This is a genomic window from Streptosporangiales bacterium, assembly GCA_009379955.1.
Classification (GTDB): domain Bacteria; phylum Actinomycetota; class Actinomycetes; order Streptosporangiales; family WHST01; genus WHST01.
The window spans coordinates 1-45,771 of sequence record WHST01000042.1 but is presented as its reverse complement, the minus strand read 5'-3'; the positions used below and the strand labels follow the sequence as shown (position 1 = coordinate 45,771).

47 protein-coding genes are annotated in these 45,771 nt (G+C 68.0%); 22 read left to right on the top strand and 25 right to left on the bottom strand.

The annotated features are described in order from the left end of the window. Together GEV10_14550 and GEV10_14545 are read left to right on the top strand one after the other, a co-directional pair. Positions 1 to 640 (top strand): hypothetical protein (locus GEV10_14550; protein ID MQA79677.1); only part of this gene is annotated, 640 nt, incomplete at its 5' end. 24 nt (positions 641 to 664) lie between these two features. Continuing rightward, positions 665 to 1,897, top strand: coding sequence for a peptidase (locus GEV10_14545; GenBank protein MQA79676.1), 1,233 nt, complete (start codon positions 665 to 667; stop codon positions 1,895 to 1,897). A gap of 236 nt (positions 1,898 to 2,133) precedes the next feature. Here GEV10_14545 and GEV10_14540 read toward each other — a convergent pair whose 3' ends face one another. Next, positions 2,134 to 2,511, bottom strand: coding sequence for a hypothetical protein (locus GEV10_14540; protein ID MQA79675.1), 378 nt, complete (start codon positions 2,509 to 2,511; stop codon positions 2,134 to 2,136). On the opposite strand from GEV10_14540, the gene GEV10_14535 reads away from it, so the two are divergent. From GEV10_14535 to GEV10_14510, 6 genes are all read left to right on the top strand, one after another. Beyond that, a complete protein-coding gene (locus GEV10_14535) occupies positions 2,432 to 2,980 on the top strand; it encodes a hypothetical protein (GenBank protein MQA79674.1) in 549 nt (182 codons plus the stop codon). The two genes, GEV10_14540 and GEV10_14535, sit on opposite strands and share 80 nt — an antisense overlap. Further along, positions 2,962 to 4,218: an NAD(P)/FAD-dependent oxidoreductase gene (locus tag GEV10_14530; GenBank protein MQA79673.1), complete on the top strand. Its 1,257-nt coding sequence runs from the start codon at positions 2,962 to 2,964 to the stop codon at positions 4,216 to 4,218. The genes GEV10_14535 and GEV10_14530 overlap by 19 nt, the downstream gene beginning before the upstream one ends. A gap of 9 nt (positions 4,219 to 4,227) precedes the next feature. Next, positions 4,228 to 4,545, top strand: coding sequence for a TusE/DsrC/DsvC family sulfur relay protein (gene tusE, locus GEV10_14525; protein ID MQA79672.1), 318 nt, complete (start codon positions 4,228 to 4,230; stop codon positions 4,543 to 4,545). A gap of 13 nt (positions 4,546 to 4,558) precedes the next feature. After that, on the top strand, positions 4,559 to 5,017 hold the full coding sequence (locus GEV10_14520) for a hypothetical protein (protein MQA79671.1): 459 nt from the start codon (positions 4,559 to 4,561) through the stop codon (positions 5,015 to 5,017). 17 nt (positions 5,018 to 5,034) lie between these two features. Further along, a complete protein-coding gene (locus tag GEV10_14515; protein MQA79670.1) occupies positions 5,035 to 5,406 on the top strand; it encodes a carboxymuconolactone decarboxylase family protein in 372 nt (123 codons plus the stop codon). Positions 5,407 to 5,519: 113 nt separating this feature from the next. After that, a complete protein-coding gene (locus tag GEV10_14510; GenBank protein MQA79669.1) occupies positions 5,520 to 6,077 on the top strand; it encodes an ATP-binding cassette domain-containing protein in 558 nt (185 codons plus the stop codon). 127 nt (positions 6,078 to 6,204) lie between these two features. Here GEV10_14510 and GEV10_14505 read toward each other — a convergent pair whose 3' ends face one another. The 9 genes from GEV10_14505 to GEV10_14465 all read right to left on the bottom strand — a co-directional run bounded on the left by GEV10_14505 (position 6,205) and on the right by GEV10_14465 (position 13,907). Next, positions 6,205 to 7,173: a universal stress protein gene (locus GEV10_14505; GenBank protein ID MQA79668.1), complete on the bottom strand. Its 969-nt coding sequence runs from the start codon at positions 7,171 to 7,173 to the stop codon at positions 6,205 to 6,207. Positions 7,174 to 7,193: 20 nt separating this feature from the next. Next, positions 7,194 to 7,688 (bottom strand): cyclic nucleotide-binding domain-containing protein, encoded by a 495-nt coding sequence (locus GEV10_14500; protein MQA79667.1) that lies wholly within the window; start codon positions 7,686 to 7,688, stop codon positions 7,194 to 7,196. Positions 7,689 to 7,717: 29 nt separating this feature from the next. Continuing rightward, complete coding sequence (locus GEV10_14495; GenBank protein ID MQA79666.1) at positions 7,718 to 8,587, bottom strand: universal stress protein; 870 nt, start codon at positions 8,585 to 8,587, stop codon at positions 7,718 to 7,720. 17 nt (positions 8,588 to 8,604) lie between these two features. Next, the gene (gene gap / locus GEV10_14490; protein ID MQA79665.1) at positions 8,605 to 9,606 is read right to left on the bottom strand and encodes a type I glyceraldehyde-3-phosphate dehydrogenase; all 1,002 of its coding nucleotides are present in this window, start codon (positions 9,604 to 9,606) and stop codon (positions 8,605 to 8,607) included. Between the two features lie 35 nt (positions 9,607 to 9,641). Then, positions 9,642 to 10,244, bottom strand: coding sequence for a hypothetical protein (locus GEV10_14485; protein MQA79664.1), 603 nt, complete (start codon positions 10,242 to 10,244; stop codon positions 9,642 to 9,644). 113 nt (positions 10,245 to 10,357) lie between these two features. Further along, positions 10,358 to 10,966 (bottom strand): DoxX family membrane protein, encoded by a 609-nt coding sequence (locus GEV10_14480; GenBank protein MQA79663.1) that lies wholly within the window; start codon positions 10,964 to 10,966, stop codon positions 10,358 to 10,360. A 104-nt stretch (positions 10,967 to 11,070) separates the two neighbouring features. Beyond that, complete coding sequence (locus GEV10_14475) at positions 11,071 to 12,099, bottom strand: nitroreductase (GenBank protein MQA79662.1); 1,029 nt, start codon at positions 12,097 to 12,099, stop codon at positions 11,071 to 11,073. Further along, positions 12,089 to 12,832 carry a DUF998 domain-containing protein gene (locus tag GEV10_14470; protein ID MQA79661.1) on the bottom strand — a complete coding sequence of 248 codons (744 nt, stop codon included), beginning with the start codon at positions 12,830 to 12,832 and terminating at the stop codon, positions 12,089 to 12,091. Before GEV10_14470 ends, GEV10_14475 begins: the two co-directional genes overlap by 11 nt. A gap of 139 nt (positions 12,833 to 12,971) precedes the next feature. Next, positions 12,972 to 13,907 carry a universal stress protein gene (locus tag GEV10_14465; protein ID MQA79660.1) on the bottom strand — a complete coding sequence of 312 codons (936 nt, stop codon included), beginning with the start codon at positions 13,905 to 13,907 and terminating at the stop codon, positions 12,972 to 12,974. 813 nt (positions 13,908 to 14,720) lie between these two features. On the opposite strand from GEV10_14465, the gene GEV10_14460 reads away from it, so the two are divergent. Both GEV10_14460 and GEV10_14455 read left to right on the top strand, forming a co-directional pair. Continuing rightward, on the top strand, positions 14,721 to 16,085 hold the full coding sequence (locus GEV10_14460) for a DUF1298 domain-containing protein (GenBank protein ID MQA79659.1): 1,365 nt from the start codon (positions 14,721 to 14,723) through the stop codon (positions 16,083 to 16,085). Between the two features lie 186 nt (positions 16,086 to 16,271). After that, positions 16,272 to 17,990 carry a GAF domain-containing protein gene (locus GEV10_14455; protein MQA79658.1) on the top strand — a complete coding sequence of 573 codons (1,719 nt, stop codon included), beginning with the start codon at positions 16,272 to 16,274 and terminating at the stop codon, positions 17,988 to 17,990. A gap of 16 nt (positions 17,991 to 18,006) precedes the next feature. Here the strand turns inward: GEV10_14455 and GEV10_14450 are convergent, their stop codons facing one another. The 3 genes from GEV10_14450 to GEV10_14440 all read right to left on the bottom strand — a co-directional run bounded on the left by GEV10_14450 (position 18,007) and on the right by GEV10_14440 (position 21,840). Further along, positions 18,007 to 18,525, bottom strand: coding sequence for a hypothetical protein (locus tag GEV10_14450; GenBank protein MQA79657.1), 519 nt, complete (start codon positions 18,523 to 18,525; stop codon positions 18,007 to 18,009). Continuing rightward, positions 18,522 to 21,107 (bottom strand): HAD-IC family P-type ATPase, encoded by a 2,586-nt coding sequence (locus tag GEV10_14445; GenBank protein ID MQA79656.1) that lies wholly within the window; start codon positions 21,105 to 21,107, stop codon positions 18,522 to 18,524. The genes GEV10_14450 and GEV10_14445 overlap by 4 nt, the downstream gene beginning before the upstream one ends. A gap of 79 nt (positions 21,108 to 21,186) precedes the next feature. Continuing rightward, positions 21,187 to 21,840 (bottom strand): response regulator, encoded by a 654-nt coding sequence (locus GEV10_14440; protein MQA79655.1) that lies wholly within the window; start codon positions 21,838 to 21,840, stop codon positions 21,187 to 21,189. 140 nt (positions 21,841 to 21,980) lie between these two features. Here GEV10_14440 and GEV10_14435 point away from each other — a divergent pair, with 140 nt between their 5' ends. The 3 genes from GEV10_14435 to GEV10_14425 are packed head-to-tail and all read left to right on the top strand — an operon-like array spanning position 21,981 to position 25,608. Further along, the gene (locus GEV10_14435) at positions 21,981 to 22,421 is read left to right on the top strand and encodes a hypothetical protein (GenBank protein ID MQA79654.1); all 441 of its coding nucleotides are present in this window, start codon (positions 21,981 to 21,983) and stop codon (positions 22,419 to 22,421) included. Further along, complete coding sequence (locus tag GEV10_14430; GenBank protein ID MQA79653.1) at positions 22,418 to 25,171, top strand: GNAT family N-acetyltransferase; 2,754 nt, start codon at positions 22,418 to 22,420, stop codon at positions 25,169 to 25,171. The genes GEV10_14435 and GEV10_14430 overlap by 4 nt, the downstream gene beginning before the upstream one ends. Next, positions 25,168 to 25,608: a universal stress protein gene (locus GEV10_14425; protein MQA79652.1), complete on the top strand. Its 441-nt coding sequence runs from the start codon at positions 25,168 to 25,170 to the stop codon at positions 25,606 to 25,608. Before GEV10_14430 ends, GEV10_14425 begins: the two co-directional genes overlap by 4 nt. A 61-nt stretch (positions 25,609 to 25,669) precedes the next feature. Here the strand turns inward: GEV10_14425 and GEV10_14420 are convergent, their stop codons facing one another. From GEV10_14420 to GEV10_14385, 8 genes are all read right to left on the bottom strand, one after another. Continuing rightward, positions 25,670 to 26,098, bottom strand: a complete 429-nt coding sequence (locus GEV10_14420) for a pyridoxamine 5'-phosphate oxidase family protein (GenBank protein MQA79651.1) — start codon at positions 26,096 to 26,098, stop codon at positions 25,670 to 25,672. Positions 26,099 to 26,251: 153 nt separating this feature from the next. Beyond that, positions 26,252 to 26,932 carry a CBS domain-containing protein gene (locus tag GEV10_14415; protein ID MQA79650.1) on the bottom strand — a complete coding sequence of 227 codons (681 nt, stop codon included), beginning with the start codon at positions 26,930 to 26,932 and terminating at the stop codon, positions 26,252 to 26,254. A gap of 109 nt (positions 26,933 to 27,041) precedes the next feature. Next, the gene (locus tag GEV10_14410) at positions 27,042 to 29,402 is read right to left on the bottom strand and encodes a glycoside hydrolase family 65 protein (protein ID MQA79649.1); all 2,361 of its coding nucleotides are present in this window, start codon (positions 29,400 to 29,402) and stop codon (positions 27,042 to 27,044) included. Further along, positions 29,399 to 30,199, bottom strand: a complete 801-nt coding sequence (locus GEV10_14405) for an HAD-IA family hydrolase (GenBank protein MQA79648.1) — start codon at positions 30,197 to 30,199, stop codon at positions 29,399 to 29,401. The genes GEV10_14410 and GEV10_14405 overlap by 4 nt, the downstream gene beginning before the upstream one ends. Then, a complete protein-coding gene (locus GEV10_14400) occupies positions 30,193 to 30,900 on the bottom strand; it encodes a CBS domain-containing protein (protein ID MQA79647.1) in 708 nt (235 codons plus the stop codon). The genes GEV10_14405 and GEV10_14400 overlap by 7 nt, the downstream gene beginning before the upstream one ends. 15 nt (positions 30,901 to 30,915) lie before the next feature. Next, on the bottom strand, positions 30,916 to 31,368 hold the full coding sequence (locus tag GEV10_14395) for a hypothetical protein (protein MQA79646.1): 453 nt from the start codon (positions 31,366 to 31,368) through the stop codon (positions 30,916 to 30,918). Next, a complete protein-coding gene (locus GEV10_14390) occupies positions 31,346 to 31,588 on the bottom strand; it encodes a hypothetical protein (protein ID MQA79645.1) in 243 nt (80 codons plus the stop codon). Before GEV10_14390 ends, GEV10_14395 begins: the two co-directional genes overlap by 23 nt. A 62-nt stretch (positions 31,589 to 31,650) precedes the next feature. Then, positions 31,651 to 32,064, bottom strand: a complete 414-nt coding sequence (locus tag GEV10_14385) for an Hsp20 family protein (protein ID MQA79644.1) — start codon at positions 32,062 to 32,064, stop codon at positions 31,651 to 31,653. A gap of 190 nt (positions 32,065 to 32,254) precedes the next feature. Here GEV10_14385 and GEV10_14380 point away from each other — a divergent pair, with 190 nt between their 5' ends. Then, positions 32,255 to 32,941, top strand: coding sequence for a CBS domain-containing protein (locus GEV10_14380; GenBank protein MQA79643.1), 687 nt, complete (start codon positions 32,255 to 32,257; stop codon positions 32,939 to 32,941). Between the two features lie 11 nt (positions 32,942 to 32,952). Next, a complete protein-coding gene (locus GEV10_14375) occupies positions 32,953 to 33,606 on the top strand; it encodes a helix-turn-helix domain-containing protein (protein MQA79642.1) in 654 nt (217 codons plus the stop codon). Positions 33,607 to 33,721: 115 nt separating this feature from the next. Here GEV10_14375 and GEV10_14370 read toward each other — a convergent pair whose 3' ends face one another. Then, entirely contained in the window at positions 33,722 to 34,771 is a 1,050-nt protein-coding gene (locus GEV10_14370) for a zinc-binding dehydrogenase (protein ID MQA79641.1), read from the bottom strand. Between the two features lie 199 nt (positions 34,772 to 34,970). Here GEV10_14370 and GEV10_14365 point away from each other — a divergent pair, with 199 nt between their 5' ends. From GEV10_14365 to GEV10_14355, 3 genes are all read left to right on the top strand, one after another. Further along, positions 34,971 to 35,408: a universal stress protein gene (locus GEV10_14365; GenBank protein MQA79640.1), complete on the top strand. Its 438-nt coding sequence runs from the start codon at positions 34,971 to 34,973 to the stop codon at positions 35,406 to 35,408. Between the two features lie 146 nt (positions 35,409 to 35,554). Then, positions 35,555 to 36,445 (top strand): universal stress protein, encoded by an 891-nt coding sequence (locus tag GEV10_14360; GenBank protein MQA79639.1) that lies wholly within the window; start codon positions 35,555 to 35,557, stop codon positions 36,443 to 36,445. A gap of 27 nt (positions 36,446 to 36,472) precedes the next feature. Beyond that, complete coding sequence (locus GEV10_14355) at positions 36,473 to 36,685, top strand: DUF1918 domain-containing protein (protein ID MQA79638.1); 213 nt, start codon at positions 36,473 to 36,475, stop codon at positions 36,683 to 36,685. 37 nt (positions 36,686 to 36,722) lie between these two features. On the opposite strand, the gene GEV10_14350 is transcribed toward GEV10_14355, so the two are convergent. Both GEV10_14350 and GEV10_14345 read right to left on the bottom strand, forming a co-directional pair. Continuing rightward, the gene (locus GEV10_14350; protein MQA79637.1) at positions 36,723 to 37,034 is read right to left on the bottom strand and encodes a hypothetical protein; all 312 of its coding nucleotides are present in this window, start codon (positions 37,032 to 37,034) and stop codon (positions 36,723 to 36,725) included. A gap of 53 nt (positions 37,035 to 37,087) precedes the next feature. Continuing rightward, entirely contained in the window at positions 37,088 to 38,236 is a 1,149-nt protein-coding gene (locus tag GEV10_14345) for an MFS transporter (GenBank protein MQA79636.1), read from the bottom strand. A gap of 351 nt (positions 38,237 to 38,587) precedes the next feature. Between GEV10_14345 and GEV10_14340 the strand changes: the two genes are divergently transcribed. Genes GEV10_14340 through narI form a run of 4 tightly spaced genes read left to right on the top strand, consistent with a single transcriptional unit; the run spans position 38,588 to position 45,270 of the window. Next, a complete protein-coding gene (locus tag GEV10_14340) occupies positions 38,588 to 42,226 on the top strand; it encodes a nitrate reductase subunit alpha (protein ID MQA79635.1) in 3,639 nt (1,212 codons plus the stop codon). Then, positions 42,226 to 43,923: a nitrate reductase subunit beta gene (narH, locus tag GEV10_14335; GenBank protein MQA79634.1), complete on the top strand. Its 1,698-nt coding sequence runs from the start codon at positions 42,226 to 42,228 to the stop codon at positions 43,921 to 43,923. Before GEV10_14340 ends, narH begins: the two co-directional genes overlap by 1 nt. Continuing rightward, positions 43,907 to 44,539: a nitrate reductase molybdenum cofactor assembly chaperone gene (gene narJ, locus GEV10_14330; GenBank protein MQA79633.1), complete on the top strand. Its 633-nt coding sequence runs from the start codon at positions 43,907 to 43,909 to the stop codon at positions 44,537 to 44,539. The genes narH and narJ overlap by 17 nt, the downstream gene beginning before the upstream one ends. Next, positions 44,536 to 45,270, top strand: a complete 735-nt coding sequence (gene narI, locus GEV10_14325) for a respiratory nitrate reductase subunit gamma (GenBank protein MQA79632.1) — start codon at positions 44,536 to 44,538, stop codon at positions 45,268 to 45,270. The genes narJ and narI overlap by 4 nt, the downstream gene beginning before the upstream one ends. A 212-nt stretch (positions 45,271 to 45,482) precedes the next feature. Here the strand turns inward: narI and GEV10_14320 are convergent. Continuing rightward, positions 45,483 to 45,771, bottom strand: a 289-nt coding sequence (locus GEV10_14320; GenBank protein MQA79631.1) for a fumarate reductase/succinate dehydrogenase flavoprotein subunit, incomplete at its 5' end; no start/stop codon positions are given.

Genomic DNA, 45,771 nt, shown 5'->3' with positions numbered 1-45,771 from the left:
GTATTCACCCGAGTCGCCCAACGCCTGCTGGCCATGGCCGCCGGGATCTGGCACAACTGGACCACCGGCGTCACCAGCAAACGATCACTCACCGCCTACGACCACTGACCAGCAGCTTCACGGAATCATTCATCTAGGCGCCGAACGCCCGAATCCCCGGACCATGCAGGGGAGGATGCGTAATAAGCGGTTGGTCGACAGGGCCGTGCTGCTGAGGGTGTTCGGAGTGCTCGGGCCCGCCGAGGCGGGTGTCGAGATGGCGGCGTTCACGCTCGTGCTGATCGCCGGCGGCTGGACCTGGGGAATCACACCGTCGGCTGGACTGCTCGCCGTCGCGTCCGGCACGGCGTTCACCGCGGTCGTGCTCGGTCAGCTCGCCACGGCGTTCGCCTGTCGCAGCGAGTCGAGGTGGATCGGACGCCTGCGACTGGGCGGCAATCGCCTCCTGCTCGGCGCCGTGGCTGTCGAGTGCGCGGCCCTGCTCGGGTTCGTGGGAATCCCGCCGGTTGCGCGCGTGCTCGGCGGGGACTTCCCACCATTGGTCGGTTGGGCTGTTGCGGCGTGCGTCATACCCGTCGTCGTCCTCGCCGACGCCACCCACAAGGCGATCCGGGCGTGGCGGCGACGCGTCGCTGCCTGAGTGCTGGCCGGACGGCCGGCACGGATGGGACCTTCGCCGCTACTTCTTGGCCATCGCGGTGGTGAGTGTGGACTGTGGGAGGTCGTCATGAGACAGACGCTTCGTCTGGGCAGAATCGCCGGCGTTCCCGTCGGCGTCCACTGGTCGGTTCTGGTGATCATGGCACTGGTCGTCGTGCTCCTCGGCGACTCCGTGCTGCCGACGATGGCACCGGGGGGATCGGCCACGACGTACTGGTTGGTCGCCGTGCCCGGCGCCGTCGTGTTCCTCGCGTCGTTGCTCGCTCATGAGCTCGCGCACGCGCTCGTTGCACGGCGTCGGGGGGTGCGGGTGCGGGCGATCACGCTGTGGATGCTGGGTGGTGTCGCCCACCTGGAGGGCGAGGCGCCGAGCCCGCGGACAGAGCTCGAGATCGCCGTAGCCGGCCCGCTCACCAGCGTCGCCGCCGGCGTCGCCCTGCTCGCGGCGGCATGGGGGCTCGACACGGTTGGCGCACCAGCTGCAGTGGTGAAGGCAGTGCTGTGGATCGGTGTGATGAACGCGTTCCTCGGTGCGTTCAACCTGCTTCCCGGTGCGCCGCTGGACGGCGGCCGGGTGCTGCGCGCAGTGCTGTGGCGCATCCATGGCGACCGCGCTCGCGCCGACCGGATCGCCACGCGCGCGGGGAAGGCGACAGGTGCCGTCATGATCGGGTTGGGTGTCCTCGAGGTTCTCGCGCTGGGACGGCTGGACGGGCTGTGGCTGGTGCTCCTCGGCTGGTTCCTCGTTCAATCCGCCGGCGCCGAGCAGCGAACCGGCATCATCCGTGCGGCTTCCCGCGGCATCGTTGCCCGCGACGTGATGACCCCACATCCCGACACGGCGCCTGCGTGGGACTCCGTACGGACGTTCGCTGAGAAGGTCGCGACCAGATCCCGGCAGACGGTCTTCCCCGTGGTGGGATTCGACGGGGGACCGCGAGGCGTCGTGACCCTCGACCTCCTGGCGCGAGTACCCGCCGACCACGCGGACGAACGGCTCGACACGATCGCGGTCGCGCTGCCCGCCGAGTACGTCGTTCCGCCGGATGCTCCGCTGTTCTCACTGCTCGACCGCACTGCGCTCGCCGGCGTACTCATCGCTGTCGTCACCGACCACGGTGCGGCCGGGAACATGATCATCGGAATGATCACCGTTGACGACCTACAGCGTCTCGTCCAGCTCCGTCATCTGCGACGGATCGACAGACCCGTGCCTGCGCCGAATACCCCTGGGTAGTAGGTGGGGGGACCCGTCGTGCCGGATCGACCACGCACTTGCGGCTTGTGCCGCCGACCGGTGATGCGGACGTCGGCGAGGTCCGCGCCGATCGTGTCGAGACGACGCGGGGCCTCGAGGAAGGTGGCGGTCGGGCTTGCCGGTCAGGCCGCGTCGAGACCGTCGACGCGGACGTCGAACATGTTGTCGTCGACGAACGCCAGGTAGTCGCCCGCACGTCGGATGGCCGGTACTCCTCACCCCACCGGCTGGCTCGTGTGCGCAGGAACTGGTCGAAGACCTGTTTCCACACCTGACCATGCACGCGTGCTGTGTCGGTGACGACTCCGTCGGTGTCGAAGACGACCGCTGCGATCGCGCCGAGGTCGATGACCGCGTCTGTCCCGCGGTGGTCGTCGATCTTGCGGATGGTCGTGGGACACCGGAGTTCCTGACGAGGATCTCCTTGAGCCTGTCGACGAAACGCAGAACAACAGAGGAGCGAACGTCAGCACGACGGTGAGGTTCTGGAACCATGCCATCTGCCGCACACCGATGAGGTTGACGACAGCAGGGATCCACAGGCTGGCCAGGGCGATGCTCCAGTTGCTCCACACGCTCGTCGACGCGCTCACCGACACAGGGCACGACGGTGAGAACGCGGACAACCTGTTCGGCGGGGTCGACGCGGTGCGCATCCCGGTCGAGTACCTGGGCGAGCCGTGCACCGCCGGCGATCCCGAGTCCGTCCGCCGCGTCCTGCGAAACTCGCCACCATGCGCGTACATGCGCGCAGTCAACCTCGGCGAGCCGCCGGACGAGTCGGTCGCCGAGGCCGCCGGTCCACCGGTGGCGGCCTCCGATGTGAGCCTCTATGAGGTGCACAACAACGGGAACTGGTACGACTTCGGCTTCATCCTCGGCATCGCCGTCGTCTTCTCCGGGCCCGCAAGACTCGGCGGCCCCGGTGCCTCGCGGGGACGTGGGCGACCGGAGAACCGCGCCCACGAGGTTACGCCGTTCGCCCCGATCGTGCGGGACCATCGGCTCTGGGTGGGGCCGGACCCGCGCCGAAGACTGAAAGTATGGAACGGCGCATCGTGATTCTTGGCGGGGGCACCGGCGGCACATCGGTGGCCAACCGGCTTCGCCGGAAGCTCGGCGACGACGCCAGGATCACCGTGGTCGACCGGGACGACCGTCACGTCTACCAGCCCGGCCTGCTGTTGGTTCCCTTCGGGCTCGCCGTGCCGGAGAAGATCGTCCGGCCGCGGCAACAGCAGCTCCGCGACGGCGTGGACTACCGGTGCGGAGCGGTCGACCGTGTCGACGTCGACGACCGGCACGTGCAGCTGCTCGACGGCACGGTGCTCGGCTACGACGTGCTCGTCATCGCCAGCGGGACACGGCTCGTTCCAGAGGAAACCGAGGGTCTCCACGGTCCGGGATGGCACGAGACCGTCCATACGTTCTACGACCTCGACGGTGCGACTGCGCTGGCTTCCGCGCTACCGACGTTCGACGGTGGGCACCTCGTCGTGAACGTCGTCGACATGCCGATCAAGTGTCCGGTGGCACCGCTGGAGTTCTGCTTCCTCGCTGACTGGTATTTGCGTGACCGCGGAATCCGCGACAGGGTCCGGCTCACCTACGTCACGCCACTCGACGGAGCGTTCACCAAGCCCGTCGCGACACGCACCCTTGCCGGCCTGCTGGAGGAGAAGGGCATCGAGCTGGTGACCGAGTTCAATACCGGTCAGGTCGACGGCGAGGCAGGACGGCTGGTCTCGTTCGACGAGCGAACGGTCGAGTTCGACCTAGCCGTCGTCGTCCCGGTGCACAGCGGCGAGGAGTACGTCGGTAGGTCGCCGGGACTGGGCGACGAGCTCGACTTCGTGCCAACGGACGAGTCGACGCTGCAGTCGAAGGTCCGGCCGGACATCTTCGTCATCGGCGACGCCGCCGCGATCCCGACGTCCAAGGCCGGCTCTGTCGCGCACTTCGAGGGCGAGGTGCTGGTGGACAACGTCGTGCGACACCTCGCGGGCGAGCCGCTGGCATCCCGCTTCGACGGGCACACCAACTGTTTCGTCGAGACCGGCTTCGGCAAGGCGATGCTCATCGACTTCAACTACGACACAGAGCCGTTGCCCGGTCGTTTCCCGTCTCGGGTGGGACTGCCGCTGCTGCGTGAGTCCAGGCTCAACCACCTCGGCAAGCTCATGTTCCAGTCGTTCTACTGGCGCGCGCTGCTGCCCGGCCGTTCCATCCCGGGGATCACGGCCGCGATGCCACGGACGGGTAAGGACTTCGATGCGCTGACCGGCGCATCACGGCAGTGAGGAGGAAGCATGCCCGAGAAGGTGTACGCGGGAACCGCGGTGACCGTGAACGACGAGGGATTTTTCACCGAACCGGGGCAGTGGCGCGAGGAGATGACTTCCGAGCTGGCCCGCGAGTACGGCATCGAAAGGCTCACCGAGCAGCACTGGCAGGTCGTCAAGCACATGCGCTACCAGTACGAGCAGAACGGCACCGGCCCGAACGTCCGCGCGCTTGCGCGGTCCTCGGGCGTGACCATCAAGGAGCTCTACCAGCTCTTCCCAAAGGGACCGGCGAAGCTCGCCGCGCGGATCGCCGGCATCCCCAAGCCACGCGGCTGCATCTGACAAGGGCGAAACGATGATCGACAAGATATCCATCATCATCTCCAAGGGCTCGCTCGACGGCGTCTACCCGGGCCTGATCATGGCGAACGGGGCGCGCGCCGAGGGCATCGACGCGAACCTGTTCTTCACGTTCTTCGGGCTGGACGCCATTCACCGCGGGCGACAACAGCGCATCAAGCTGGCGACTGTCGGGAACCCTGGCCTCCACCTGCCAACGTTGGCCGGCGCGGTGCCGGGGGTGTCCGCGCTGATGACCCGCTACCTGGGTCGGAAGATGGACACTCTCGACATCCCGCCGGTGCCGGAGTTCGTCGAGATGATCGCGGATACCGGTGCCGGATTATACGCATGCAAGGCGTCGGTCGACCTGTTCGGTTACGGCGAGGACGACTTCGTCGAGCACGTCAAGGGCATCATCACCGTCGGCGAGTTGTACGACCTGGCCGACGGCGGCCAGATCGTCTTCACCTGATGATCGGAGAGCAGATCATGGCATACGGCATGGCGGTGAGGGACGAGCTTCGGCCACACACGAGCGAGCTCAGGCGTGCGATTCCCGATGTCTATCGGGGGTACCGGGAGCTGCACGACGCGGCGCTGGCCGCCGGCGTTCTCGACACCGGGACGAAGGAACTGATCGCGCTGGCGATCGCGGTGAGCAAGGAGTGCGACGGGTGCATCGCCGCGCACGCGCACGCGGCGGTTCAGGCGGGCGCCACCCCTCTGGAGGCGGCGGAGGCCATCGGTGTCACCTTCCTGATGAACGGCGGGCCCGCGACGGTGTACGGTGCCCGTGCTTACGCTGCGGTGCGCGAGTTCTGCGAGGAACGCGACCGGCAGCCGCTCGACGCGACCCCGTGACATTTCGTTGATCTCGCAGCCGGACCCGCGGTGAACGTGGTGGAGTCGAGGGATCGCTGGCCAGAACATTCGGCGCTGCCTTCGGTTGCCTGCCTGCACGAGGGTGAGTCGTCATGGGGCTGGACAGCGAGGACGTGTGCAGGATCGACGGGTGCTGGCGGGCGGCGAGCTACCTCTCGGTGGGCCAGATCTACCTGCTGGACAACCAGTTGCTACGCGAGCCGTTGCGTCCTGAGCACGTCAAGCCACGGCTTCTCGGTCTTTCGAGTACGGGCCCTCAACTTCTGTTACGCCTTCTGAACCGGCTGAATTGCGGCGCGGCACCTGGACATGATCTACGTGGTGCGGCGGGGTCATGGTTGCCCTGCGGCGGCGAACGCGGGGCTGGAGGGCACGTACAGCGAGGTGTATCCACACGTCGGGCGCCACCGAGGACGAGCTCGTCGACGCGCTGCGTCGCGCGCGGTTGCTGCCGGTGGTCGTACACATGCCGTCGGGGCCTGGACACGTTCGTCGGCGAGCACGGCTCCCGTCTCTCAGGCGGTGAACGGCAACGACTCAACCTCGCCCGCGCACTCCTCGCCGACTTCCCCGTACTCGTCCCGGACGAGCCCACTGAGCACCTGGAAGAACCGACCGCCACCGCAATCACCGACGACCGCTCGCCGTGACCGAGGGACGGACCGTCCTGTTCCTAAACGCACCGCCTCGCGAGACTCGATCAGGTGGACGAGGTGATCGACCTCGACCGGGGTGCGTGAGGGCGTCCTCCGATGTCGACGTCCCCGAGGTCGGCTCTCACCTCGGTGAGAGCACGTCCTTGGCGACGATGACCGTGCAACGGGCGTGGTGCAGGAGCGCCTGACTGACGGATCCGAGCAGGAGGCCGCCGATGCCTCCGTGTCCGCGGCTGCCGACGACAACGATGGTCGCGTGCGCCGAGCACGCGATGAGCTCGTCCGCGGGCCTCCCCTCGACGAGATGGAGGGAGACGCGCACGTCCGGGTGGTCCTTACGGAGAGGAGCCAGGCGTTCCTCGATCCACCTCTCGCGGCCGTCCGGCTCGTCGGCGAGGATACCGCCTGGTGACTTGCCGGGATCGGCGTATCCGGGGAGAGGGCTCGAACAGTGGACGACCTTGAGGGGAAGGCCACGGCCGTGTGCCTGCTCGAACGCGACCCGTGCCGCCTGGTCGGAGTGAGGTGAGCTGTCCATGCCGACGACGACCGGTCCGGCCGCCGGTCCCGCCGGCGCCGCGCGTACCACGACGACCGGGCAGCGGGCGTGTGCCGCGACCGCGCCGCTGACCGAGCCGATCAGGACCGCGGCCGCGGGAGACCGTGATGTGGAGCCGACCACCAGGGCGGCCGCCGAAGCGGCTTCGTTGAGCAGCACCTGAGCCGGATGCCCGGCGACGTATGCGTGGGAGACGCGATCGGCGCCGAGGCGCTCGAAGGCGAAGGCGACGGCCTCGTCGAAGCGGTCACGCAGCGTGGATTGCGCGCCGAGCTGGCTCACCAGCTCGTATTCGAGTGGACGCGTCGTGAGCTCGTACACCGACACGATGTGCAGCGGGCATCCGCGGGATCTCGCTTCCTCGATCGCCCACCGTAGGGCGAGCTGGCTCTGGGGAGCCTCATCGATGCCGACCACCAGCGGCCGGTCGGACGTCGCAGTCATGATCCCTCCGTCTCGTTGATACATGTCGACCGTGGCGGTGGTCACTGCTCGGCGGGCACCGGCAGACGTCACGACGCTGGTGGACACCAGGACGTCGTCGAGCCTCCTCAGTCGTGGTACTCCGATGGCGTGGCGTAGAGCTCGATGAGCCTGATCCGCGTGCTCTGCAGGCGATGCAGGGCGATGGCGAGGAAACGCTGGGTCAGGTCGTATCCGAGCGAGGCGTCGTCCGCGCACATCGCCCGCACCGCCCTCCCGTCCAGTTCCAGCGCCTGGAACGGCCCTTTGGTGACGGCGCCGAACCGCCACCGGTACGGCGTGAAGAGCCACGACCAGCCGAGGACGTCACCCATGACCAGAGTGTCGATCACGGCGTGTCCTCGGCCGGGGATGACGAGGTCGAGTGCCACGGCACCGGCTTCGATCAGCCAGAAACGGTCCGCGACTCCGCCCTCGTCGAAAATGCGGGTCCTTGCGGGAAGGCGGGTCCTTCTTGTCACCTCGGCAAGACGTTCGACGTGCTCCGGGGCCATCGCCCTGAAGAATGCGTGGCGCGTCAGCGCACTGCCTGGGACATGGCTGGTGGCCGGGTTCTCGGTCATCGCTGTCTCCTCACCGATCTGGCTGCTGACTACGGCCGTGCCTTCACGACCGCGACGGTGCACCGCGCGTGGTGCAGGAGGTTCTGGCTGACCGAGCCGAGGAGGAGGCCCGCGAAGCCGCCGTGACCCCGAGACCCGACGACGACGAGCGACGCCCTACGGGAGCGTTCGGTGAGCTCGGTAGAGGTGTGGCCCTCGACAAGCTCCGCGGTGTGCTCCACGTCGGGGAACTCCTTGGCCAGTGGCGCGATGTTCTGTCTGATCCAGTCTTGACGCCGCTGTTGTTCGGCTTCGAGGACGCCGTGTTCCCACCGGATGGGGTCGACGTACCCATACGGCTGCCAGCAATGCACCACCGCGACCGGGACGCCACGCTCGGTTGCCTGCTCGAAGGCGAACCGCACGGCGGCATCGGACTGGTGTGAACCGTCGATGCCGACGACGATCCGGTCCGCCGGCGCAATCTCGGTCGAGATCCTGACCACGACCACGGGACATGCCGCATGAGCCACGGTCGCGGCTCCCACCGAGCCCATGACGATCGCGGAAGTGGCCGACCGGACACGCGAACCGACCACCAGCAACTCTGCCTGTCGCGCTTCGGCGACCAGTACCTTGGCCGGTCGACCGGTCGTGAGGCGGGCCGAGACGTTCTCCCGGCCGAGCTGTCCTTGGGCGTACTCGACGGCGGCGTCGTGTCGTTGCCGTAACGCGGCCGACGATGCAACGGCATCCGAGTCGGCCAACTCGAGCGGCGGGGGCGCTGCCGGGTCGACCGTGACGACTCTCAGCGGAACGCCGGCCGATCGCGCCTTCTCCACCGCCCAGCCGAGGGCGGCCTGGCTCTCAGTCGTCTCGTCGATGCCGACCACCACGGGTCGGCGGTCTCCGTCGGTCATGACTGCTCCATCTGTGCTCAAGAAAGGAAGCGGCCCATGTAGGTCGCCATGTCGACGAGTCGGCTCGAGTAGCCGTACTCGTTGTCGTACCAGCCGAAGACCTTGACGAGGCGCCCCATTGCCTGGGTCAGGGAGGCGTCGAAGACACACGACGCCGGGTCGCCGATGATGTCGCGGGACACCAGGGGCGCCTCGCTGTAGCGGAGGATGCCTGCGAGGCCGTCGTCAGCGGCGTGCTGGAACTCGGCGTTGACTGCGTCCGCGTCGGTGGACGAGTCGAGCATCAGTGTCAGGTCGGTGAGCGAACCGTCCTCGACCGGGACGCGGACGGCGACGCCGTCGAGCCGTCCTGCGAGCTCGGGGAGTACCACTCCAGCCGTGCGCGCCGCGCCTGTACTCGTGGGGATGATGTTCACCGCGGCGGCACGGGCGCGGCGCGGGTCCTTGTGCGGTCCGTCGAGCAGGGACTGGTCGCTGGTGTACGCATGGACGGTCGTCATGAGGCCGGCTTCGAGCCCGTAGGCACGGTGGAGAACGGTCACCATCGGGACCACGCAGTTCGTCGTGCACGAAGCCGCCGAGACCAGGTGGTGTCGTTCGGGGTCGTACTCCGTGTGGTTGATCCCGTAGACGGCGGTGAAGTCGAGGTTCTTTCCGGGAGCCGAGACCAGGACCTTGCGAGCGCCGCGGGCGATGTGGGTGCTCGCGGTGTCCGCGGTGCGCATCCGGCCCGTCGCCTCGATGACGATGTCGACGCCGAGGGACTCCCAGTCGAGGAGGTTCGGATCCGACTCGTTCAGCAGGGTGATCTTGGCGTCACCGACCAGGAGAGCGCCCTCGTCGGCGACCACTCGATCGGGGTAGGCGCCGAGAGTCGAGTCGGATGCGAGGAGGTGGGCGAGCGTGGCGCCGTCAGTGATGTCGTTGACGGCGACGACCTCCAGCCCTCTGCCTCGCGCCGCACGGAGGAAGCTCCTACCGACGCGACCGAATCCGTTGACTGCCACACGTGTGGTCATCTCATGCTCCTTGCGTGACGCTAGATGTGGATCGTTCACAACACCTGGCGGCGCCATTGCGGTTCGACGAGTACCCACTCGTCGTCCCACTGACGGCGTCGGCGAAGGTTCAGCAGGGCACAGATTGCGACGTACGCCACCGCAGCGGCGATGGCTGTCCATGACGTCACACCGAGTCCTTGCATGAACGCCAGGCCCAAGGTGCGCCCAGCGGATCGTGGGGAGGCGGATGCGGTTCCGCGGGCATCGATCCAGAGCCGGATGTCGCCGTGCGGGCGGTCGGCCTTGCGTACCGTGATCGTGTCCATATGTTCACGTCCCTGTTCGTCCTGCCAGGTGACACGCGTGATGTGCGCCGTCGTAGCACCTTCACGGCCGGTCGGGACCGAGGTGGAGACCTCGAGAACCCGCGCCATGACCTGGTAGCCGTCACGCGCGTCGACGATCTCGACCTGCCGCTCATGCTCGTACACGGATAGGCCGGTGCGGACTCCGAGCACACAGCCGAGCACGATGAAGAGCCCGATTACCAGCAAGGAGAACGACTGGATCCTGTCGCTACCGCGTCTCAAGGGATTCTCGTCGAGTCCGAGCTTCCGAAGGACGGCTGAGCCGCGACGGTTGCTGTGGTGTGCCATCTCGATCTGCCTTACGCGTGGTAGTCGATCCTTCGTCCAGGTGGGGCGGGAACCCTGCCCCGCGGGTTCCCGCTCCCCAGGCTGTGACGCACGCCCCCGTTGCCGTACGGGCGTCACAGCAGCCAGCGGTTGCGACCGACGAGTGCGGTCTTCTCCCAGAAGCGTCCGAGTCCCCAGGTGTGGCCGGCGTAGGCGGCGGCGCACACGATGAGGACGAGCGCGTAGATGAGGTGGTAGTCCATGAAGGGGTTGGTCGACATGGTCGGTTCGCCCGAGTAGCCGAAGCGTGCCAGCGGCCACTCAGCCGCCCACATCATCAGCATCATCAGGCTCGCGGCGACTGCCGAGATGCGCAGGCCGATACCGAGGATGACGGCGATGCCGATGCCGGCGAGACCGAGCATGAACAGCCAGTCGGCCCATGGTTCGCCTGCCCACGCCTGGAACATGCCGCGAAGCGGTCCGGCCTGCAGGTTGCTCAGGAAGCCTTCCGTGGGTGAGCCGCCGTTGATCCAAGCGCGCTCGCTCGGAGTCGCGTAGCCGAATCCGAACGTCTTGTCGAGGAAGGCCCAGAGGAACACGAAGCCGACCGCGATGCGCGTGACGGCAAGCGCCACAGCTGAACGTCCGCGGGACTCGATCCGCGGGATGCGGTTCTCGTGCTGCGGAGTGACCTGGTGGCCGGGAGCCGCCGCGCTTCCCTGCTTCTGTTCGGTACTCATCGTTTCGTTCCTTTCGATTCACCGTTGTCGAAACGATCGTCGTCCGCATCGGCCTGTGCGAGAACCGGCGAAGGTCCCACCCGCGAGGGACGTTGGCTGGTCGTTCAGGAGACGAAGAACTCTGCGGGGTCGCGTCGCCTCGAGGGCGAGGGACTCGGCCCGTATCCCAGTCGAAGAACAAGCTGCGGGTTGGCCGCACCGACTGCTGTCGCCAGCCGTCCACGCAACGAGTCGATCTCGATGGGTTGGTTCAGGAACGACGACCTCACGTCGTGTGCGCACGCCCTGAGCAGGACCTTCTGCAGTGCCCTGCCCGCGCTCAGCCGGCTCGTAACGTCGTCTCGTGGTGTCGCGATCACGGCGAGCAGACCGGAGTGCTCGACGAGCTCGGTGTCGTACGCCGCCTTGCCGTCGCCGATGTCGAACGTCCTGACGACGAGGGGAGTGACGAATGGGGGGAGGCGCAGGTGCCCTATCTCCACGCTGAACTCCGGGATGCCGTCTGCGCGATCGCCGCGGCCGGCGAGCCAGGCTGCCAACTCCCGCCTGAAGTGCGGATCGGCCATCTGGAGGCGGTCCGCCTCGGTGATCAGGTCGCACACGGTCGGCCTGCGGTCGTCGACGACATGCAGTGTCGCGCCCGCGTCCATGACGTCTCGTGCCAGGCGGGTCACGAGCTCGTCGGGGAGCCGTCTCTCGTCGAACGCGACACGGCTCGTCCTGCGCCGGGTGATCTGCTCGAAGAGCTCGACGTCGTCGGACGAAGGCTCGGCGGATCCGGCGAGACCGATTCGCGCGTAGAGCTCCGGATCACGGGGATCGGGCATCACCACGACGTCGGACCGGTAGCCCAGACGCGACAGTGCCAAGGTGATATTCGTGATCACGGATCCGCAGGAGATGACGAGCTCCCGGTCGTACGGATCCGAGACCGCGAGACCACGGCTGGTGTCACCGATGACGTCCAGGTGGGCGTCATGCAGATGGAAGAGCCAGGGCTGGGTGTTGTGTGGACTCGGTGCCAGCAAGCCGAAACGAGCGGCGAACGCCAACACCTCGTGGGTACCGGCGTCGGGCGGGAAGTCGGCGAGATCCACGGACCACGGGCCCCGGATCTCCTCGTCATGGGTCATCGCGTGTGACGGCATCGTCAGGTCCCTTCGGGGATGAGTTCGATGGAGGTCCGGGTCGAGGCGTTCTCGCTCCGGATGCGGTCAGGTATGAGCCGTAGCCCACCAGCCACAGGACGACGGGGTAGGCGATCCACCGCTCGGTCCCGCCCTCGCCGAGGGAGCCCACGAAGACGCCACCTGGCCCTACGACGGTGTAGAGAGTGAGGAATCCGAGGCTCGTCACGCCGAGGACCAAGGAGAGGAAGCGAAACGGTGGTTTGCTCGCCCAGGAGGCGACGATGGCCGCGAGCCCTCCCGCGATGAAGGCGATCTGGGTGAGGATCGCGTGGATCGCACCGTGATCGCCGGGGAAGAAGCCGACGCCGGCGACGCCGACACCGAGGAGCGCGATGAGCACGGTAAGGGTTCGGTTGCTCGTGGCGCGCCCGGCGAACCCGGCCGCCGCGAGGATCGCGGCGCCGGTGACGATTATGGTGACATTGAAGATCGTGGCCGAGGGCTGCAGCACGATATCGAGTGGGCGGGTGGCCGCGAGGTCGCTGACCGTATTGCGGTGAGTGCTGTAGCTGCCGGGATAGAGAGCTTCACCGGTGACGATGCCCATCAGAATCCCCATGCCGGCAAGGCTCAGGAGCGCCCCCGCGACCTGAGCGGATCGGCCGGTTGTGGATCTCGGCTCCGTCCTCCCGGCAGGCAGATGGGTCTTGCGTCGGGTGGCGTGAATTCGCGCCATGCTGCACCTCCTCAAGACCTGTCGCCGGCAGCTGTCCAGTCCACGACGACGAGTCAACGTCCCGAGGCGCCTGACGGGCAGGGACTCCTGTCCTCCGGGTGAGGGCGAAGGTCATGGATTCCGTCTCTGGTCGTCGAGATCAGCCGTGGGGGATGTCCCGCGTCGCATGGACGATGGCGACCGGACAGGGCGCATCGTGCAGGGTGGTGCGGCTGACGGCGCCGAGCAGGGTGGCCGACGCGGTCCCGATGCCGCGGTTGCCGACCACGAGCAGGCTCGCGCCAACGGACGCCTCACGGAGTGCTTCCCTGGGCGGTTCCATCACGAACGCCGTCGAGGCCTCCACATGCGGGTACCTCTCCAACCACGGTGCGACGGTGCGCTGGAAACGGGCCGCCGCGACCTGCTCGAGGCCGTCGACCTGGGTGAAGGGGATCGCCGGAGTGCCCTGGGCGGCGCCTGCGTCCCACCAGCTGCAGACGATCTGTAGCTCCCCATGGCGAATCGCGGCTTCCTCGAAGGCGAACGCGAGCGCGGCCTCGCTGGCCGGTGACCCGTCCACGCCGACGACCACGCGGAAGGGGACGACCGGTACCGCGACGGAGTCCTTGACGACGACCACAGGGCAGGACGCGTGCGCAGGGACCTGGACGGCGGCCGACCCGACCCGCAGATCGTCGAACCCGCCACCGCCTCGTGCGCCGAGGACGATGAGCGTGGCACTGCTCGACATCATGACCAACGCCGCCGCGGGGGATCCTTCGACGAATCGCCCGAGGACCGCAGGCACGCCGGCGATCCTGGACACCCGGGCGACAGCCGCGTCCAGGACCCTGCGCGCGGCCTCTCGTGCCGCCGCCTCGACCGAGGGCGTGGAAGCGTGACCCGGATACGGCCACTGCCAGGCATGGCACACGACCAACGGCAGGCGCCGCAACCGGGCCTCCGCGATCGCCCAGGAAAGACCGGCCTCGCTGGGCCTGGACCCGTCATGGCCGACCACTACCTCACTGGCTGTCGACGCCGGCACCAGTGCCTCCTCTCGTCGGATGTGACGAGCTGGTCTCGCCGCCACCCGGGCTACCCGTGCGGTCTCGCGCTCCCCAGGTCCGCCAACGCGGGGAGCGGATCGACCCGTCCGCGAGCGTCGACGATCGTCGCGTCGGCCGCGAGGAGGGCCTCACGGGAGGCTCGGTGATGGTGACCGCAGAGGAACAGGTCCACCGGATGGCGTCGGTCCTGGCGGGATGCCAAGACCGCCTTGACCACGGGCATAGCCGGGCAGCAGCAGGCCCGTTCCGGCCAGTCCGGCGGCACCGCCGGGTCTGCCGCGGACTCGACTGTGTCAGGCTGATGCCCGTCGTTCGGGTTCGGACGTCTCCAACGCATGGTGTCAGCGTGGTGAACCGGAGGCACCTGTGCGCAGGGGCCAAGCTCCCGCGCTGTCCGGACCAAGGGCCCGGTCCGACGGGTCGCAGGCAGCTGACGAGACTCTCGTCGGGAGCGGAGCATTTCGTCCAGGGGGCTTCCGGGCCGTGGGACCCGGCGTACGGGTCACGCGTCCCTGCCCGGCTCCCGGCCGGCCGACCGGCAAACCGGCTCTTCCGGTGGCGGTCGAGATTGCCGCCCCTATTCGTCGGACTGCCGCCGGTCGCCCACCCTGCCGCGCGGTGTCCCCCTGGCATCGCCTGCCTCGCCGACGCGGCGCTCAAGGCAAGGAAGTGCGCCGCGGCGGAGCACTGGCTCCGTCGCCGCCCGCTCAGGGTGACCGCCGTCGACTGCATGGTCCCTACCGGGAAGGGACAGAAGCCGGTGCCACGAGGACCATCTGCCCTGGAGCGCCGACACACCCCGTGTTCCGCTGGACGCAACAGTGGGAGGAGCGGCGATGCGTGCGCTGATCGATCGAGCGACCTCGGCTGATCTCATGCAGCTCGCAGGGGACAGTACGAGTCACCCCAGGAACATCGCTGCGATCCTGGTCCTCGACACCACCCCCCTGCAGGCTTGGCCCTTGATACGTCACATGGTCACCGGACGTGCACGGTCCGTGCCACGGCTGCGCCAGTGTCTGGTGTCGACGCCGTGGGGATGCGGCCGACCGATCTGGGTGGACGATCCCGAGTTCGACATCGAGCACCACCTTCGACGACAGGTGACGTGCCCCGCCCCCGGGGACGAGCACGCCCTCCTCAGGCTCGCCGCGGACGCGATGGCGGCGCCACTCGACCGGCGCCATCCATTGTGGTCGCTCACGATGGTGACGGGTCTCGCGGACGGTCGTGCGGCGTTGATCGGTGTGACCCATCACGTCATGACGGACGGCACCGGCGGAATGGGCGTGTTGGAGGCATTGCTCGACGGAGGCACGGTCGTGCCCGTCGCTCGCTCCGCTTCCCGACCTACGAACTTCGAGCTGTTCGTCGACACGTTGAGGACACGTTGTCGCCGGGTGTGGCACTTGCCTGCGCAGGTGCGAGATGTCAGGGACGGACTCAGGGAACTCGTCGCCGACGGTGTCGCCACGACGGCTCCCACCTCGTTGCGTCGCCCGTGTGGTTCGGAGCGCGCTCTTGCGGTCGTACGTGCCGAGCTCGCGGCGGTCCGAGCGGCGGCGCACCGATACGGTGGCACGGTCAACGACGTCCTGTTGGCGGCAGTCGGTGGTGCGCTCGGTGATCTGCTGCGGAGCCGCGGGGAGTCGACCGACGCCGTCCTCGTGTCGGTCCCGGTCTCCGGCAGACGTCCGCAGGTCGACAGCCGGCCGACCAACAAGGTCGGCGTGATCACCGTTCCGATCCCCACGGGTGGTCAGCCGGCGCGCCGACTGGCGTCCGTCACCAGGACCACGAGATCGCACCGGACCACACGACCCGGGGCGTCGGTCGCCCTGCTGGGACCGGTGTTCCGGGCGCTGGACCGGTTGGGGCTTTTCGACTGGTTCGTGCGGAGGCAGCGGTTCATCGACACGTCCGTCACCAACCTGCATGGACCGGTCGGGTCGTTGTCCTTCCTCGGAGTGCGTGTGGACGAGGTGGTCGCCGTGTCGACACTGACTGGCAACGTGACGGTGAACTTCGCCGTGCTGTCCTACGCGGGTCGCCTCACCATGACCGTCGTCGCCGACGAGGCGACCTGCCCGGACCTGGACGTGCTGGCGGCCGCGCTACAACGGGAGCTCGACGTGCTCGCCGGAGGAGACGCACGCGCGACATCTCTGGTTGGGGTTGCCGCGTCCGGCAATTCGGTATGAACTTGGGCCCACCGGAAGCCGACTGGCGGTCATGCCACACGGGGGAGTGAGCCTCAGCTATGAGCACGGGGGAACGCCCAGATCCAGGTAGGCGGTCGGCCCTGGCGTGGCGGAGCGTTGGCCGAGCCGTTCGCGGTGCCGGCTGGCTGCGGCGCCCGGTGTGCGCACGAGTCGTCGAGCATCACGATGGGTGACGGCGACGGTCCCTCTCCCGGTGAGGCGTTGCATCCTCAGCTGCGGCTCGACGAGCTGCTCCGGCAGCTGCAGGGGCAGGTCGACACGGTGCTCACCGTTCGCGACCGGATGCAGGAGCTGCTGAGTGCGGTCGTGTCGGTCGGCAGCAATCTCGAGCTGGGTGACGTGCTCGACCGGATCGTTCGCGCGGCGGTCGAGCTCGTCGATGCCACCTACGGCGCGCTCGGTGTCCTCGACGAGCAGGGCGTGTCACTGATCGAGTTCCGCTACCTGGGTATCAGCGAGGAGGAGGCGCGAGCGATCGGCCACCTGCCTTCCGGACACGGCATCCTCGGCCTGCTGATCACCGACCCTCGGCCCCTTCGCCTTCGTGATCTCTCGAAGCATCCGGCGTCCTACGGCTTCCCGCCGAATCATCCGCCGATGAGCGATTTCATCGGGGTTCCTGTTCGGGTGCGGGGCCAGGTGTTCGGCAACCTCTACCTCACCGAGAAGAAGACCGGGGTCGAGTTCGACGAGTCGGACGAGAACATCCTCCAGGCGCTCGCGGCCGCGGCCGGCGTCGCCGTCGAGAATGCTCGCCTCTTCGAGACCTCCCAGCGTGGAGAGCGGTGGCGGAGGGCCTCGTCCGACGTGGTGTCCGCCCTGTTGTCGGGGTCGGACGTGGCGCCGGTTCTCGACCTGATCGCAGCCAGGGCGCGGGACTTCACCGACGCCACGCAGGCGCTCGTGCTGTTACCGGAGGACGACTCCACCTCGTTGCGCATCGTGGCCGCCGCGGGGGAGGATGCGGCGCGGCTGGCCGGCGTCAATGTGGCCATGGGCGACGGTCGCGCGGGTGCCGTGTACGCCTCTGGGGTCGCCGAGAGCTGGGGTGTCGGTGAGGCACCTGTGGCGCAGCGGTTGGCGGACGTGGGCGATGTCGGGCACCGGCTCGTCGTGCCTCTCGGCGACAAGGGTCATACCCGCGGCGTGTTGCTCGTCTACAACCGCCCGGGCGTGTCGTTCTCACCCTCGGTGCTGGAGACGCTGACGGCGTTCGCCGAGCAGGCCGCGGTGGCCATCGAGCTGGCCGAACGCCGGCGCGACACCGAGCGCCTGTCCCTGTATCAGGATCGTGAGCGGATCGCCAGGAACCTGCATGACCTCGTGATCCAGCGACTCTTCGCGACCGGCATGGGACTCGCGAACGTGAGCAGGATGATCCCTGTCCAGCCACGTCTGGCGGGTGAGCGGGTGGACAAGGCGGTCGACGACATCGACGTCACGATCCGGGACATCAGGTCGACGATCTTCGCGTTGCAGAATCCGGAGACGTACGAGCGCGGGCTGCGTACCCGGATTCTCGACGTCGTGGCGGAGTCGGCGCCGGTGTTGGGGTTCGAGCCGTCGGTCCTTTTCGAGGGACTCGTCGACACGATGATCCCTGACCACGTCGGTTCGCACCTGCTCGCGGTGGTGCGGGAGTCGCTGGCGAACGTGGCGAAGCACGCGCGCGCCGGCTCGGCGGCGGTGTCGGTCGACGTCGGTGACGACGTGGTCGTCGAGGTCCGCGACGACGGCGTCGGCCCTCCTCGTGAAGGGCGGCGTAGCGGGCTCGCCAATCTTGCGAATCGCGCGGGAGAGCTGGGTGGCTCGTTGGACGTTACGGACGCCCACCCTGGAACCGTGCTGCGGTGGCGCGTCCCGCTGACGACACCCGACGGCTAGCCGGCAACGGGAGTGGTCAGGCGACGGGTTCGACGGCGATTGCTGCCGCGATGTCGAGTGCCCATGCCTGGACCGCGTCGAAGTCGCGGAAGTCACCGTCGGGGACGTGCAGCGACCGCACGACCGCGCGTTCGCCGAGTCCCAGTGCGCCGCGGTCGATCCGGCCGGGGAAGACGCGATGCCCGCGGGCGTTGATGGCCCTGACTAGGTTGGACGCGTCCGCCGGCTCGTCGGCCGGTCGTGGCGGCTCGCCGATGGGCCCGCTGGAGAACAGCCATGTCGGGCGCGCTGCCAGTGCGTCGGCGTGCTTCTTGGCGAATCGGCGCGCGGGCTCGAGCCAGCGTCCCATGTAGACCGCGCTGCCGAGTACGACGGCGTCGTAACGGTCGACCGACTCGACGTGGCCCGGTTCGATGACGTCTACGTACGCCTCGATCCCGTGCTCGTGCAGACCTTCGTAGAGCCTGGTGCCCAGTTCCTCGCCGAGTCCGGCCGTCGCCCCGTGCCTTGTCGCGACCGTGACCAGAATCCTCATGAGTGCCCCTTCTTCCGTGCGCTCTGATCCCACTGTGGTCCGGTCGCGTGTCGGGTCGGCAGGGGCGTAGGGCCCCGCCGGTGGGGTCTTCCGGCGGTGAGTGCCCGGATCGTCGCCAGCACGAGTCCCGGGACGACCGCCACCGCCAGGCATATCCCGAAATCTCGTGGTGAGAGGGGACCGGTGCCGAGGAGGTCGCGAAGCGGTCCGATCGTCACGGCGGCCAGCTGCAGCACGAACGAGGAGGTGACCGCGATCAAGAGCGAGCGGTTCCTCCTCGTGCCGGCCGCGGGGCGTGCGCGGACGGACAGCGCGACTCCGAGCTGGGCGACTCCGAGGACGACGAAGAGCATCGTCTGCCACGGCCGTCCCGTCGACGCTGCCCAGGCAGCCGTGCCTAGGCACGCAGCTGTGATGAGGACCGCGATCGCCATCACACGACCGGCCAGGCGCCGGTCGAGCACGGCCTTGCCGGGACGCTGCGGAGGGACGTCGAGGAGGCCACGCTCGGCAGGCTCGGCCCCGAGGGCGACGCCGGGGAGCCCGTGGGTGAGCATGTTGACCCAGAGGATCTGCGCAGGCAGGAGCGGGACGGTCATGCCGAGGAACGGGCCGACGAGCATCACCAGGATCTCCGCGGCGCCACCGGACATCGCGTACACGAGGAACCGACGGATGTTGGCGTAGATCCGGCGCCCTTCCTCGATCGCGACACCGACGGTGGCGAGCTCGTCGTCGGCGAGCACCAGGTCAGCGGACTGCCGGGCGACCTCTGTGCCTCCGCGGCCCATTGCGACGCCGATGTTCGCGGCGCGCAGGGCGGGCGCGTCGTTCACCCCGTCGCCGGTCATGGCCACGACCTCGCCATGTCGCTTCAACGCATGGACGATGTCCATCTTCTGCTCGGGGCGCGTGCGCGCGAACACGGTGACATCCTCTGCGCGCACGGTGCCGGCGGCGAGGTCTGCACCGGTCGCGATCTCCGCCGGACGCGCGAAGCCTACGCGTTCTGCGACGGCTGCGGCGGTGGCCGGGTGGTCACCGGTGATCAGCACCATCCGGATGCCGGCGCGCCGAAAGCGGCGCACGACCTCCGGAGCGGTTGTGCGCACCGGATCGGTCAGCGCGACCAGGCCCACGGGCGTCAGCCCGGTCTCCAACTCGTCGTCCGGAGGCCGGGTCTCCCACCGTGCCTCTGCGATGGCGAGAACCCGGTATCCGGCGCGGGTGAGTCGTTCGGCCGTCCGGGTCAACGACGGGCTGGCGGTCTCGTCAGCGAGCAGAACTTCGGGAGCGCCCTTGCTCATGGCGAGATAGGAACCGTCAGGGGCGCGGTGGACCGTGGTCATTCGTCGCCGGTCGGCGTCGAAGGGGATCTCGAGCACCCGTGGGTGCCGCTCTCGCACGTCCGGACCTACGCCGAGGTCCTGAGCGGCTGCGACCAGCGCCACCTCGACCGGGTCGTCCGTGGACGATGCCCCGTCCTGGCCGGACCAGGAGGCGTCGTTGCACAGGGCGAAGTCACGCGCCACGGCACGTACCGCCTCGCTGGCACGGAGCGCACGGTGCGTGGACGTCACGTCGACGAGGTCATCACCCGCGGCGACCAGCTCGCATCGCATGGAGCCCTCGGTCAGGGTGCCGGTCTTGTCCGCCGCGATGACGGTTACGGAACCGAGCGTCTCGACCGCTGGAAGGCGTCGGACGATGGCAGCCCGGCGTGCCATCCGGTGTGCACCGAGGGCGAGGGTCACGGTCACGACGGCGGGCAGAGACTCGGGCACGGCCGCGACGACCAGGCTGACAGCGGTGAGGATCATGTCGGCCAACGGGAGTCCGCGTACCAGGCCGGCGACCAGCACGAGTCCGGAGAGTGCCACCGCCGCTACTCCCAGCGTCCGGCCGAGTCCGGCGAGGCGTCGCTGCAGGGGAGTGGCTTGTCGCGGTTGCCCGGCGACCAGTGCGACGATCTTGCCCAGAGCGCTGTCGAGGCCCGTCCTCGTAACGACGCCTCGCCCACGACCCCCGGTCACCACCGTTCCGGCGAGGACCTCACCCTGGTCACCGTCGGATAGGTACTTGTCCACCGGCATGCTCTCGCCGGTCAATGCCGCCTCGTCCACCCGCAGGGACGCGACCTCGACAAGTCGCACGTCCGCCGGGACGATGTCACCGGCTGCGAGGAGTACCACGTCACCCGGAACGAGTGTCCCGACATCCACCGTCGAGCGACGACCGTCACGCATCACCTGCGCGGTCGGCGCGGTGAGCCGGCGAAGTGCGGCGACGGCATGGTCGGCACGCACCTCCTGGACGAGACCGACGGTGGTGTTGAGGACGACTACCAGGATGATCACGATCGCGTCGGAGTAGTCGCGAAGTGCCACGGTCACGACCACCGCGGCCAGGAGGACCATAACGAGTGGATCACGTAGCTGGGCGACGATACGCCTGCCGAGGTGGGGCGGCCGAGGCTCGGGGACGGCGTTGGGTCCGTACTCGTGCAGCCTTGCGGCAGCCTGCTGTTGAGTAAGCCCCTGGGTGAGGTCGGTCGTCGGGATGTCCGACACGTTCGTCGCCATGCACCGACGATCGCGGCGAGCACCCGTTTCGGTGCAGGGGCCTAGGTCCCGCGAAGCCGGTCGAAGGGACCGGCCACGGTCACTCTCTGCTGTGCTCGTCCTGATCCATCTGCAGCTTGGTCGCCAAGATGGCGGCCTGGGTGCGTCGCTGTATGCCGAGCTTGGTGAAGACGTTGGAGATGTAGTTCTTGACGGTCTTCTCCGCCAGGAAGAGCCGTTCGCCGATCTGCCTGTTGGTGAGGCCTTCGCCGATGAGCGCGAGCACCTCGCGTTCCTGCGCGGTGAGGGCTGCCAGCGGGTCCTTGCGGTGCGCGTCGGCGCGGAGCTTGTCGAGCAGCCGCGCGGTGGCGACGGGGTCGAGCAGCGAGTTCCCCTGCGCGACAGCGCGGACGGCGTCGACGATCTTCGAGCCCCTGACCTCCTTCAGCAGGTAGCCCGATGCACCGGCCATGACGGCCTGCATCATCGCGTCGTCGTCGGGGAACGACGTCAGCATGATGCAGGCCAAGCCCGGCACTCTGTCGCGGAGCTCGCGGCACACGGTGATGCCGTCGCCGTCCGGGAGGCGGACATCGAGGACCGCGATGTCGGGACGCAGGGCGGGGACCCGGCCGAGTGCCTGCGACGCGTTCTCCGCCTCTCCGACGACCTCGATGTCGGGCTCGTGCTCGAGCACGGTACGGAGTCCCTGCCGGACAACTTCATGGTCGTCGAGCAGGAAGACGGTGATCATCTTTTCCACACCGGCCACGGTACGCGCGCCGCCCGTCGAGGGTTAAGGGACCTCTGGCCCGGTCTAGGCCAACCAACGGCACTGGGTGTCGGGGCTCAGCACACGCGACGGTTGTGGGCATCACGACCGGAGGACGATCCATGACCACGACCAACCACCGACCACGTCCAGCGCACACCCGGGCGGTGCATCGCGTGCCGTTCCTGAGGGTGCTCTTCGGCGGGATGTTCGCCCTCGGCGCAGGCATCCACGTGTACCTCGCCAGCGTCGCTCCCCATGTCTACGCGACGTTCGCGGATGCTGCGCTGCTCACCTTCGTCCGATCCGCGTGGTCGACGGTCGTCGGCACGCATGCCACGCTGCCGATGCTGGCTCTCGCGGCGTTCGAGCTCGCGGCAGGACTCCTCGTCCTGTTCGGTCGGCGGCGCCACCGGCTGGTGGGCACGGCTCTGATGATCGCCTTCCACCTGGCGCTCATGTTGTTCGGGTGGGGCTTCTGGCTGTGGTGTGTCCCGGCCCTTGTTCTTCTCGGCGTGCTGTTCGACGGAATTCGAACCCAGGAAACGGGGAAGGCCGCATGAGCCCTTCGACGCAGGACCTGCCGCGCGAGGACGACGTCCTCCTCCGCAACGGTGTCATCGCCAGGCTCCGGCCCCTGCGATCAATCGACAGGGAGGCGATCGTCGCCTTGCACCACGGCTTGTCGGAGCGGAGCCGTTACCTGAGGTTCTTCAGCCTCGGGCTTCACGGCGCGGACGAGTTCGTCGACCGGTTGTTCCATTACGCAGAAGCCGGCGAGGCGTGGGCTTACGTGGCACTCGTTCACGACGAGATCGTCGGGCTGGGCAGCACGATCCGGGTCTCCGAGAGCGCCGCGGAGATGGCGTTCGCGGTCTCCGACGACATGCACGACCTGGGGATCGCGACGTTGCTGCTCGAACGGCTCGCCGCGGCCGCCGAACGCTCGGGCATCCGCGAGTTCGTGTCCAGCGAGCTGACCACCAACAGCGCGATGCTCGACGTCATCAGGATGTCCGGGTTCGACGCCAACATGTCCCGTGACCACGAGGTTGTCGAGGTGCGGTTCCCGGTCCACCTGACCGACCGTCTCAGGGAGGCGATCGGAGAACGCGAGCGTCGCAACGACGTCGCTTCGGTCGACTCCCTCCTCGGGCCACGGTCGGTGGCAGTCATCGGAGCCAGCCGTCGCGCGGGGTCTCCTGGTGCGACCGTGTTCACGAACCTCGTCGACGGTGACTTCTCCGGAGCGGTGTACCCGGTGAATCCCTCGGCAGCGGAGATCCACGGCGTGACGTCGTACGGGTCGGTCCTGGACGTCCCTGGCGACGTCGACCTCGCCATCGTCGCCGTGCCCGCCGACGCCGTGATCCCTGTCGTCCGCGACTGCGCCGCCAAGCGAGTGCGCAGTGTCGTGGTGCTGTCGTCCGGCTTCGCCGAGGCCGGTGCCGAGGGTCAGGCGCGACAAGACGAGCTGCTTCGTGTCGTCCGCGCGGGCGACATGCGCTTGGTGGGCCCCAACTGCCTGGGTGTGGCGAACACCGACCCTGCCGTCCGGCTCGACGCGACGTTCGCGACCACGGGAGTCATCCCCGGCGCCGTGGGGCTCATGACCCAGTCGGGCGCGGTCGGCATCGCCGTACTGCGCCGGGCCGAGGAACTGGGAATCGGCCTGTCCGCATTCGTGTCGGCCGGCAACAAGGCAGACATCAGCGGCAACGACATGCTCATGTACTTCGACGACGACGCCAGGACCCGTGTCGTCGCGCTGTACCTCGAGTCCTTCGGCAATCCGAGGAAGTTCTCCCGTCTCGCCCGCCACGTGGGCCGGAACAAGCCGGTGGTGGCATTGGTGGGCGGCGCGAGCCGGGCCGGCCGTCGTGCGGCCACGGGGCACACGGCCGCGGCCGTGACCTCCGACACCGCGGTGGACGCGCTCTTCGGGCAGTGCGGCGTCGTTCGTGCCCGCTCGCTCGAGCACTTCCTCCACGTGACCAGCCTGTTCGCGCACCAGGAGCTCCCCCGCGGCCGCAGGGTGGCCGTCGTGAGCAACGGCGGCGGCCCGGCTGTCCTCGCCGTCGACGCACTCGCGGCCGCCGGCGTGGAGCTCGCGGAGCTCGACCCGTCGACAACGGCGAAGATCCGCGGCACGGTGCGCGACGTCGCCGGCGCAGCCAACCCCGTCGACCTGGGTTCCGGCGCGTCGGCGGCCGACCTGGCGAGCGTCCTCGAGGACGTCGCACGCGATCCCGGTGTCGACGCCGTCGTCGCCGTGCACACTCCCGTGCCCGGTCTCGACGGCGACGCTTTCGCCCAGGCGGCCGGGTCCGTCTCGGACGTCCTCGCGGCGAAACCGGTGGTGGCCGTCATGATCGGGGAACGTGCCGGCAGACCGCCGATCGCCGGTTCCCGCAACGCCATTCCCGTCTTCGGTTTCCCCGAGGACGCCGCACAGGCGCTCGCCTCGGTCATCGACTACGTGGCATGGCGCGAGCGTGCGCCGGGGGAGGTTCCTGACCTGAACGTCCGGACGCAACAAGCCCGCGACCTCGTGACCCGGCGGCTGCTGGAGAATCCGGGCGGCTGCCGTCTCGACGCTGTCGACACCCGCCACCTGCTGGACTGCTATGGGATCAGCACCGTCGAGGCGGTCGGCGCGTCCGGCGCGACGAGCGCGGTCGACGCGGCGAACTGGGTCGGGTACCCGGTCGTGATGAAGGTCGCCAGCGCGGAACTCGTGCACAAGAGCGACGTGGGCGGAGTCCGGGTCGGAATCAACGACGCGGCGGCCGTCATCGAGGCGTACCAGGAGATGGAACCGGTCCTCGCCGGGCTCCATCGTCCGGGAGTGCTGATCCAGCGGCAGGTGAAGCCGGGCGTGGAGCTCATCGTCGGCGTGAGCCAGGATCCGCTGTTCGGGCCGCTCGTCATGCTCGGCACCGGAGGAACCTCGACCGAGCTGTTCGCCGACCACGTCTTCTCGATGACCCCGCTGACAGACGCCGACACGGCGCGCGCGGTCCGGGGACTGCGCGGCTCACCGCTGCTCTTCGGCTACCGCGGCACCACGCCGGTGGACGTCGATGCGGTCGAGAGGCTCCTGCTCCGCGTGGGCCGTCTCGCGGACGATCTGCCGCAGGTCGCGGAGATCGATCTCAACCCGGTCATCGCTTCCGAGACCGGCATCGCGATCGTCGACGCGAAGATCCGACTCCACCCCGCCCGCGACCTCGCCGACCCGGCGTTGCCGCGGCTCCGTCCACCGCTCGGCACCGGCGCGCCGTCCGAGCCTCAGGAAGGTCGTGTGTCATGACAGCTCCCGTCGTCGTCGGTGTCGACGGCTCCGAAGGTTCACGCCACGCTCTCGAATGGGCGATCGGCGAAGCTCGCACGAGGAACGCACCGCTTCGGGTCGTCCGTTGCGAGCCCTCGCACGTGGGCGTGCAGGTCTCAGGTGCAGGCGCCGCGGTCCATTTCATGGACGACGTCGACCTGCAGGCTCTCAAGGATGAGTCGATCGTCCTCCTCGACCGGGTTCGACTCGCCGGCGCCTCGACGCGTGGCATCGACGTCGAGGTCGAGGCGGTGGGCGCCCCGCCGGTGGAGGAGCTGATCCGGCGATCCGCGGACGCACAGTTGGTCGTCGTCGGATCGCGTGGCAACGGATGGCTGTCACACCTCGGACACGCGTCGGTCGTGACCGCGGTGACCCGCCACGCCAAGTGCCCCATCGTCGTCGTGCCCGGTTGACCAGGGACGTGCGCGGACACGGGACCTCGTGAGCGGCCTACCAGGTAGCAACGTGCCTTGCTCAGCCGGCCCGGTCCAGCCTCTCCGAGTCGACATGACCGACTCGACGACCGGTCACGAGCGTGATGTCGATCGCCACGACGTCTTCGCGGGTGTCACCCACCCAAGGACGCAGGAGATCACTGCGGAACCTGTCCGCCTCCGGACCCTCGAGGAGCCGTGCCTTGCCTACGACGGTCACCGACCAACCGGATCTGCTCACCGAGTCGATGTCGTCGGCCTGGAAGGCGATGACCGTTCCCTCGCGCACCGCGACGAGCTTGGCACCCTCACTGGTGCGAAAGACGATCCGATCGGAGTCCACGATGAAGTTCACCGGCACGATGGCGGGCAGCCCGGCCGTCGTGTAGACGAACCGGCCCACCGGCACGGTCGCCAGCAGTCGCAGGCATGCCGCCCGGCTCAGAGTGTGGATCCCATCTGTCCCCATCTCTCCATGCTCCCGCGCTCAGGGCGCATCACCCAGGGCAGTTGGTCCCACCATCTGCCGGCAACCGACCCTGACCGGTGCTCGCGGCCGCAACCCGTGAACGGCACCCTCACCGTGTCAGGGCACGGTGAGGGTGCCGTTCACGGGTGCGCTTCAGAAGCCCGGATACACGGGGACCGTGTCGTCGAAGGAATATGTGAGATCGGGCCGCACGTCGACGACACCCTCGATCCTGGACGCGAGCTTGACGGCCGTGACCAGTTCACTTCTGCGCTCGACGTCACCCGTGAGCATGACGACACCGTTGTCCACCTCCACGGTGATGCCGTCAAGGCGAGACCATACAGAGCGGTGGGCGATGAACTCCGCTTCGACGTCGTCACGGATATCGTCGTCGGGCCGCAGGAAGGCTCGCACGAGGTCGGATCTCGTGACGATTCCCACGAGCGTGCCGCCCTCGACCACGGGCAGCTGCTTCACCCGCTTGCGGGCCATCAGCTTGGCAGCACTGACGACGCTGACGTCAGGTCCGACCTCGATCGCAGGTGCGGTCATCAACTTCGCAGCCGTCGTGGCAGCCCCCTTGGCGTGGGACACCCGCGTGCTGTGGGCGAACGCGAACGTATTCTCCGGGTCGTCACGGTTCCCCTCCTTGTGGAGCAGGTCGCTCATCGAGACCATCCCGCACACGTGGCCGATTCTGTCGACCACGGGCGCGGAGTTGATGCGGCGCTCGACCAGCAGGCGCGCGATGGATGCGAACGGTGCATCGAGCGGAACGGTCGCCACGTCCTTCGTCATGAAGTCGCGGATCTTCAAACGTCTCATTGTCATCCCTCCGACCTCACGCTATGACGATCTCCGAAGAGAGGTCAGTGGCTTAGGCCTGGACTGCGCGTGACCTTCGTCCACCTGGCTCCGCGGGACAACGAAGGTGGCTGCTTCAGGTGAGCTGGACACGGAAGTCGAGGGGTACCGCACCGTCCACCACGACGGGCACCGCGGTGGAGTCCTGCTGGCCCGTGACCTCGATACCTTCTCCGTCACATCGCACCCGCAGCTCCCACCGCGCATGGAAGCGCAGTCCGAAGCTCAGCTCCCCGAGCTCTCGGGGCAGACAGGGATGCAGGTGGACCCGGTTCTCGTGGAGACGCAGCCCTCCGTAGCACCGCTGCGCGAGATCGAGTGCCCCTGCCATGGCGCCGAGATGGATCCCCTCGGCGGTCGTCCCTCCGACGGTGGCGAGCTCACCATGCAGGACCTCGAGGAAGTGATGCCACGACGACTCGCGATCGGTGCGAGAGAGCACCCAGGCGTGGACGACCGCGCTGAGGCTCGACCCGTGGGTCGTCCGTGCCAGGTAGTAGTCGACCGTCCTGGGGATCAGATCAGCATCGTAGGTGTAGCCGAGCCTGCCGAGGATCTCACTGAACTCCTCGGCGGACAGGAGATAGAAAAGCATCAGCGCATCTGCCTGCTTTGACGCCTTGTAGGCGTTGGGTGAGTCCCCTTCGGCCTCCAGGATGCGGTCGAGCCGGCGGATGTCACCGTAACGTTCGCGGTAACGATCCCAGTCGAGCTCGGCAAGGTCTTCGTAACCTGCGAACTGGCTGACCACGCCGTCGTGAAACGGGACGACGAGGCGGTGGCTGACGTGGTCGAACCTCTCGATCTCCGCATCGCTCAGCGCCAGCTTCTCGCACAGCTCTCGGCGGCGCCACATCGGCAGGATCGAGAGGACGTCCAGAGCCTTCCGCATCAGCCACGCCGTCATGACGTTGGTGTAGGCGTTGTTACGCAGTCCGGCCTCGCTCGCGCCAGGGTAGGCATCGTGATACTCGTCAGGGCCCATGACACCGTGGATCTCGTATCGCTCTCGAGTTTCGTCGTACGTCGCCAGGTCGGCGAAGTAGCGCGCCGTGTCCAGGAGGAGCTCGGCTCCGTACTCGATGAGGAACGCGTCGTCCGCCGTGGCGTCGTAGTACTGCCAGACGTTGTAGGCGATCGCGAGACCGACATGGCGCTGCAGCCGGGAGTGATCGGGTAGCCAGCGCCCCGACAGAGGGTTGAGGTGGAACGACTGGCTCTCCTCACGTCCGTCACTGCCGCTCTGCCACGGGAACATTGCGCCACGCTTTCCGCAGCGTGCGGCAGCGATGCGCGCCTGCGGCAGGCGTCGCCATCGGTAGATCAGGAGTGCGCGGCTGATCTCGGGAGAGCGCAGGCTGAGCAGCGGCAGGACGAAGAGCTCGTCCCAGAAGACGTGCCCGCGGTACGCCTCCCCGTGCAGCCCACGGGCCGGCACTCCGACGTCGAGGTCGGTGGTGTGGGGAGACAGGGTCTGGAGCAGGTGGAACGTATACAGGTTGAGGGTGCGCTGCACCTCGGTGTCGTCGACCTCGATGCGGTGTCGCCGCCACAGTCGGCCCCAGGCTTCGACGTGTTCGTTCAGCAAGATGCCGAAGCCCGATGCGCTACGTGCCAGGTCCCTGGCCGCGGACAACGGTTCCGCGACGGCCGGATCGCGGGAGGTGAAGACCGCGGCGACCTTCTCGACGACCAGTGCCCGTCCCTGGGTTGCGTCCATCGTCAGGAAATGGTCGACCAGTCCCGAGTCCGTGTGGAAGGTCGCATCGTTGACGCGGGTGCCGTTCACCCGCGTGCGCGCGGCAAGGACGATCTCGGTGCGCGAAGCCAGCGTCCTGGTTCGCAATGCGGCGATGTCGTCGCCGGAGAAGGTCTCGGCGACTTCCAGATGGCCTCGTTGCAGTGCTAGGTAGCGCTCGACACCGGAGTTCACGATGCGACCGTCGAGTGACGACCGCACCTCCAGTGTTCCTGACCAGTTCTCGGGGATGATCATCGACTCCAGCGCCGCGAGATGGCGGTCGTGCATCGAGACCAGGCGACGTTGCTCGACCCGGGTCACGCGACCGGAGCCGTCGTCCACCCGGACCATGCGGCGAAGCACGCCTCCACGCAGCTGGAGGACCTGGCGCGTGTCGAGGACCACCCAGCGATCGAGGTCGAACCAGTCGCCCCCGTCGATGCGGAAGGTCAGGCAGAGGCAGTTGGGGACGTTGACGAGGTCTTCGTTCTCCACCGAGCCGCCGCCCGCCACCGACGAGACCTGCCGGTCATAGCACCCGGCGATGTAGGTGCCGGGGTAGTGTGTCGAGCCCGCCCTGCTCTCCGGCGCCGCGCCTCGGGTCGCGAAGTAGCCGTTGCCCAGCGTGCACAACGCCTCGCGCGTGCGCTCGGAGGCGGGGTCGTAGCCGGTGTAGGAGAGTTCCCACGGATTCATGGCGACCGACGGATCTCCGCCACCTGCCGTCGGCCGACGATCCGCAGATCCCTCAGGTCGGTGACGACGACATCCGCGCCGTGCGCGCACAGGTCGGTCCCGCGGCTGCCGTGGTCGACGCCCACCACGAGGCCGAATCGGCCACGCCGACCGGCTTCGACACCCGCGAGAGAGTCCTCCACGACGGCGGTCTTTGCGGGCGTGGTGCCGAGGCGTGTGGAAGCCTCGAGGAAGAGAGCGGGATGCGGCTTTCCCGGCAGGCCGAGACGGGCGGCCTCTCTGCCGTCGACTCGGATGTCGAACATGTCGGCGACACCTGCCGCGCGGAGCACCTCCTCGCAGTTCCGGCTCGCGGACACCGCCGCTGTCCGTGCACCGCGTCGGCGGACCTGGCGGATGAACGCGATCGCGTCGGGGAACGCGGCCGCTCCGTCCCGTCGTACCATCGAGAGGAAGTACTCGTCCTTGCGGTCACAGAGCTCGCGGACGGCGACCACCTGTCCTTTCACCGGGATGCCCCGAGATTCCAGGAAGCCGATGGCGCCGTCGAGTCGTTGCTTGCCGTCGACGAACGACAGGTAGTCACGGGCGACGTCGAACGACTGGAACTGGTCGCCGGTTCGGGCGGCTCGCTCTCGTAGGAACGCATCGAACGCGCGCTTCCACGCCTGTGCATGCGTCCTCGCGGTGTCCGTGATGACACCGTCGGTGTCGAACACGATCGCCTCGACCCCGTTCAGGTCGACAGCCGCCGGGTGAGCCGGAACCGACTGGTCGCCCTTGTGACCGGTCACCATGGTGTCGGCGGAACGGGTCGCGGCTTCGGCGTGGTGTGGGCGTAGTCGAGCTCGTTCGCGACATCGACTACTCCGTCCACAGCGGCGGCCAGATGTGCGGCGATCGGGACGAGAGTGTCGATCTCGACGCGCCCTCGTAGCGTCACCACGCCGTCGTGGACGTCCACCTCGACGGTGCTCGGGCTCTCCCAGAGAGCCTTGACGACCACCTCGTCGAGGATCTCTTGTCGGATGTCGTCGTCCGAACGCAGGAACACGCCCACGAGATCTGCTCGACTGACGATGCCGACAAGGATGTTTCGGGAGTCGACAACCGGGAGTCGTTTGATCCTGTGACCGGCGAGCAGGCGCGCTGCCTCGGCGATCGTGCGGTCAGGCTCGATGGTGATGGCGGGCGTGCTCATGAGCACGCGAGCGGTGTCCCCAGCAGCCCGACGGCGATCGGCTCGGTCGCGCCACCACCGCCGAGGGCGCAGGAACGCCCGGACGGAGCGCGTTCGTCTGACCTCGTCCTTGTAGGCCTCCTTGGGCAGTAGGTCCGCCTCCGAGACCACACCGATGACGTGGAGTCCCGCATCGACAACCGGGAGTCCACTCACGTTGCGCTCGGCAAGCATCTGGACGATCTGACGGAAGCCGGCGTCCGCGGGAACGGTCGCGACATCGGTGGTCATCACGTCGACGACGCGAGTGCGTCTCATCGGTGCTCCTCGCAATCAGGCCGTGGATACTGCGCGTGTGCGTCCGTGGTCGGCGCACACGACGACCTCGCACGGGCTGGAGCCGAGCACGGCCGGGACGGTGGCTCCGCCCAGGGGGTGGAGGCATTCGGGATCGCTACGCGCGCCGATGACCAGCAGCTCGGCACGGTCGGCGAGCCGGGGAAGGATTTCGCCCGGGTCGCCGATCACCACGCGGAGCTTGACGGAGAAGTCGGGTCGCGCACCAACGACGGTTTCCACCGTGTGCCGGAGTGTCGCTCGTGCCGATGACACGACCGCGCCGGTGCCGGTGCTGGTACCCGTCTGCCAGCCGGGCTCGACGACGTACACCGCTTCGAGCACGGCACGCCGGTGGCGTGCCTCCACCGCGGCGCGGCGGAGTGCGGCGATCGAGTTGGGTGTCCCGTCGACCCCTACCAGGACGCTACGGGGACGGATGGTGCGCATGACGGTTGTTCCTTTCGGCGCGGGCCTTCGCGGTGCGGCGACGACCAGGACGTGAGAAGTCCGGTGCCGCCGTGACCGAGCGTCGGTCGTCCAGCGTCTGGTTGCGCATCTCGTCGACGATCACCTCGAGGTCGGCGAGACCGGCCTCCAGTCGAGAGATGCGGTGCTCGAGCTCGGCGACCGTCGGATCTTGGAACCCTGAGCCGATCTGCCTGCTCATCGTCGGGCCTCCTCACTTGCGGCACCCGGGAACCCGAGCTGATCACGTCCCCGGGGCCCCGCCTACTTCGTCTGGACGGCCACGCGTTGTGTCGTGGTCTCCCGGTCCGGCATGTCGACGGTGATCTCCAGGATCCCGTTGTCGAACTTCGCCGACACGTGCTTGACGTTCGCGCCCGCCGGCAGCGGCATCGAGCGGACGAAGGAGCCGTAGTGGAACTCGGACCTGTTGTGCTCCTTGCGTGTCTCCTCGCGCTCAGCCTGGATCTGCAGGACATTGCCACTGATGGTGATGTCGACGTCCTTCTCCGGGTCGACTCCCGGCAGCTCGGCGCGGATCACGTACTTACCGTCGTCCAGGTAGTCCTCGACCCTGATCATGTGCGACGGAGACCGGAACATGCCGAACGGCGCTTCCAGCCAGTCCGCCAGGTCGGGGAGAATCCCGTGCGTCGACCGGCGCTCCAAAGTGGTCATCTCGACCTCCCATCCCTCGCTTCTTCCATCTCCAGTGCATCGCGTCCGCGTATGGCCGGGCAGGGGCCTAGTGCGCACATGCGGAGGACCATCGTCCCTTCGCCGGCCGACCGGCAGCCCTGTCGTCGACTCGCCGGCGGCGAGAGCCTTGGAGAGGAAGGTTCCACGACGATAGGGGAGGAGGTCCGACATGAAGCGCACCCTGGTGGAAATGGTCATGACACCACGGCCGGTGATCGTGTCGCCGGACACGCCGTTCAAGGAGATCGTCGACGTGCTGCTCCGCAACCGGATCAGTGGAGTCCCCGTCGTCGACAGGAGCGGTCGGGTGATGGGCGTCGTGTCGGACGCCGACCTGGCGTTGAAGGAAGCTGAGCTGGAGGCCGGCTCGGAGGTCCATGTGTTCGACACGCCCAAGCGCCGGCGTGAGCGCCGGAAGTCGCGCGGGACCAGAGCCGCCGAGCTCATGTCGACGCCGGCGGTCTCCGTCTCGCCCAGGCGAACCGTCGACGAGGCTGCCGCGCTCATGCGCACACGCCGCATCCGGCGGCTACCGGTGACCGAGCCGATGACCGGGCGCCTCGTCGGCATGGTGAGTCGAACCGACCTGCTGCGTCAGTACCTTCGAGCGGACGAGGAGATCACTGCCGAGATCGAGGGAGAGGTCCTGCGAAGGACGCTCGCCACCGATCCACGGCGCTTCGGCGTTCAGGTGCACGACGGCGTCGTCAGGATACGCGGCCAGGTGGAACGCCGGTCACTCGTCGGTGGAGTGATCAAGGCACTCGAACAGGTCGAAGGTGTGATCGCCGTCGACGCGCAGCTGTCGTACGAGGTGGACGACAGGCTTGTGCCCACGCCACCGACGTACTGGTGAGGGAGGACACGATGCCGTCGAACAGCCAGCCGGGCGATCTCGGTCGGCGAGTGGCGTTCCGTCGCCGCACCCTCGGATTGACTCGTGAGCAGGTCGCAGCGCGCACCGGCATGGCGCCCGGGTACGTCGAGTACCTGGAGCAGAGCCACACCCAGAAAAGTATCGAGGCGCTGCTGCGCCTGGCGATCGCACTCGAGACGACGGTGGATGTCCTACTCGGAGCCGCGGTGGAACGGCCTCCCGGCGGTGAGCGCGGCAGACGTGACGGGCCGGTGTTCGCCGATCTCGAGCCTCGCGAGTGCCTCGACCTGCTCGCACGCGGGGGAGTGGGGCGGGTCGTCTTCGTCACCGAGGAGGGACCCGAGGCGTTGCCCGTGAACTTCGTGCTGGACGAGGGAACCGTCGTCTTCCGCACGTCGGCAGAAGGGGTGCTCGCGCGTCAGGTCGGACAGGACGTCGCGTTCGAGGTGGATCGCCTCGACGAGCCCTTGGCCCAGGGATGGAGCGTGCTCGTGGCGGGCCGTGCGGAGCCGGTGAGCGACGCCGACGAGCGTGCGCGGATCCGCGTGCGTCCCTGGGCGGACGGTGAGCGGTCGTACCACGTTCGTATCCGTCCCACCCGGATCACCGGGAGACGAATCAGCACGCAAGGCCAGCTCGGCTGAGCCCGGAGATCGCGTCTCGACCCAAGGGTCACGGCCTTCGCAAACAGTAAGAGAAGGACTGGGGGACCTCGGGTTTCCGAGGTCCCTCAGGTCGCGTCAGGTGCGATGACGAGCTCTAGGCAGTACTCCTGCTCATGGCCACCTTGAGCGCGCCGGTGTCGGCGGGGCGGGAGAAGACGTCGTAGGCGTCCATCACCTGGTCCAGCGCGAACCGGTGGGTGACGAAGCGCGTCGAGTCGATCTGCCGGGTCGCGACCAGGGTGAGGAGGGTCGGGGTGGAGTAGGTGTCGACCAGCCCCGTGGTGATGGTGACGTCCTTGATCCAGAGGTCCTCCAGGTGGAGGGTGGCCGGCTTGCCGTGTACTCCGACGTTGGCGACGTGACCGCCCGGTCGGACGAGACGGGTGCAGAGCTCGAACGTCTCCGGCACGCCTACCGCTTCGATGACGACGTCCGCGCCGAGTCCGCCGGTGAGCTCGGTGATGCGCTGGACAGCGTCCTCGGTGCCGTTGTCGATCACCACGTCGGCACCGAACTGCTTGGCGGCCTCCAGCCTGCTCGTGGCCAGGTCGATCGCGACCACGTGGCCGGGCGTGAGCAGCTTCGCCGTGGCAATGGCGGCGAGTCCGATCGGTCCCGCCCCGACGACCGCGACGGTGTCGCCGGGACGGACGGCACCGTTGATCACTCCCACCTCGTAGGACGTCGGGAGGATGTCGGCGAGCATCAGAACCTCCTCGTTGCTCACTCCCTCCGGCACCGCGTAGACGGAGTCGTCGGCGAACGGGACGCGTACGTACTCGGCCTGCGTGCCGTCGATCAGGTGACCGAGGATCCAACCACCACCACCGCGGCACTGACCGTAGCGGCCCTCGCGACAGAAGCGGCAACGCCCGCAGGCGGTGATACAGGACACGAGAACACGGTCACCGACGCGTACGTTCTTGACCGCGGCACCAATCTCGGTGATCGTGCCGACAGCCTCGTGACCGAGGATCCTGCCCTCGGTGACCTCGGGCACGTCGCCTCCGAGGATGTGCAGATCGGTGCCGCAGATGGTCACGGTGTCGACACGGACGATCGCGTCGGTGTCTTCCTGAAGTACCGGATCGGGTACCTCGTCCCAGCTCTTCGATCCCGGCCCGTGATAGACGACGGCGCGCATGACGACTCCTTCTTCGTAGGTCTGTTGCCGCGATCGTCGCCTCGGGCGACGTCCGCCCCCAGGGACGAACGTCCTCGCACGCGTATCCAAACCGCCCGGCTGCGGAATGTCGGGTCGAAGGTCCCACGCCCTCGGTACCGCACGCCCCTGCATGTCTGGCCGTGACGCCGACACGATCTGGAAGGACAGAGGAGGGCACATGACCGAGACAGGTGACCGGCGAATCGTCGTCGGCGTGGACGGCTCTGAGGAGTCGAAGGAGGCACTCGCCTGGGCCGTCCGTCAGGCGGCTCTGGTCGACGGTGAGGTCGAGGCGATCATGGCCTGGGAGTTCCCCATGACGTACTACGGCTGGGTTCCCGAGATCGACATCGACGAGTACGCGAACAGAGATCGCGCGACCCTCGACAAGTGCGTGCGTGAGGCAACGGCCGATCACCCCGACGTGAAGGTCACGGGCGACCTGCGCAGGGGCAATGCCGCCCAGGTACTGGTCGACGCCGCCCGCAACGCGGAGCTGCTCGTCGTCGGCAGTCGCGGTCACGGAGCCTTCGCCGGCGCGTTGCTCGGCTCGGTGAGCGACCGGTGCACGCACCACGCCACCTGTCCCGTCGTCGTCATGCGCACGAAGGACTGATAGCTGGTGCTTTCAGCGCCGCGTTGGGCGGAACCCGGTCCCAGCCGTCGCACTGGGCTCTGGCTGCCGACGACTGTCGCGAGGTCCGATGAAGACGCAGAGCCGTGCGGCCGTAGTAGGCATCAGGGAAGTGAGCGGAAGACATGATGACCAGAAGAGCCGACGCGCCGATCGTCGTCGGAGTCGACGGATCGGACGACAGCCTCGACGCGGTCGCCTGGGCGGCCGAGCTCGCGTACCTGCGTGGGCGGCCCCTGCGCATCGTGCACGCGTTCGTCTGGCCGCTCATGGACGTGCAGCTCGGGCCATCGCCTTACGGGCCGCCCGACGGCGGCCTGGCGCACGCCGCTGACGGCTTCGTCGACGCGGCACTCACCCATGCGCGGACTGCCTCTCCTGGGGTGGGGGCGTGGGGGGAGGTCGTGACCGGCGCGGCCGCGCCGATGCTCATCGCCGAGTCCCGCCATGCGGACACGGTCGTCGTGGGGAACCGGGGGCTCGGCGGGTTCAGCGGCCTGCTCGTCGGCTCGGTCGGTGTCAACATCGCGGCACACGCATCGTGTCCCGTGGTCGTCGTCCGCCCCGGTACCGGGGCAGGGCCGTCGGCAGGACGCGTGGTGGTCGGCGTGGACGGGTCACCGGAGTCACACCTGGCGATCAGCGTGGCATTCGAGGATGCGTCCAGACGTGGTGTCGGGCTGACCGCGGTCCACGGCTGGACGACCCCGGCGTCGCTGGGAACGGGTGCGATGCTGCCCCTGGTCTTCGACCCCGAGCTGGTCGGTCAGGAGGAGTCGCGCATGCTCGCCGAGCTCCTCGCCGGCTGGTGCGAGAAGTACCCGGATGTCGACGTCGAGCGACGCGTCAGGTACACGAAGCCGGGCAAGCTCCTTGTCGAGGAGTCGCGTGGCGCCTGCCTGGTCGTCGTCGGATCACGGGGTCGGGGCGGGTTCCGCGGGCTCCTGCTCGGCTCGGTGAGCCAGGCCGTGCTGCACCATGCGCAGTGCCCGGTCGAGATCGTCCGCAACTACTCCTGAGCGCTGCCTCGACGGTAAGAGGAGATCATGAAGGCACGACCGGGTGACTGGCTGGTCATCGAGAGCGAGACGGCGGAGAAGCATCGTCGGACGGGACAGATCACCGAGGTCAGGAACGCTGACGGCACGCCGCCGTACCGCGTCCACTGGCTCGACGACGGCCACGTGACCCTCGTCTTCCCCGGCCCCAACGCCCGCGTCGAGAGGCACCCGCTGCACGGCGTGAAGCTGCACCACTGACGCCGCCGCGGCGGTCACGTCCCGAATCGGTGGCAGCTCACTTCTTAGACGTCTTGCCCGATGGTGACTGTCGGTTCCGCCGTGCGGCCGAGCCAGATCCCGCGGCACCAGAGAAAGCCGCGGCGACGCCGAGAATGAAGCCGAAGTCGTACCAGTTGCCGTTGTTGTGCACCTCGTAGATGCTGACATCGCTGGTGAACAACGAGATCACGAAGGTAACCGGGCTTATCACGCCGTGCCACAAGCCCAGCCAGAACCCCGCGAGATCTGACGACCCTCCCGCTGTGGCGTCGTTCGGTCCCGCCGCGCAGGACGCCAGCACCAGCACGATGGCAACGAGCAGACCCATACGGACGACGCGTGACGTGGACACGCTGCACCTCCACGGTCCGGTAGAAGCCTTCAAGGCTGGGGTCGTCTCCGCACGACGATTCTCGTGAAGAGAGCGGCGAACACCGCGGTGACTGCCAGGAGGACGAATCCCCAGGTGTAGTCGGAAGCCGCGCTGTAGACGCCGCCCATGACCAGTGGTGGGAAGAAGCCGCCCAGACCGCCCGCGGCACCCACGAGGCCGGTGACCGATCCGACCTGCTCGACGGGGATGAGCCGTGCGAGCAGGGCGAACACCGCACCGGCTCCGCCGCCCAGAGCGGCCGCCATGCCGAGGAACGCGATGGTCCCGAACGGGACGAGCGCGAGCTCGACGGACGCGAGGACGGCGAGGGCGGCGACGCTGCCGTAGCAGGCGATGAGCACTGGCCCGGGGTGGAGCCGGTCGGACATCCAGCCGCCAACAGGGCGCATGGCGACCGCGAGAAGTACGAAGCCCGCCGTGCGCAGGGCGGCGTCCGAGCGAGCGAGGCCGTAGGCCGTCGTCAGGTACGTCGGCAGGTACACGCTGAACGCGACGAACCCACCGAAGGCGACCGCGTAGAGGAACGACAGCTGCAACGTGACCGGCGTCCGCGCGATCGTCAGGATCCGCGCAAGCACCGAGCCGGTCTGCCTCGTAGGGGTACGTCGATCGCGCAGCATGATCGCCGCGACGACCGCGTAACCGACGAGCACCACCGCGACGAGGTCGAAGGGGACACTTCTGCCGAAGCGCTCGGTGAGCTGGACCGTGGTGAAGGCCGAGATCGCGGTGCCGCCCATGCCGGCGCCGAAGATGCCGATGGCAAGCCCGCGTCGCCGCGGCGGATACCAGGCGTTGACGAACGGCACACCGATCGCGAAGGTCGTACCGCCGAGGCCGAGGAAGAAGCCGCCCCCGAGGATCTCGGTGTAAGAGTCGGCCAGGTGCCCGAGATAGAGCACCGGGAGAGTCGTGAGCACGGCGATCAAGGGGAACATCCGCCGAGCGCCGATCCGGTCAGTGAGCGCACCGACGGGCATGCGGCCGAGCGATCCGACGATGACCGGCACTGCGACGGCCAGCGACTGTTGGAGGGACGTCAGTCCCAGCTCCTGCCGTAGGGCAGCACCCAGCGGCGCCAGCAACGCCCAGGCCCAGAATGTGACCGCGAACCCGAGCGTGGCGAGCGACAGCATCACGGCAGGGCGGTGGCCCGTGGCCCCCGATCGCTCATCGGCCCTGTTGACGGCCGTCTCGTTTGCGTCGCTCACCGTGTCCTCACAACTCGATGCAATGCCCAGTATGGAACAGCTCGAACGCTGTCGACCGCCGTATCCTCGCCGTGTTCTACGGGAGTCGCCACGGTCGGACGGCTCGCCTGTGAGGACCTTGGTCCCTTGACCATGATGGGCGCCGGCAGGCATCTTGTGCGAACCGGCTGACTGCGAGATGGTGGATTGCCGGGCCAGGGCGTCTATGCATTGGTCGGGGGTACGCGCGTGACCAGCTCGCGGGGAAGTACCGACGGATCAGCTGCCGACGCGCTGATGCGCGCTGGGCGCTTCTTCAACCGGCGTGAAGTCTCACCTGACCTCCGGGCGGTCATGCGCGCGGGCGGGCGGGACGGCGACGTCTTCTACCGGGACCGTTGGAGTCACGACAAGGTCGTCCGGTCGACGCATGGGGTCAACTGCACCGGGTCGTGCTCGTGGAAGGTCTACGTCAAGGACGGGATCATCACGTGGGAGAGTCAGCAGACCGACTATCCGTCGGTGGGGCCCGACTCACCCGAGTACGAGCCACGCGGATGCCCACGTGGTGCGGCGTTCTCCTGGTACACGTACTCGCCGACGCGGGTGCGGTTCCCGTACGCGCGCGGTGTGCTCGTCGAGATGTACCGCGAGGCGAGGTCGCGGCTGGGGGATCCGGTCGCGGCGTGGGCCGACGTCGTCGGTGATCCGGAACGCCGGCGTCGGTACCACGAGGCGCGCGGCAAGGGCGGTCACGTCCGAGTGTCGTGGGACGAGGCCGTCGAGATGGTCGCGGCTGCGCACGTACACACGATCGCGACCTGGGGTCCCGACCGCATCGCCGGGTTCTCACCGATCCCCGCCATGTCGATGGTCTCTCATGCGGTCGGCTCGCGCTTCATCGAGCTCGTCGGCGGCTGCATGACGTCGTTCTACGACTGGTATGCCGATCTCCCCGTCGCGTCGCCACAGGTGTTCGGCGACCAGACCGACGTACCCGAGTCCGGTGACTGGTGGAACGCCGCCTATCTGCTCATGTGGGGGTCGAATGTTCCGGTGACGCGGACGCCGGACGCCCATTGGATGACCGAGGCGCGCTATCGCGGTCAGAAGGTCGTCGTGGTGTCTCCCGACTACGCGGACAACACCAAGTTCGCCGACCAGTGGCTGCCCGCGCAACCGGGCACCGACGGTGCGCTGGCGATGGCGATGGGGCACGTGATCCTCAAGGAGTGCTTCGTCGAGCGGCGCGTACCGTTCTTCGTCGACTATGTCCAGCGTTACACCGATCTTCCGTTCCTGGTCACGCTGGAGGAGCACGACCACGACGGCGTCTCCGCACACGTTCCTGGGAAGTTCCTCCGCGCAGCCGACCTCGGTGACAGGGGCGAGGGCGCCGAGTGGAAGCCGGTCCTGGTCGATGGGCGCACCGGTGAGCCGGTCGTCCCTCCAGGGACTCTCGGTGACAGGTGGACCGAGAGCGGCATCGGCCGCTGGAATCTCGACCTCGGCGACGTGACGCCGCAGCTGACCCTGTTCGGCCCGGATGCGGATTCGGTGGAGCTGTTGCTGCCGGCGTTCGACGACGGGCAACACGTGCTGCGGCGCGGGGTCCCGGCGCGGCGGATCGGTGGCCGGCTGGTGACGACGGTGTTCGACCTCATGCTCGCGCAGTACGGGGTGTCGCGGCCGGGGCTGCCGGGGACGTGGCCGACCGGATACGACGACGTGTCGCAGCCGTACACGCCGGCGTGGCAGGAGCCGCTGACCTCGGTACCTGCCGCCGCGGCCATCAGGGTGGCTCGCGAGATGGCGCGGAGCTCCGAACGCTCCGACGGCCGCACGATGATCATCATGGGTGCGGGCATCTGCCAGTGGTTCCACGGTGACGCGACCTATCGCGCGATCCTGGCGCTGCTGTTGCTCACCGGTGCGATGGGTCGCAACGGCGGCGGTTGGGCCCATTACGTCGGCCAGGAGAAATGCCGCCCGGTGACGGGATGGGCGACGGTGGCCGGCGCGACGGACTGGCAGCGCCCGCCACGCCAGATGATCGGCACCGCGTACTGGTACACCCACGCCGACCAGTGGCGCTACGACGGCTACCGCGCTGACGCCCTCGCGTCGCCACTGGCACACGGTGGACTCTCCGGTATGCACACCGCCGACACGATCGCGCTGTCCGCGCGGCTGGGCTGGATGCCCTCGTACCCACAGTTCGACCGCAACCCGCTGGACGTAGCGGACGAGGCGGAGACCGCGGGGGAGGATGTGGCCGGTTACGTCGCGGGCAAGCTCGCGTCCGGTGAGCTGGGCTTCGCCTGCGAGGACCCTGACGCACCCGAGAACTGGCCGCGCTGTCTGACGCTGTGGCGAGCCAACCTGCTCGGCTCCTCCGGCAAGGGCAACGAGTACTTCCTGAAGCACCTGCTCGGCACACACTCGAGCCTGCGCGCAGAGGAGACCCCGCCGGGGAGCCGCCCGCGAGACGTCCGGTGGCGCGAGGAACCTCCCGAGGGGAAGCTCGACCTGCTGCTCGCACTGGACTTCCGGATGACCAGCTCGACGCTGCTCGCCGACATCGTGCTGCCGGCAGCCACCTGGTACGAGAAGCACGACCTCTCCTCGACGGACATGCACCCGTACGTTCACGCGTTCACACCGGCCATCGACCCGCCGTGGGAGACACGGTCGGACTTCGCCGCGTTCACGGCCATCGCGCGGCGGTTCAGTGAGCTGGCGCGCGAGCGCTTGGGTGTGCGACGCGACGTCGTCGCGACAGCCCTCCAACACGACACTCCGGGCGAGACCGCGCAGGCCGGAGGAGTCGTGCGCGACTGGCGCGCCGGCGACGTCGACCCAGTCCCGGGCCGGACGATGCCGGCGTACACGCTCGTGGAGCGCGACTACGGTGCGGTCGCCGACAAGCTCGTCTCGCTCGGCCCGCTCACCGAGCGACTCGGGCTCACCACGAAAGGCGTGACCTTCCACCCGGACGAGGAGGTCGAGAAGCTGGCGAGAGGCAACGGGGTGATGCTCGGTGGTGTCGGTGAAGGCAGGCCGGCGCTGGATACAGACGCCAAGATGGCGGAGGCGATTCTCACCCTGTCGGGCACGACGAACGGCCGGCTGGCGGTCCAGGGGTTCCGTGGCGCCGAAGGGCGGGTCGGCCGCTCGCTCGCGCACCTCGCCGAGGGCAGCGAGGAGAAGCGGATCACGTTCGCCGACACCCAAGCGGGCCCCGTACCGGTGATCACCAGCCCGGAATGGTCTGGCAGTGAGACCGGCGGACGGCGTTACGCGGCCTTCACGACCAACGTCGAGGAGCTGAAACCCTGGCATACGCTCACCGGACGCATGCACTTCTTCCTCGACCATGACTGGATGCACGAGTTCGGCGAGGCGCTGCCCGTCTACCGACCGCCCCTCGACATGCACCGGCTCTTCGGTGAGCCGGCGCTGGGGCCGGACGGGTCGAAGCAGGTCGTCGTGCGCTATCTGACACCGCACTCGAAGTGGTCGATCCACTCCGAGTACCAGGACAACCTGATCATGCTGACCCTGTCCCGCGGAGGGCCGACGGTCTGGATGAGCCCGGACGACGCTGGAGTCATCGGTGTCGTCGACAACGACTGGGTCGAGGCGGTGAACCGCAACGGGGTGATGGTGTTGCGCGCGATCGTCTCGCACCGCATGCCCACGGGAACGGTCTTCGTCTACCACGCGCAGGAACGCGTCGTCGACGTCCCGATCGCCGAAGCCAGCGGTCGCCGCGGTGGCATCCACAACTCACTCACTCGCGTGCTCATCAAGCCGACCCACCTCATCGGTGGGTATGGCCAGCTGTCGTTCGCGTTCAACTACCTCGGTCCGACGGGCAACCAGCGCGACGAGGTCACGGTGATCCGGCGCCGCAGTCAGGATGTGACGTACTGATGTACGTGATGGCGCAGCTCGGCATGGTGATGAACCTCGACAAGTGCATCGGTTGCCACACCTGCTCGGTCACCTGCAAGCAGGCGTGGACCAACCGCAGTGGCACGGAGTACGTCTGGTTCAACAATGTGGAGACACGACCCGGACAAGGCTACCCGCGTCGCTACCAGGACCAGGAGCGGTGGCGCGGTGGCTGGGTCCGGACCAAGCGAGGACGGCTGAAGCTCAAGGCCGGCGGGCGGCTGCGCAAGCTAATGTCCATCTTCGCCAATCCGGTGATGCCGAACATCCGCGACTACTACGAGCCCTGGACCTACGACTACGAGAACCTCACCTCCGCGCCACTCGGCGACGACTTCCCCGTCGCGGAGCCGAAGTCGTTGCTCACCGGAGAGCCGATGCGGGTGGAATGGAGCGCGAACTGGGATGACGACCTCGGCGGTGGCGCTGAAGCCGTCGACAACGACCCGATCGTCGAACGGATGCGACGAGAAGCAGAAGGCAAAGTGACGGCCGAGTACGAGCAGGCCTTCATGTTCTACCTGCCACGGATCTGCGAGCACTGCCTGAACCCGTCCTGTGTCGCCTCCTGTCCATCGGGTGCGATGTACAAACGGGCCGAGGACGGCATCGTGCTTGTCGACCAGGATCGATGTCGCGGTTGGCGGATGTGCGTGACGGGGTGCCCGTACAAGAAGGTCTACTTCAACCACCGCACCGGCAAGGCCGAGAAGTGCCACTTCTGCTATCCGCGTGTCGAGGTCGGCCTACCAACCGTGTGCTCCGAGACATGTGTCGGACGGCTCCGTTATGTCGGGCTGTTCCTCTACGACCGTGATCGCGTCGGCGAGGCGGCCGCGGTGGAGGACGAGAAGGACCTGTACGAGGCGCAGCTGGACGTTCTGCTCGACCCGTCGGATCCCGATGTCGTCGCCGCAGCGCGACGGGACGGCATTCCCGACGACTGGCTCGACGCGGCCCGCCGGTCGCCCGTCTACGCGCTGGCCAAGCAGCATCGGGTGGCGCTTCCCCTGCACCCTGAGTTCCGCACCATGCCGATGGTCTGGTACGTCCCGCCGCTGTCGCCCGTCGTCGACGCGCTGTCCGGCACCGGACACGACGGTGAGGATGCCGACAACCTCTTCGGCGCGATCGACTCACTGCGGATACCGGTCGAGTACCTGGCGGAGCTGTTCACCGCAGGCGACCCGAAACCAGTGAGGAAAGTGCTGCAGCGGCTCGCCGCGATGCGGAGCTACATGCGGGCAGTCAACCTCGGCGACGCCCCGGACGAATCGGTGGCTGCGGCCGTAGGAGTGACGGGTGGTGAGCTGACTGCCCTCTACCGGCTGCTCGCCATCGCGAAGTACGAGGACCGTTACGTCATACCGACGGCGTACGAGGGCGATGCGAGCCACCTCGAGGAGACCGGGTGCAGTCTCGACTACGACGAAGGACCCGGCATGTACGGCAGCGGACCTTTCGGCGAGGCATCGGGCAAACCGGTGCCGGTGTCCGTCGAGACGTTCCACGCGCTGAAGCAGCGCCAGAGCACCGGCGGGATCGTCGACCCGGAGCGCCCAGGCGCGCGGATCAACCTGCTCAACTGGGACGGGAAAGGCGCACCAGAAGGCCTGTTCCCTCCTCCCCACGACGCGCCTGGAAGGCGAGCGACCGGCGATGACCGCACCCGTTGACGCCGCGGTCGTGTGCCAGGCGGTCTCGATCCTGTTGCAGTACCCCGACGAGACGGTGCGGGGCCGGATCCCGCTCGTCGCTGCGGCAGTGTCTGCGTTGCCGGCATCCGCGTCCCGGCAGGCGCTGGAGAGGTTCCTCGGTCAGTTCGCTCAGACCGCACCCAGAGCCCTGGCCGAGCACTACGTCGCCACCTTCGACCGCCGTAGAAAGTGCTGTCTCTACCTCACCTGGTGGGTCGACGGTGAGACCCGACGTCGCGGCCAGTCACTGGCGCGGCTCAAGGAACGTTATCGTCGCGGCGGTTTGGAGCTCGGCCCGGCGGAGCTCCCGGACTACCTTCCTGTCGCGTTGGAGTACGCGGCGATGGGTGACCTGGTCGACGGGTTGGCGCTCGTGCAGGAGCACAGAGCCGGTCTCGAGCTGCTCAGGCTGGCGCTGCACGACGAGGCTTCCCCGTACGAGACGGTGCTCGAGGCGTTATGTGCGTTGCTCCCCGGGCCCTCGCCGCGCGACCGTGCCGCCGCGAGGCGACTCGCCAGGGCGGGCCCGCCGCAGGAGACCGTCGGGATCGAACCATATGGCCCAGTGGGCACGAGCGAGGTGGGCCGACGATGAGCGCTGTTCACCTGATCCTGTGGGGTGTCCTTCCCTACGTCACGATCGCGGCGCTGGTCGGCGGATCCGCCTGGCGTTACCGATACGACCAGTTCGGCTGGACCACCCGCTCGTCGCAGTTGTACGAGTCTCGGCTGCTTCGGATCGGAAGTCCGCTGTTCCACTTCGGCATCCTGGTGGTGGTCATCGGTCACTTCATAGGTCTCGTCGTTCCGCAGAGCCTGACCGACGCCATCGGCATCTCGCAAGGGGTGTATCACATGCAGGCATTGTTGCTCGGCTGCATCGCGGGTTTCGCGACGCTGGCCGGCGTTGCGATCCTGATCTATCGACGTCGCACGACCGGGCCGGTGTTCATGGCGACGACCCGCAACGACAAAGCAATGTACGTGGTACTCGTCGCGGCCATCGTCGCCGGCCTCGCCACCACCCTCCTCGGTGCCGGCGCGGTCGGAGAGGAGCACAACTACCGAGAGACCGTGTCACCCTGGTTCCGGTCCCTGTTCATCCTGCAACCCGACATCGGGGCCATGACGGAAGCGCCGTTCTCGTTCCAACTCCACACACTGATCGGACTGGCGCTCTTCGCGATCTGGCCCTTCACCAGGCTGGTGCACGCATTTACCGCACCTCTCGGCTACGTCTTCCGTCCGTACGTCGTCTATCGCACTCGCCGACCCGGTCCCGCCTCCCGAGCGCCACGCCGCGGCTGGGAGCGCACCAAGTCGTAGCATTGTCGCATGGCCTGGGGTCGAGCAGGGCCGCCGGCAATGACTACCCGGCCATAAGACCAACGACCCCTTGGTGACGCCCCGGTCGCCGGTCCGGCCGCCCGCTGAACCCGCCGCCATCGTCAGGTTCCTGACACATCCCGAGCTCGCGAAGCGACAGCTCTGCCCGTCAAGAAGCTGCAAGAGACATGTCGCCAATGCAGTTGATCCTGCTACTCGAACAGCTTCTTCAGCTCGTCTGGCATTTCGGGGACGGGCTGGTGGGTGACGGTGACTTGGTCATTGCTGCCGGTGCTCAAGGTGATGTTGATGCGACCCCACTCGGGGTCGGTCATGGGGTAGTCATCGCGGGTATGACCACCGCGGCTTTCTTTGCGGTCGAGTGCGGCGCGGGTGGTGCATTCCGAGACGAGGAGCATGTTGCGTAGGTCGATGGCGAGGTGCCAGCCGGGATTGTAGTGCCGGTTTCCGGTGATGCTGACGCTGTGCGCGCGTTCGCGG

Bases quoted from the DNA above. Each gene is read 5' to 3' on its own strand.
- GEV10_14545 (MQA79676.1), top strand. From the start codon at position 665: ATGGGACCTTCGCCGCTACTTCTTGGCCATCGCGGTGGTGAGTGTGGA.
- GEV10_14535 (MQA79674.1), top strand. From the start codon at position 2,432: ATGAGGTTGACGACAGCAGGGATCCACAGGCTGGCCAGGGCGATGCTC.
- GEV10_14530 (MQA79673.1), top strand. From the start codon at position 2,962: ATGGAACGGCGCATCGTGATTCTTGGCGGGGGCACCGGCGGCACATCG.
- tusE (MQA79672.1), top strand. From the start codon at position 4,228: ATGCCCGAGAAGGTGTACGCGGGAACCGCGGTGACCGTGAACGACGAG.
- GEV10_14520 (MQA79671.1), top strand. From the start codon at position 4,559: ATGATCGACAAGATATCCATCATCATCTCCAAGGGCTCGCTCGACGGC.
- GEV10_14515 (MQA79670.1), top strand. From the start codon at position 5,035: ATGGCATACGGCATGGCGGTGAGGGACGAGCTTCGGCCACACACGAGC.
- GEV10_14510 (MQA79669.1), top strand. From the start codon at position 5,520: ATGGGGCTGGACAGCGAGGACGTGTGCAGGATCGACGGGTGCTGGCGG.
- GEV10_14500 (MQA79667.1), bottom strand. From the start codon at position 7,688: ATGACCGAGAACCCGGCCACCAGCCATGTCCCAGGCAGTGCGCTGACG.
- GEV10_14495 (MQA79666.1), bottom strand. From the start codon at position 8,587: ATGACCGACGGAGACCGCCGACCCGTGGTGGTCGGCATCGACGAGACG.
- gap (MQA79665.1), bottom strand. From the start codon at position 9,606: ATGACCACACGTGTGGCAGTCAACGGATTCGGTCGCGTCGGTAGGAGC.
- GEV10_14485 (MQA79664.1), bottom strand. From the start codon at position 10,244: ATGGCACACCACAGCAACCGTCGCGGCTCAGCCGTCCTTCGGAAGCTC.
- GEV10_14480 (MQA79663.1), bottom strand. From the start codon at position 10,966: ATGAGTACCGAACAGAAGCAGGGAAGCGCGGCGGCTCCCGGCCACCAG.
- GEV10_14475 (MQA79662.1), bottom strand. From the start codon at position 12,099: ATGACCCATGACGAGGAGATCCGGGGCCCGTGGTCCGTGGATCTCGCC.
- GEV10_14470 (MQA79661.1), bottom strand. From the start codon at position 12,832: ATGGCGCGAATTCACGCCACCCGACGCAAGACCCATCTGCCTGCCGGG.
- GEV10_14460 (MQA79659.1), top strand. From the start codon at position 14,721: ATGCGTGCGCTGATCGATCGAGCGACCTCGGCTGATCTCATGCAGCTC.
- GEV10_14455 (MQA79658.1), top strand. From the start codon at position 16,272: ATGGGTGACGGCGACGGTCCCTCTCCCGGTGAGGCGTTGCATCCTCAG.
- GEV10_14450 (MQA79657.1), bottom strand. From the start codon at position 18,525: ATGAGGATTCTGGTCACGGTCGCGACAAGGCACGGGGCGACGGCCGGA.
- GEV10_14445 (MQA79656.1), bottom strand. From the start codon at position 21,107: ATGGCGACGAACGTGTCGGACATCCCGACGACCGACCTCACCCAGGGG.
- GEV10_14440 (MQA79655.1), bottom strand. From the start codon at position 21,840: ATGATCACCGTCTTCCTGCTCGACGACCATGAAGTTGTCCGGCAGGGA.
- GEV10_14435 (MQA79654.1), top strand. From the start codon at position 21,981: ATGACCACGACCAACCACCGACCACGTCCAGCGCACACCCGGGCGGTG.
- GEV10_14430 (MQA79653.1), top strand. From the start codon at position 22,418: ATGAGCCCTTCGACGCAGGACCTGCCGCGCGAGGACGACGTCCTCCTC.
- GEV10_14425 (MQA79652.1), top strand. From the start codon at position 25,168: ATGACAGCTCCCGTCGTCGTCGGTGTCGACGGCTCCGAAGGTTCACGC.
- GEV10_14420 (MQA79651.1), bottom strand. From the start codon at position 26,098: ATGGGGACAGATGGGATCCACACTCTGAGCCGGGCGGCATGCCTGCGA.
- GEV10_14415 (MQA79650.1), bottom strand. From the start codon at position 26,932: ATGACAATGAGACGTTTGAAGATCCGCGACTTCATGACGAAGGACGTG.
- GEV10_14410 (MQA79649.1), bottom strand. From the start codon at position 29,402: ATGAATCCGTGGGAACTCTCCTACACCGGCTACGACCCCGCCTCCGAG.
- GEV10_14405 (MQA79648.1), bottom strand. From the start codon at position 30,199: ATGGTGACCGGTCACAAGGGCGACCAGTCGGTTCCGGCTCACCCGGCG.
- GEV10_14400 (MQA79647.1), bottom strand. From the start codon at position 30,900: ATGAGACGCACTCGCGTCGTCGACGTGATGACCACCGATGTCGCGACC.
- GEV10_14395 (MQA79646.1), bottom strand. From the start codon at position 31,368: ATGCGCACCATCCGTCCCCGTAGCGTCCTGGTAGGGGTCGACGGGACA.
- GEV10_14390 (MQA79645.1), bottom strand. From the start codon at position 31,588: ATGAGCAGGCAGATCGGCTCAGGGTTCCAAGATCCGACGGTCGCCGAG.
- GEV10_14385 (MQA79644.1), bottom strand. From the start codon at position 32,064: ATGACCACTTTGGAGCGCCGGTCGACGCACGGGATTCTCCCCGACCTG.
- GEV10_14380 (MQA79643.1), top strand. From the start codon at position 32,255: ATGAAGCGCACCCTGGTGGAAATGGTCATGACACCACGGCCGGTGATC.
- GEV10_14375 (MQA79642.1), top strand. From the start codon at position 32,953: ATGCCGTCGAACAGCCAGCCGGGCGATCTCGGTCGGCGAGTGGCGTTC.
- GEV10_14370 (MQA79641.1), bottom strand. From the start codon at position 34,771: ATGCGCGCCGTCGTCTATCACGGGCCGGGATCGAAGAGCTGGGACGAG.
- GEV10_14365 (MQA79640.1), top strand. From the start codon at position 34,971: ATGACCGAGACAGGTGACCGGCGAATCGTCGTCGGCGTGGACGGCTCT.
- GEV10_14360 (MQA79639.1), top strand. From the start codon at position 35,555: ATGACCAGAAGAGCCGACGCGCCGATCGTCGTCGGAGTCGACGGATCG.
- GEV10_14355 (MQA79638.1), top strand. From the start codon at position 36,473: ATGAAGGCACGACCGGGTGACTGGCTGGTCATCGAGAGCGAGACGGCG.
- GEV10_14350 (MQA79637.1), bottom strand. From the start codon at position 37,034: ATGGGTCTGCTCGTTGCCATCGTGCTGGTGCTGGCGTCCTGCGCGGCG.
- GEV10_14345 (MQA79636.1), bottom strand. From the start codon at position 38,236: ATGCTGTCGCTCGCCACGCTCGGGTTCGCGGTCACATTCTGGGCCTGG.
- GEV10_14340 (MQA79635.1), top strand. From the start codon at position 38,588: ATGCGCGCTGGGCGCTTCTTCAACCGGCGTGAAGTCTCACCTGACCTC.
- narH (MQA79634.1), top strand. From the start codon at position 42,226: ATGTACGTGATGGCGCAGCTCGGCATGGTGATGAACCTCGACAAGTGC.
- narJ (MQA79633.1), top strand. From the start codon at position 43,907: ATGACCGCACCCGTTGACGCCGCGGTCGTGTGCCAGGCGGTCTCGATC.
- narI (MQA79632.1), top strand. From the start codon at position 44,536: ATGAGCGCTGTTCACCTGATCCTGTGGGGTGTCCTTCCCTACGTCACG.